At 66.3% G+C, this 57671-nt stretch carries 49 protein-coding genes (2 of these 49 only partly in view); 17 read left to right on the forward strand and 32 right to left on the reverse strand.

Annotated features, from left to right (window positions below):
• The 3 genes in view from ACO07D_RS00260 to ACO07D_RS00270 are tightly spaced (each overlapping or abutting the next) and all read left to right on the forward strand, a layout consistent with a single transcriptional unit that may run on beyond the window.
• On the forward strand, positions 1-366 hold the final stretch of the coding sequence (locus ACO07D_RS00260; protein WP_421700923.1) for a thiazole synthase. 402 nt of this gene lie to the left of the window's left edge; the window shows 366 of its 768 coding nt (coding positions 403-768); its start codon lies off the left edge, out of view; it ends in the stop codon at positions 364-366.
• Entirely contained in the window at positions 366-956 is a 591-nt protein-coding gene (locus ACO07D_RS00265; protein WP_421701002.1) for a thiamine phosphate synthase, read from the forward strand. The genes ACO07D_RS00260 and ACO07D_RS00265 overlap by 1 nt, the downstream gene beginning before the upstream one ends.
• Positions 947-1909 (forward strand): ThiF family adenylyltransferase, encoded by a 963-nt coding sequence (locus ACO07D_RS00270; protein ID WP_421700924.1) that lies wholly within the window; start codon positions 947-949, stop codon positions 1907-1909. The genes ACO07D_RS00265 and ACO07D_RS00270 overlap by 10 nt, the downstream gene beginning before the upstream one ends.
• Here the strand turns inward: ACO07D_RS00270 and ACO07D_RS00275 are convergent.
• From ACO07D_RS00275 to ACO07D_RS00285, 3 genes are read right to left on the reverse strand one after another with little or no spacing between them, the layout of a single operon-like run.
• Positions 1906-2670, reverse strand: coding sequence for an enoyl-CoA hydratase-related protein (locus tag ACO07D_RS00275; protein ID WP_421700925.1), 765 nt, complete (start codon positions 2668-2670; stop codon positions 1906-1908). The two genes, ACO07D_RS00270 and ACO07D_RS00275, sit on opposite strands and share 4 nt — an antisense overlap.
• 1 nt (position 2671) lies before the next feature.
• A complete protein-coding gene (locus ACO07D_RS00280) occupies positions 2672-3994 on the reverse strand; it encodes a hypothetical protein (RefSeq protein WP_421700926.1) in 1323 nt (440 codons plus the stop codon).
• Entirely contained in the window at positions 3994-5619 is a 1626-nt protein-coding gene (locus ACO07D_RS00285) for an amino acid adenylation domain-containing protein (protein ID WP_421700927.1), read from the reverse strand. The genes ACO07D_RS00280 and ACO07D_RS00285 overlap by 1 nt, the downstream gene beginning before the upstream one ends.
• 161 nt (positions 5620-5780) lie before the next feature.
• Here ACO07D_RS00285 and ACO07D_RS00290 point away from each other — a divergent pair, with 161 nt between their 5' ends.
• Both ACO07D_RS00290 and ACO07D_RS00295 read left to right on the forward strand, forming a co-directional pair.
• Positions 5781-6599 carry a DUF6502 family protein gene (locus ACO07D_RS00290; protein ID WP_421700928.1) on the forward strand — a complete coding sequence of 273 codons (819 nt, stop codon included), beginning with the start codon at positions 5781-5783 and terminating at the stop codon, positions 6597-6599.
• Between the two features lie 2 nt (positions 6600-6601).
• Positions 6602-7462, forward strand: coding sequence for a DUF5666 domain-containing protein (locus tag ACO07D_RS00295; RefSeq protein ID WP_421700929.1), 861 nt, complete (start codon positions 6602-6604; stop codon positions 7460-7462).
• Here ACO07D_RS00295 and ACO07D_RS00300 read toward each other — a convergent pair.
• From ACO07D_RS00300 to ACO07D_RS00330, 7 genes are read right to left on the reverse strand one after another with little or no spacing between them, the layout of a single operon-like run.
• Positions 7459-8769 carry an MFS transporter gene (locus ACO07D_RS00300; protein WP_421700930.1) on the reverse strand — a complete coding sequence of 437 codons (1311 nt, stop codon included), beginning with the start codon at positions 8767-8769 and terminating at the stop codon, positions 7459-7461. The genes ACO07D_RS00295 and ACO07D_RS00300 overlap by 4 nt on opposite strands.
• Before the next feature lie 22 nt (positions 8770-8791).
• The gene (locus ACO07D_RS00305; RefSeq protein WP_421700931.1) at positions 8792-10042 is read right to left on the reverse strand and encodes a glycerate kinase type-2 family protein; all 1251 of its coding nucleotides are present in this window, start codon (positions 10040-10042) and stop codon (positions 8792-8794) included.
• A 4-nt stretch (positions 10043-10046) separates the two neighbouring features.
• Positions 10047-11024 (reverse strand): HpcH/HpaI aldolase/citrate lyase family protein, encoded by a 978-nt coding sequence (locus tag ACO07D_RS00310; protein ID WP_421700932.1) that lies wholly within the window; start codon positions 11022-11024, stop codon positions 10047-10049.
• Between the two features lie 20 nt (positions 11025-11044).
• Positions 11045-12016, reverse strand: a complete 972-nt coding sequence (locus tag ACO07D_RS00315; RefSeq protein WP_421700933.1) for a 2-hydroxyacid dehydrogenase — start codon at positions 12014-12016, stop codon at positions 11045-11047.
• On the reverse strand, positions 12013-12900 hold the full coding sequence (gene sucD, locus ACO07D_RS00320; RefSeq protein ID WP_421700934.1) for a succinate--CoA ligase subunit alpha: 888 nt from the start codon (positions 12898-12900) through the stop codon (positions 12013-12015). The genes ACO07D_RS00315 and sucD overlap by 4 nt, the downstream gene beginning before the upstream one ends.
• Positions 12897-14096 carry a malate--CoA ligase subunit beta gene (locus ACO07D_RS00325; RefSeq protein WP_421700935.1) on the reverse strand — a complete coding sequence of 400 codons (1200 nt, stop codon included), beginning with the start codon at positions 14094-14096 and terminating at the stop codon, positions 12897-12899. The genes sucD and ACO07D_RS00325 overlap by 4 nt, the downstream gene beginning before the upstream one ends.
• Positions 14097-14118: 22 nt before the next feature.
• Complete coding sequence (locus tag ACO07D_RS00330; RefSeq protein WP_421700936.1) at positions 14119-15360, reverse strand: aminotransferase; 1242 nt, start codon at positions 15358-15360, stop codon at positions 14119-14121.
• 216 nt (positions 15361-15576) lie between these two features.
• On the opposite strand from ACO07D_RS00330, the gene ACO07D_RS00335 reads away from it, so the two are divergent.
• Positions 15577-16212, forward strand: coding sequence for a response regulator transcription factor (locus tag ACO07D_RS00335; protein ID WP_421700937.1), 636 nt, complete (start codon positions 15577-15579; stop codon positions 16210-16212).
• Here the strand turns inward: ACO07D_RS00335 and ACO07D_RS00340 are convergent.
• Complete coding sequence (locus tag ACO07D_RS00340; RefSeq protein ID WP_421700938.1) at positions 16209-16661, reverse strand: GNAT family N-acetyltransferase; 453 nt, start codon at positions 16659-16661, stop codon at positions 16209-16211. The genes ACO07D_RS00335 and ACO07D_RS00340 overlap by 4 nt on opposite strands.
• Positions 16658-16828, reverse strand: a complete 171-nt coding sequence (locus ACO07D_RS00345; protein WP_421700939.1) for a hypothetical protein — start codon at positions 16826-16828, stop codon at positions 16658-16660. Before ACO07D_RS00345 ends, ACO07D_RS00340 begins: the two co-directional genes overlap by 4 nt.
• Positions 16829-16868: 40 nt before the next feature.
• Between ACO07D_RS00345 and ACO07D_RS00350 the strand changes: the two genes are divergently transcribed.
• On the forward strand, positions 16869-17396 hold the full coding sequence (locus tag ACO07D_RS00350; RefSeq protein ID WP_421700940.1) for a hypothetical protein: 528 nt from the start codon (positions 16869-16871) through the stop codon (positions 17394-17396).
• A gap of 159 nt (positions 17397-17555) precedes the next feature.
• On the opposite strand, the gene ACO07D_RS00355 is transcribed toward ACO07D_RS00350, so the two are convergent.
• The 3 genes from ACO07D_RS00355 to ACO07D_RS00365 all read right to left on the reverse strand — a co-directional run bounded on the left by ACO07D_RS00355 (position 17556) and on the right by ACO07D_RS00365 (position 23896).
• Positions 17556-17945 (reverse strand): hypothetical protein, encoded by a 390-nt coding sequence (locus ACO07D_RS00355; RefSeq protein WP_421700941.1) that lies wholly within the window; start codon positions 17943-17945, stop codon positions 17556-17558.
• 205 nt (positions 17946-18150) lie between these two features.
• Positions 18151-22074: a trypsin-like peptidase domain-containing protein gene (locus ACO07D_RS00360; protein ID WP_421700942.1), complete on the reverse strand. Its 3924-nt coding sequence runs from the start codon at positions 22072-22074 to the stop codon at positions 18151-18153.
• A 136-nt stretch (positions 22075-22210) separates the two neighbouring features.
• On the reverse strand, positions 22211-23896 hold the full coding sequence (locus tag ACO07D_RS00365; RefSeq protein ID WP_421700943.1) for a hypothetical protein: 1686 nt from the start codon (positions 23894-23896) through the stop codon (positions 22211-22213).
• 171 nt (positions 23897-24067) lie between these two features.
• Between ACO07D_RS00365 and ACO07D_RS00370 the strand changes: the two genes are divergently transcribed.
• The 3 genes from ACO07D_RS00370 to ACO07D_RS00380 are packed head-to-tail and all read left to right on the forward strand — an operon-like array spanning position 24068 to position 27230.
• Positions 24068-24292: a hypothetical protein gene (locus ACO07D_RS00370; RefSeq protein WP_421700944.1), complete on the forward strand. Its 225-nt coding sequence runs from the start codon at positions 24068-24070 to the stop codon at positions 24290-24292.
• Positions 24268-25212, forward strand: coding sequence for a phosphatase PAP2 family protein (locus tag ACO07D_RS00375; RefSeq protein WP_421700945.1), 945 nt, complete (start codon positions 24268-24270; stop codon positions 25210-25212). The genes ACO07D_RS00370 and ACO07D_RS00375 overlap by 25 nt, the downstream gene beginning before the upstream one ends.
• Positions 25213-25217: 5 nt before the next feature.
• Positions 25218-27230 carry a hypothetical protein gene (locus tag ACO07D_RS00380; RefSeq protein ID WP_421700946.1) on the forward strand — a complete coding sequence of 671 codons (2013 nt, stop codon included), beginning with the start codon at positions 25218-25220 and terminating at the stop codon, positions 27228-27230.
• Between the two features lie 16 nt (positions 27231-27246).
• Here ACO07D_RS00380 and ACO07D_RS00385 read toward each other — a convergent pair whose 3' ends face one another.
• The 3 genes from ACO07D_RS00385 to ACO07D_RS00395 form a co-directional block, all read right to left on the reverse strand.
• A complete protein-coding gene (locus ACO07D_RS00385; RefSeq protein ID WP_421700947.1) occupies positions 27247-28344 on the reverse strand; it encodes a Fic family protein in 1098 nt (365 codons plus the stop codon).
• A 154-nt stretch (positions 28345-28498) separates the two neighbouring features.
• On the reverse strand, positions 28499-29395 hold the full coding sequence (locus tag ACO07D_RS00390) for a recombinase family protein (RefSeq protein WP_421700948.1): 897 nt from the start codon (positions 29393-29395) through the stop codon (positions 28499-28501).
• 41 nt (positions 29396-29436) lie between these two features.
• A complete protein-coding gene (locus tag ACO07D_RS00395; protein ID WP_421700949.1) occupies positions 29437-29574 on the reverse strand; it encodes a hypothetical protein in 138 nt (45 codons plus the stop codon).
• Between the two features lie 36 nt (positions 29575-29610).
• On the opposite strand from ACO07D_RS00395, the gene ACO07D_RS00400 reads away from it, so the two are divergent.
• Positions 29611-30666, forward strand: coding sequence for a hypothetical protein (locus ACO07D_RS00400; protein ID WP_421700950.1), 1056 nt, complete (start codon positions 29611-29613; stop codon positions 30664-30666).
• 56 nt (positions 30667-30722) lie between these two features.
• Here ACO07D_RS00400 and repC read toward each other — a convergent pair whose 3' ends face one another.
• The 6 genes from repC to ACO07D_RS00430 form a co-directional block, all read right to left on the reverse strand.
• Positions 30723-31955, reverse strand: coding sequence for a plasmid replication protein RepC (gene repC / locus ACO07D_RS00405; protein ID WP_421700951.1), 1233 nt, complete (start codon positions 31953-31955; stop codon positions 30723-30725).
• A 176-nt stretch (positions 31956-32131) separates the two neighbouring features.
• The gene (repB, locus tag ACO07D_RS00410; protein WP_421700952.1) at positions 32132-33136 is read right to left on the reverse strand and encodes a plasmid partitioning protein RepB; all 1005 of its coding nucleotides are present in this window, start codon (positions 33134-33136) and stop codon (positions 32132-32134) included.
• 57 nt (positions 33137-33193) lie between these two features.
• Positions 33194-34411, reverse strand: a complete 1218-nt coding sequence (repA, locus tag ACO07D_RS00415) for a plasmid partitioning protein RepA (RefSeq protein WP_421700953.1) — start codon at positions 34409-34411, stop codon at positions 33194-33196.
• Positions 34412-34676: 265 nt separating this feature from the next.
• Positions 34677-36308 carry an ABC transporter ATP-binding protein gene (locus tag ACO07D_RS00420; protein ID WP_421700954.1) on the reverse strand — a complete coding sequence of 544 codons (1632 nt, stop codon included), beginning with the start codon at positions 36306-36308 and terminating at the stop codon, positions 34677-34679.
• A gap of 24 nt (positions 36309-36332) precedes the next feature.
• Entirely contained in the window at positions 36333-37250 is a 918-nt protein-coding gene (locus tag ACO07D_RS00425; protein WP_421700955.1) for an ABC transporter permease, read from the reverse strand.
• The gene (locus ACO07D_RS00430; RefSeq protein WP_421700956.1) at positions 37247-38227 is read right to left on the reverse strand and encodes an ABC transporter permease; all 981 of its coding nucleotides are present in this window, start codon (positions 38225-38227) and stop codon (positions 37247-37249) included. Before ACO07D_RS00430 ends, ACO07D_RS00425 begins: the two co-directional genes overlap by 4 nt.
• Before the next feature lie 282 nt (positions 38228-38509).
• Between ACO07D_RS00430 and ACO07D_RS00435 the strand changes: the two genes are divergently transcribed.
• The 5 genes from ACO07D_RS00435 to ACO07D_RS00455 all read left to right on the forward strand — a co-directional run bounded on the left by ACO07D_RS00435 (position 38510) and on the right by ACO07D_RS00455 (position 45989).
• Positions 38510-40102: an ABC transporter substrate-binding protein gene (locus tag ACO07D_RS00435; RefSeq protein ID WP_421700957.1), complete on the forward strand. Its 1593-nt coding sequence runs from the start codon at positions 38510-38512 to the stop codon at positions 40100-40102.
• Between the two features lie 277 nt (positions 40103-40379).
• Positions 40380-42521, forward strand: coding sequence for a hydantoinase/oxoprolinase family protein (locus ACO07D_RS00440; protein ID WP_421700958.1), 2142 nt, complete (start codon positions 40380-40382; stop codon positions 42519-42521).
• 5 nt (positions 42522-42526) lie between these two features.
• On the forward strand, positions 42527-44188 hold the full coding sequence (locus ACO07D_RS00445; RefSeq protein ID WP_421700959.1) for a hydantoinase B/oxoprolinase family protein: 1662 nt from the start codon (positions 42527-42529) through the stop codon (positions 44186-44188).
• Entirely contained in the window at positions 44185-45252 is a 1068-nt protein-coding gene (locus ACO07D_RS00450) for a pyridoxal phosphate-dependent aminotransferase (protein ID WP_421700960.1), read from the forward strand. Before ACO07D_RS00445 ends, ACO07D_RS00450 begins: the two co-directional genes overlap by 4 nt.
• Entirely contained in the window at positions 45249-45989 is a 741-nt protein-coding gene (locus tag ACO07D_RS00455; RefSeq protein ID WP_421700961.1) for a maleate cis-trans isomerase family protein, read from the forward strand. Before ACO07D_RS00450 ends, ACO07D_RS00455 begins: the two co-directional genes overlap by 4 nt.
• A gap of 177 nt (positions 45990-46166) precedes the next feature.
• Here the strand turns inward: ACO07D_RS00455 and ACO07D_RS00460 are convergent, their stop codons facing one another.
• Genes ACO07D_RS00460 through ACO07D_RS00490 form a run of 7 tightly spaced genes read right to left on the reverse strand, consistent with a single transcriptional unit; the run spans position 46167 to position 54956 of the window.
• Entirely contained in the window at positions 46167-47705 is a 1539-nt protein-coding gene (locus ACO07D_RS00460; RefSeq protein WP_421700962.1) for a trimethylamine methyltransferase family protein, read from the reverse strand.
• Between the two features lie 2 nt (positions 47706-47707).
• Positions 47708-48673, reverse strand: a complete 966-nt coding sequence (locus ACO07D_RS00465; protein ID WP_421700963.1) for a D-2-hydroxyacid dehydrogenase — start codon at positions 48671-48673, stop codon at positions 47708-47710.
• On the reverse strand, positions 48670-49209 hold the full coding sequence (locus ACO07D_RS00470; protein ID WP_421700964.1) for a hypothetical protein: 540 nt from the start codon (positions 49207-49209) through the stop codon (positions 48670-48672). The genes ACO07D_RS00465 and ACO07D_RS00470 overlap by 4 nt, the downstream gene beginning before the upstream one ends.
• Before the next feature lie 2 nt (positions 49210-49211).
• Positions 49212-52052 (reverse strand): FAD-dependent oxidoreductase, encoded by a 2841-nt coding sequence (locus ACO07D_RS00475; RefSeq protein WP_421700965.1) that lies wholly within the window; start codon positions 52050-52052, stop codon positions 49212-49214.
• Positions 52049-52315, reverse strand: coding sequence for a sarcosine oxidase subunit delta (locus ACO07D_RS00480; protein WP_421700966.1), 267 nt, complete (start codon positions 52313-52315; stop codon positions 52049-52051). The genes ACO07D_RS00475 and ACO07D_RS00480 overlap by 4 nt, the downstream gene beginning before the upstream one ends.
• Before the next feature lies 1 nt (position 52316).
• A complete protein-coding gene (locus ACO07D_RS00485) occupies positions 52317-53558 on the reverse strand; it encodes an FAD-dependent oxidoreductase (RefSeq protein WP_421700967.1) in 1242 nt (413 codons plus the stop codon).
• A gap of 21 nt (positions 53559-53579) precedes the next feature.
• The gene (locus ACO07D_RS00490) at positions 53580-54956 is read right to left on the reverse strand and encodes an MmgE/PrpD family protein (protein ID WP_421700968.1); all 1377 of its coding nucleotides are present in this window, start codon (positions 54954-54956) and stop codon (positions 53580-53582) included.
• 164 nt (positions 54957-55120) lie between these two features.
• Between ACO07D_RS00490 and ACO07D_RS00495 the strand changes: the two genes are divergently transcribed.
• Positions 55121-56020, forward strand: a complete 900-nt coding sequence (locus ACO07D_RS00495) for a LysR substrate-binding domain-containing protein (RefSeq protein WP_421700969.1) — start codon at positions 55121-55123, stop codon at positions 56018-56020.
• Positions 56021-56074: 54 nt separating this feature from the next.
• On the opposite strand, the gene ACO07D_RS00500 is transcribed toward ACO07D_RS00495, so the two are convergent.
• Positions 56075-57671: the 3' portion of a GcvT family protein gene (locus ACO07D_RS00500; RefSeq protein WP_421700970.1), read on the reverse strand. Its footprint extends 851 nt past the window's final position; the window shows 1597 of its 2448 coding nt (coding positions 852-2448); its start codon lies beyond the right edge, outside the window — the gene reads right to left on this strand; the stop codon is at positions 56075-56077.

Genomic DNA, 57671 nt, shown 5'->3' on the forward strand with positions numbered 1-57671 from the left:
GTGGGCGAACGCCTTCTGGATGCGGGCTGCGAAGTCCTCATGCCCTGGGGCGCCCCCATCGGCTCGGGCCAGGGGTTGCGAAACCCCGATGCGCTGCGCGCCATGCGCGCGCATTTCCCCGAGGTGCCGCTGATCGTCGACGCAGGCATCGGACGGCCTTCTGATGCCGCCCAGGCCATGGAACTCGGCTACGACGCCGTGCTCCTGAACACCGCCGTCGCCAAGGCGGGCGACCCCATCGCCATGGCCCGCGCCATGGCCATAGCCATCGAAGCCGGGCGGCTGGGATACGCCGCCGACCCGATGGAGCCGCGCGACATGGCCGTGCCCTCCACCCCGATCCTTGGCCTTGCGGAGTTGGGATGATGGAGCGTTTCTACCTGATCACCGGCCATGTCAGCCGCCTGGAGCTGCTCGTCCCCCACGGCGTCAAACTGGTGCAGCTGCGCCTCAAGGACCAACCGGAACCGGAGATCCGCCGCCAGATCGCCCGCGCCCGCGACTTCTGCGCGGTGCATGGCGCGCAGCTGGTGGTGAATGACTACTGGCAGGCCGCGCTCGACCTCAACTGCAACTTCGTGCACCTCGGGCAGGAGGACATGGACACCGCCGACTTCGCCGCCCTCAAACGGGCGGACGTGCGCGTCGGCCTCTCCACCCATGACGAGGCCGAGCTGGACCGCGCCCTCTCCCACGGCCCGGAATATGTCGCGCTGGGGCCGGTCTATGAAACGCTGTTGAAGAAGATGAAATGGGCACCCCAAGGCCTCGACCGCGTGACCCGCTGGAAGGCGATGGTGGGCGACACGCCGCTGGTGGCGATCGGCGGGCTGACCCCCGAGCGCCTGCCAGGTGTCTTTGCCGCAGGCGCCGACAGCGCCGCCGTGGTGACCGATATCCAGCAGGCCGCCGACCCCGAGGCGCGCACGCGTGAATGGATCGCCGCATGTCGCTGAGCCGCTACGCCCGCCAACAGATCTTGCCCGAGGTTGGCGCCGAGGGTCAGGCGCGGCTGGCCCGCGCCCGCGTGCTGGTGGTTGGCGCCGGAGGCCTGGGCTGCCCGGTGCTGCAATACCTGGTGGGCGCCGGGGTGGGCCATGTCACACTGATCGACCCGGACCACGTGGACGAAACCAACCTGCACCGCCAGCCGCTCTACCGCATGTCCGACATCGGCCAGCCCAAGGTGACAGCCGCCCGCGCCCACCTGCTGGCCGCCAACCCCGAGGTCACAATCACTGCGCGGCACACCCACCTCACCCCGGCCAACGCCCCCGCACTGGTGGCAGAGGCCGATGTGGTGGTGGATGCGGCGGACAGCTACGCGGTGTCCTATACGCTGTCCGATAGCTGCCTGGCCGCAGAGGCTCCGCTGATCTCAGCCAGCGTGCTGGGCCAGTCGGGCTATGTCGGCGGGTTCTGCGGGTCCGCGCCGTCCCTGCGCGCGGTCTTTCCCGCGCCACCGGACAGCGGCGCAAGCTGCGCCACGGCGGGGGTCTTCGGCCCGGTCGTCGGCACGCTCGGCACACTCCAGGCGCAACTGACCTTGCAAGTGGTTCTGGGCATCGGCGCCCCCATGGGGCACCTCGTCACCGTGGACACATCCACTCTGACCTTCGGCGGTTTCGCATTCACCGGCGCCGCCGAACCCGCCGATCCGATCCCCTTCATCGCAGCTGAGACCCTGACCCCGAACGACCGCATCATAGAACTGCGCGACATGGCCGAGGCCCCCACCCCGGCCACGCCCGATGCCCAGCGGCAGACGCCCGAAGAGGCCACCCGGCTCACCGCACCTGAAAACGGCCGCCTCGTACTCGCCTGCACCACGGGCCTGCGCGCCTGGCGCGCCGCCGAAGCCCTGCGCGCCCGGGGCGTGACCCGGCTGGCCCTGCTCGCAAGCCCCTAGTTGAACTTCGGATCGCGCTTTTCCAGGAAGGCCGCCATGCCCTCCTTCTGCGCGTCAGAGCCATAGAGCGCGTGGTACATCTGTCGCTCATACCGCACCCCGGCGGTCAGGCTGGCCTCATCCGCCATGTTCACCGTTGCCCGCGCCATCAGAGCGATGTCACGCGGATACCCGGCAATCAACGCGGCGGTCTCGGCCGCCACCTCTGCCAGTTGATCATCCGGCAGAACCCGGCTGACCAGCCCCATCTGCAGCGCCTCATCGGCCTTGACCATGCGCCCGGTCAGGATCAGGTCCATCGCCCGCGCCCGGCCAATAAGCCGGGTCAGGCGCTGGGTGCCGCCGATGCCGGGAATGCAGCCGATCTTAATCTCCGGCTGGCCGAACCTCGCGCTTTCGCCTGCCAGGATCACATCGCACATCATCGCGACCTCACATCCACCGCCCAGGGCAAAGCCGTTCACCGCCGCCAGCTTCGGCAGGCGCAGCGCGGCGAAGCGATCCCAGGGGGCAAAGAAGTCGGTGGCATACATGCTGGCGTAGTCATGGCACGCCAGCTCAGCGATATCCGCCCCGGCGGCGAAAGCCCGCCCCGCGCCAGTCAGCACAAGGCAGCCAATGGCCTGGTTGGCATCGAAACCGGTGGCGGCGTCCAGCACCTCATCCATCACCTGTGAATTCAGCGCGTTCAGCTTGTCGGGCCGGTTGAAGCGGATCGTCGCGACCCGCCCCTTTACCGTGGTTTCAATCGTCTCATACATCTCAGCTGTCCCAAATTGCGCCATAGGCAGGTAGCCCCAGGCTTTCCATGTCATGCACCACCCGGCGGGTGAGTTTCTGGTTCGAGATCACGATCACCGCCTCGGCCCCGGTCTCGCGCACCGCCTTCAGCGCAAGTGCGGAAAGGTTCGGCTTGCCGTGGGTGTCCGTGTCCCAGATCAGCGGGTTTTCGGTGGAGGCCTCGATCTCATCCACCAGCGCATCGCCATAGGTCGCGCGCGGGGATCGCGTGGACCAGATCAGGTGGCTCGGCACCTTGCCCTTCAAGAGGTGCGGCAGGATCGGCCCGATGCCCGAGCCCGTGCCCACGTAAACCACCCGCGTGAACAGCTCTTCAATGCGCGCGACGCCCGAGGTGGTGATCCCCTTGACCCAGACCCTATCGGGCGGGTTCGAGATGAAATCACCGGTCCAATCGCCCGCCCGACTGATCGCCAGGCGGTAGCCGTCCTCGCCTGGGGTCGGGATATTGGCAAAGGCGTGGTACTGGCCAAAGGGCGTGTGGCTGATCGCATTGGACGAGCCTGCAAAGGGCGTATCACCATAGTCGAACCGGGCGATAGCCACGTGATCCGAGGGTTTCTCGATCTCGACCTTCACCCGTTTCATCGTCAGCCAGGGCGAGGCGATCGACAGGGTGATCACACACAGCATCCAGAAGGCGGGCGTCTGGGTCAGCACCCCGCCCATGTCGTGGGTGATCGACACGGTCTGCGCCCAAAAGAGCCCCAGCACGGTCCAACCGACGAAACGGTGCACCTTCTCGAACAGGTCATGGTGCTTGGCGCGGATCGGGCCCAGGGCGGTGACGATCATCAGGCTCATCAGCCCCACCATCGCCGCCGACAGGCCCAGCGTCAGGTTGGACGGCAGCGCGGCCCCCGCGATCCGGTTCGTCGCCATCGCATAGAGCAAAAATCCAAACCACACAGTCCCCGCCACGGTGCCGCCGGAATGCAGGCCCCCGAAGTGAAACACCTTGCCCGCGCCCCAGCGGATCCACAGGGGCCAGGACACCGGCACGCGGGTGGCCAACCAAAAGAGCGCATTCACCACCCTCTGCTGCCGGATCAGGATGCCCAGCGACAGGTTGATCAGCGCCATGTCGGCAATCGGGCCAAGGGCAAAGGCCCCTGCCCCGCCCCAGCGCCCGCTTTGCAGGCCCAGAACAAAGACCGCCAGGTTCACCACCGCGACCAGGAAGGCCAGGCGGCGGTATTCCATCAGCGCCGGGTGGCGGGTGACGCGCCGCCAGCTCTTTGCCTGCGGGGCGCTTGTGTCGATATTCACTGTCTCGGTCGTCATCAGTTCAGCTCCACGCCACGGGTGGCGATTTCATCCTCGGCCAGCTTCAACAGCAGCCGTTTGTCCAGTTTCCCGCGCGCGGTACGCGGCAGCGCCTCCATCGGCAGCACAAGGGTGGGGTTGGCGTAATAAGGCAGACGTAGTTTCACCGCCGTCGCCGCCGCCTTCGGACAGGCCGTGGCGGGCGAGATGAAGCTGACCAGATTGCGGTCATCCAGCTTCAGGGTCACCGCCTGTTCGCAACAGTCCGCCGCCTCCAAGGCACCGGAGACCCCGTCCAGCTCGACCCGGAAGCCGCGGATCTTGACCAGGTCATCGACCCGCCCGAAGTGCTCCAGCTCGCCCTCTTCCGTCCAGCGCCCCAGGTCGCGGGTACGAAACATCATCTGACCGGGGCGGAACGGGTCGGGGCGATAGCGCTCGGCGGTCAGCTCGGCATTCGCCAGGTATCCAGCGGTGACACAATCGCCACCCGCCCACATCTCGCCCTTGGCCCCGATGGGCAGCGGGCGCAGGTCCTCGTCCAGCACATAGACCGTGTTGTTCGGCGTCGGGCGGCCGATGGACAGCACAGGCTTGTCGGGGAAATGCGGCTCGGCGGTGTTGATGATCGTCGTCTCGGTCGGCCCGCAGGAGTTGTAGAAGGTGCAAAACCCCGACCAGGTATCCGCCAGCGGACGCGGGCAGGGTTCACCGGCGACGGCGGCCACCTTGACCTGCCCACAGCGGCTCGCGTCCAGCGAGGTCAGGATCGAGGGCGTGGCGATCAGCACATCGACCTTTTCCGCCGTCTCCTGGATCGACTTGCCGCGAATGACCAGGGTGGCACCATTGGCCAGCGCGCCCAGCGTTTCCCACGCCGCCATGTCGAAGGCGATGGACAGGATCTGCCCCACGCGCATCCCCGGCCGCATGCCCATGTCGCCGGGCGCGGTCAGCAGGATATTGGCGAGGTTCTTATGCGTCACCTGCACCCCGTTCGGCACCCCGGTGGTGCCCGAGGTGAACAGGATCAGCGCCACGTCCTCGGGCGCGGCGGGGCTGGCGTCCTGCGCCACCACGGGCGCGTCCAGATCGGCATCACGCATCACCTCGTCGATGGCGATCCGCACCTGGCCCGGGCCGACCGGCACATCCTCGGCCAGTTCGGAAAGGGTCAACAGAACATGCGCACCGGTCACCTTGGCGATATGGCGCAGGCCCGATTCCGGCGCGACGCCCACATGCTGCGGGACGTATTTGGCACCCAGTTTCATCGCGGCGACAATGCCCACCACCATCTCGATCGAACGACGCAGATACAGGCACACCGCATCGCCGCGCCCCACCCCATGCGCCCGCAGCCGCGCCGCCAGCCGGTCCGAAGCACGGTCCAGCGCGCCGTAGCTCAGCGCCTCGCAGCCGCAGGTGACCGCGACGGCCTCGGGCTGGACCCGCAGCTGATGCAGGATCGCCGTCGCGATGGTGGGGAAACGCGGGGCCTCCTCCGGCCCCCAGCCGAAGGCTTTGAACCGTGCGCGGTCGGTGGGGCTGAGCGCGGCCAGCGGGTCATCCCTGCGCGCGCCCAGGCCCCCCAGCTCCAGCGATTGAACCCCTTTCAGATCGTCGATGGCAATGTCCTGCATGACAGCCTCCCATGGTTGAATCACTCGGAAATCTTCATGGCGATCATTGATAGTGGGAAAAATTCCCATTAGAATTCACAAAGGTTCAAATGCCGCTCACGAAACCGTTGGGGGCATGTGAAGCGCCTTGGTGGTATGGCTGCGCCAAGAGGGGAAGAGAGATGACGCGCGACGGAAAAGACCCGTTCGACAGTGCGCTTGCCGCGCTGCTGGCCCCGTTGGCGCGGGCCATGGTGGCGCATGGGGTGACCATCGGAACGGGCACCGAGGCGCTGAAATGCGCGCTCTTGCAGGCGGTGCTGGATGAGGAAGGCGAAGGTATCAGCGACAGCCGGGCGAGCCTTCAGACCGGGCTGCACCGCAAGGACGTGAAACGCCTGCGCGCCGAGGCACCCGACGAGGCCCCGCGCCGCCAGGCCAATGCCGCCGCCCTGGTGATCGGCCACTGGGCCACCGACCCGGCCTATCAGGGCACGGATGGCGCGCCGCTCGACTTGCCGCGAAAGGGCAATGACGGGGGCGACCCCGGTTTCGACACTCTGATCCGCCACGCCCGGGTCGACATGGCCCCGGGCACCGTCCTGACCGCGCTGATCGACCAGGGCGTGGTCGAAGAAACCCCCGTCGGCACCCTGCGCCTGCTGACCCATGCCTTCCTGCCCAAGGCCGGAAGCGCCGAACAGGTCGCCGCCTACCAGGCCACCCTGTCCGCCCATATGCAGGCCGCCACCCACAACCTCCTGGCCGGACCTGATCAGGCCCGCCATTTCGACCGCGCCCTGCGCTATTCCCACTTGTCGGCGGCGTCCGTCCGGGAATTGCACACATTGGCAGAGACCCGCGCACAGGCCCTGCTGGAGGAGCTGAACACCCTTGCCCACGCGCTCCAGACGCGCGACGAAGAGGGCGAGGCCGACCCGACCGGTCGTTTCGCCTTGGGCACCTATATCCTGCCCACCCCGCCCGAAAAGGACACGTGATCGTGCTGTATCGAGTTCTGGCCGTACTGCTTCTGCTCTCCCTGCCCCTTTGGGCAGAGGAAGAGCGTGAGGGCGGCATAATCGGAACCGGGATTGTCGGCACAATCACCCACCTGGGTTCGATCCATGTGAACGGGCAGCACATCCTGATCGACCCCGAGATGCCGGTCACCGGCGCCGTCCGACCGATGGTGGCGAGTGACCTGCAGCCGGGCCATACGGTCGCGGTGGTCGCCACGCAGGAAGGCAATGCCTGGCAGGCGCGGCACATCCGCCAGGTCCTGCCGCTGGTCGGCCCACTCCGGCGGGAGGATGACGGCAGGCTCACCGTAATGGGCACGCAGGTCCTGTTCGACGGCCCCGCGCCGGATCACAACACCTGGGTCGCGGTCAGCGGGCTGTGGCAGGGCGACAGGGTGCGTGCTTCACGGCTCGATACCTTCCTTGTGCCGTCCATCGCCCGGATTTCCGGCACCTTCATGGGTCTGGACCCGGACGGCGGCCTGACCATCGGCACCACCCCCGTGGCCGGCTTCATCCCGCGCCACATCGCCCCGGGCGACCTCGTGCAGCTCATGGGCCGCGCCGTACCTGGCGGCATCCTTGCCACCCGGTTGGAGACAGGCCTGTTCGACCAGACCCCCGGCCTGATGCTTGTCGAGGGCTATTACTCCGCGCCGCAACCCGACGGGCTCTACACCGTGCTGGGCAGTGGCAAGGTCGCCTTTACCACCCGGCCGGAGATGATCGACGCCACCACCCGCGTGCTGCACTGCGCCGATGCTGAGGGCTTGATCGACCCCACCGCTGGGGCGGAACACGTGGACGCGCAGGCCCTGCGCCACCTGGGCTGTCTGCGCTAGGCGGGTTTCGCCTCGGACGGCGCGGGTGGTGCGCGATAAGCCCGCACGATCAGCGCCGAACCCGCGATCACCACCGCCGCGACACCGAACAGGGCGCCCTGCAAGGCCACGTACGCAATGCCGCCGACCACCAGTCCTGCGATGCTTGCGACGGCCCCGGCGCTTTGCGCAAACCCCTGTACCGCGCCCTGCAGCTGTGGCCCTGTGGCCTTGGACAGCACCGCCTGGAAGGTCGGCCACATCAGCCCGTTCCCCAGCGCCACCAGCAGCGCGGCGAAATAAATCACCGCGGTCTGCCCGCTCATCAGCGCGGCGAACCCCAGCGCCAAAACCGCCCCGCCGATACTCATCAACCAGCCCTCGGCGCAGAGCTTCGACAGCCGCGCCAGCACCGGCCCCTGCACCACGATCATGGCCAGGCTCAGCGCGGCGAAATAGATGCCGATATCGGTCACCGCCCAGCCCAGCCCTTGCACCGCATGCACCGGAAAGGCGACGTAAAAGAAGCTGAACCCCAGCATCACCAGGAAATTCACCGCCATCAGCACCGCCATGCCCGGCAGCGCCAGGATCGCGCGGATGCCGTTTGCCTGCGGGCATTTGACCTCATAGGCCGGGCGGTGCTCCTGCCCGTAAAGGTCGCAGGGCGAGGGCTCCTCCAACACTTCCGTCACCCGCTGCGGCGCGACCTCCACCAGGCCGAATTGAATGAGCGCCAGCGCCAGGGCCGAGATCGCAAAAGCCGCCAGCACCGGCAGCACCTCGCCCAGGAGCGTCGCGCCAAGCAGCCCCGCCAGCGCCGGGCCGACGATGAAGCCCAGGTTGCCCGACACCGCCATACGCCCGAAATTGCGGGCGCGGTCGGCCTCCGGCGTGATGTCGGCCAGATAGGCGTTCGAGACCGAGACATTGCCCCCCGTCAGCCCATCCGCCGCCCGCGCGACGAACAGCACGACCAGAGGCAGGGTCACCGCGAACTCGCCCAGCCATCGGCTGTTCACCTGCGCAAACGCCCCCTCCGGCAGGGTAAAGGCCACCAGGAAGACCGCCCAGGACAAGAGCGTGCCCGCTTGGCTGAGCAGCAATATCCGTCGCCGCCCAACCCGGTCCGACATGCGCCCCAGCACCGGCGCGCCGACCAGTTGAAACACCGAATAGGTCGCGGCAATCAACCCGTAGACCACCGCATTGCCGCCCCACTGGGTGACCAGCACGACCAGGAAGGGGGTAACGATGGAAAACCCCAGGGTGCCGACGAAATTGACCGCGAGCAGCGGTGTGATGGAGGGGGCGGGTTGGGTGCTCATGCCCCCACTATAGCAGAGGCTGTCAGCCGCGCAGAAACACCTGGATATCCGCCACATTGGTCCCGGTCGCGCCGGTCTCCAGCAGGTCACCCGCCGCCGCCAGCGCGCGGTGGCTGTCATTGTCCGCCAGCAGCGTCGCCGGGTCCAAGCCGCCCGCACGGATGCGTGCCAGAGTGCCCGCATCGGCAAAGCCCCCCGCCGCCGGGGTCGGCCCGTCGCGCCCATCGGTGCCGCCGCTGAGGAACAGCCAGTTTTCACCCAGTTCCTCCGCACGCAACGCAATGCGCAGAGCCAGTTCCTGATTGCGCCCGCCCAGACCGGAGCCATTCAGCCGCACGGTGGTTTCCCCCCCGAACAGCAGCGCACAAGGCCCCTGCCCTTTGGCAGCCTTGACGATCCGGTCGGCAGCCTCCCCCACGTCCCCGGTCAAGGCATCCGAGGCAATGGCCGCCTCCCCGCCCCGCGCGGCCTCACCCAAGGCGGCCTCCAGGCTCAATCGGTTCGATCCGATCAGGATGTTTTCCGGCGCGGGTGGCTCAAGCGCTGAGGCCGGGTTTTCCTCCAGACGCGCCCGTATGGACCCGGGCAACCTGGCCCAAATCCCCGCCTCCATCGCCACGGCACGGGCGTCTTCGCGGGTGCCGATGGGGGCCACCGTCGGCCCGCTCGCCACCGCGCGCAGGTCGTCGCCGATCACATCAGACAGGATATAGGCCGTCACCGGCGCGGGCGCGGCCAGGCGCAGCATGCCACCGCCCTTTACCTGGCTCACCTGCTGGCGCAGCAGGTTCATCTGCGTAATCTCCAGCCCCGCGCCCAAGAGCAGCCGGTTCAGTTCGGCCTTGTCCTCCAGAGAAATCCCAGCCAGCGGCGCGGGCAGCAAAGCCGAGCCGCCACCGGAAATCAGCGCAATCACCCGATCACCCTCACGCGCCTGGCGCAGAAGCTCCATCACCCGTTGCCCGGCGGCCAGCCCGGCGGCATCCGGCACCGGATGGCCCGCGCGCAGCACGGTCGCACCGGGCACCTCCGTCAGGTTCTCATGATGGGTGACCGCCAGGGCGGTATAGGCCCCGCGCACGTGGCGCAGGGCCTCTGTCAGCATGGCGGGCGCGGCTTTTCCAGTCGCTATCACGAAGCAACGCCCGCCATCGGACGGCACCGGAAGAGGCCGTGCCGTCAATTCGTTCCGCAAGGCCAGCGCCGGATCCGCCGCCGCCACCGCCCGGTCGAAAATCGCCCGGGCGCGGGCACGCAGGTCCGGCGTGGCCATGGGTTCAGCCCGCCGCGATCTGCTGGGCCTTCTCGACCAGCACCTCGGCCTGACGGATCGAGGCATAGTCAATCAGGCGACCATCCAGCGACACCGCACCCTTGCCGGCGGCCTCGGCCTCGGCCATGGCTTCGAGGATGCGTTTCGCCTTGGTCACCTCGGCATCCGAGGGCGACATGACCTCATTGGCCAGCGCGACCTGGCTGGGGTGAATGGCCCACTTGCCCTCGCAGCCCAGAACGGCGGCGCGTTTCGCGGCGGCGCGGTAGCCGTCCGCATCCTGGAAATCACCGAACGGGCCGTCGATCGGACGCAACCCGTTGGCCCGCGCCGCGACCACCATGCGCGCCAGCGCATAGTGCCACATGTCGCCCCAATGGGTCATGCGCGCGCCGTCATCCATCGGGTCGGTCAGCACCGCGTAATCCGGGTTCACCCCGCCGATGATCGTGGTGCGCGCCCGGGTCGAGGCGGCATAGTCCGCCACGCCGAAATGCAGGCTTTCATTGCGTTTCGAGGCCGCGGCGATCTCACCCACATTCTGCATGCCCAAGGCGGTTTCGATGATGTGCTCGAAGCCGATGCGCTTCTTGAAGCCGCGTGCGTCCTCGATCTGGGTCACCAGCATGTCGACGGCATAGACGTCGGCGGCGGTGCCCACCTTGGGGATCATGATCAGGTCCAGCCGCTCGCCCGCCTGTTCCACCACATCCACCACGTCGCGGTACATGTAATGGGTATCCAGCCCGTTGATACGCACCGACATGGTCTTGGTGCCCCAGTCGATATCATTGAGCGCCTCGATGATATTCTGGCGCGCCTGTTCCTTTTCGTCGGGCGCGACGGCGTCTTCCAGGTCCAGGAAGATCACGTCGACGTCCGATTTCGCGGCTTTCTCGAACATGCCGGGCTGGCTGCCGGGCACGGCAAGTTCGGAGCGGTTCAGGCGGCCGGGCGCCTGGTCTACGGGGTAAAAGCTCATGGGTTTGTCCTTGTTTGCTGTCAGATCACACGGTCGCGCGGGTCGCGGCCCTGGAAGAAATCGGAGAGGTTGTCGAGCACCCGGAACCCCATCGCCTCGCGCGCCTCGCGGGTGGCGCTGCCCAGATGGGGCAGCATCACCAGGTTGTCGCAATGCAGAAGACCTTCGCTCACGCGCGGTTCGCCGTCGAAGACATCCAGCGCGGCGCCACCAATGAGGTCATATTGCAGCGCCTGGATCAGGGCGAATTCGTCGATCACCTCGCCACGCGCGGTGTTGATCAGGAAGGCGCCGGGTTTCATCAGGTCGAGCCGTTTGGAGTTGATCAGGTGCCGGTTCTCGGCCCCGCCCGGGCAATGCAGCGAGACGAAGTCGCATTGCGGCAGCAGCTCCTCGATCGTGTCGACCTGGGTGGCCTTGCATTGCGCCAGCACCTCGGGCGCGACGGGCGAGCGGTTGTAGACCACCACCTCCATGCCGAAGCCATGGTGCGCGCGCCGGGCCATTTCCTGCCCGATGCGGCCATAGCCGATGATACCGAGGGTCTTGCCCGATACTTTCGTGCCCACCAGATGCGTGGGCCGCCAGCCGGTCCAACCGCCTGCACGCAGTTCGCGTTCGCCCTCGCCTGCCCGCCGCGCCACCATCAGCATCAGCGTCATGGCGATATCGGCGGTGCATTCGGACAGCACGTCCGGCGTGTTGGTCACGGTCAGCCCCAGGTCGCGGGCCGAGGCCGCGCAGATGTGGCTGTAGCCCACCCCGTAATTGCCCAGAATGCGGGCCTGAGCACCGGGCGCGTCCAAGGCCTCGGCATTCAGCGTATCGGTCACCGTGGGCAGCACCGCGTCATAGCGTTTCAGCGCCTCGCGGATCTCGCCCGGCGACAGCGGCCTGTCGCCGGTGTTGAGCTGCACGTTGTAATCCTCGGCCAGCTTCGCCTCGACGGCGGCAGGCCAGCGACGGGTCACGAAGACGGAGGGTTTCATCATGCCGCCTCCATCACCCGGGCAATGGTTTCACCGATCACGGCGGGGTTTTCCGCCACGGTGACCCCGGCGGCGGAGAGGATTTCCACCTTCTCCGACGCGCTTTCGCCAAAGGCCGAGATGATCGCGCCGGCATGCCCCATGGTGCGGCCCTTGGGCGCGGTCAGACCGGCCACGTAAGCGACAACCGGCTTGGTCACATGGTCACGGATATACTCCGCCGCCTCGGCCTCCTGCGGGCCGCCGATCTCTCCGATCATGGCGATGACATGGGTGTCCTCGTCGTTCTCGAACCACTCCAGGATGTCGCGGAAGCTGGACCCGTTGATCGGGTCGCCGCCGATGCCGACGGAGGTCGACACGCCGATGCCGCGTTCCTTCAGCTGCGCGGCGGCCTCATAGCCCAGGGTGCCGGACCGCCCGATGATGCCCACGTTCCCGGGCAGGTAGATATGCCCCGGCATGATCCCCAACAGCGCCTTGCCGGGAGAGATCGTGCCCGCGCAGTTCGGGCCGGTCAGCACCATGCGCTTGTCCTTCGGATAGCGGTACATGTAGCGTTTCACCCGGATCATGTCCTGCGCCGGGATACCGTCGGTGATGCAGACGCAATAGCGAATGCCCGCGTCGGCGGCTTCCATGATCGAATCCGCGGCAAAGGGCGGCGGCACGAAGACCAGCGAGGCATCGGCCCCGGTGGCCGCCACGGCCTCTTTCACCGTGTCGAAGACAGGTACGCCTTCGACCACTTCGCCGCCCTTGCCGGGCACGACGCCGCCCACGACATTGGTGCCGTAGGCCAGCATGTCCTTGGTGTGGAACCGGGCCATGCGCCCGGTAATGCCCTGCACGATCACGCGCGAGTCACGGTCGAGAAGAATGCTCATTTCACGGCCCTCATTCTGGTGGCTTGGGTCAGGTCGTTCTGCCAGGCGCCCACGGCGCGTTCGGCGGCTTCCATCAGGGTGGTGGCGCGGATGATCGGCAGGCCGGACTTGGCCAGGATCTTCTGCCCCTCTTCGACATTGGTACCGGCAAGGCGCACGACGACGGGGATGTCGAGCTCCAGCTCACGCAGCGCCTGCACGACGCCCTCGGCCACCCAGTCGCAGCGGTTGATACCGGCGAAGATGTTGACCAAAACCGCCTGCACGTTGCTGTCCGACAGGACCAGGCGGAAAGCCTTGGCGACCCGCTCGGGCGAGGCCCCGCCGCCGATATCCAGGAAGTTCGCAGGCTCCCCGCCCGCCAGCTTGATCGTGTCCATCGTGGCCATCGCCAGGCCCGCGCCGTTCACGATACAGCCAATATTGCCGTCCAGACCCACATAGCTCAGCCCGCGATCTGCGGCGCGGCTTTCGCGTGGGTCTTCCTGAGACTTGTCGCGCAGCTCGGCGATTTGCGGGTGGCGGAACAGCGCGTTGTCGTCAAAGCTCATCTTCGCGTCCAGCGCGACGACGCGCGCGTCGCCCGTGACCACCAGCGGATTGATCTCGACCATGGTCGCGTCCAGATCGCTGAAGGCGGCGTAGCAGCCCTGCAACGTGCGCACCATGTGCTGGATCAGATGCGGCTCCAACCCCAGCTTGAAGGCGATCTCGCGGGCCTGGAATTCCTGCAGCCCCACGGCGGGTTCGACGATCGAGCGCACGATCGACTCGGGACGTTCCTCCGAGATCTCCTCGATCTCCATCCCGCCTTCCGAGGAGGCGACGATCATCACCCGCTGGCTGGTGCGGTCCAGCACGAAGCCCAGGTAGATCTCGCGATCAATCTGCACGGTGCTTTCGACATAGACGCGATAGATGCCCTTGCCTTCCGGCCCGGTCTGATGCGTGACCAGCTTCTGGCCGAACATGTCGTCACAGGCCTCATAGATCTCGTGTTCCGTATCGCAGAGCTTCACGCCCCCCGCCTTGCCACGCCCGCCGGCATGGACCTGCGCCTTGACGATCCAGCGCTCGCCGCCCAGCTCGCGGGCGCGGTAGGCCGCCTGTTCCGGGCTGTAGGCCAAGGCGCCCGAGGGCACTTCGACGCCGAAGTTGGCCAGGATTTCCTTGGCCTGATATTCGTGAATATCCATGGGTTCCTCCCTTAGGCGTGGCTCAAGCGGCCACGCAGGTGCCGTAGCGGCTGTCCAGAATGGCGGTAACGCTGTCGTGGTCGACCTCGCCGCCCAGCTCTTCCAGAGCTTGGGCGAAGAGGTGGACAATCTTGGTGATCACACCGCGATCCAGCAGGTTCAGGATGCCGATGCGCACCTGCACGGGCGCAGACAGCGTCGGCCAGATGCCGAAGTCCCGCGCACGGCAGTTCTGCACCAGCTCCATTTCACGCCCGGCCAGCGCGGGCGGCAGGTTCAAGACCACCAGGCTCGTCATGTTCGAGGTCACCTCGCAGCCCATCGCCTCCAGCGCCTCGCGCAGCACCGCCTCGTGGGTGCGATAGGCATGGGCGCGTTTCGCCAGCCCGTCCGAAAGCACGATGCGCAGGCTTTCATGCAGCGCGGACACGGCATAGGCTGAATGGGTACGGTGATAGCTGCCCTTCTCCACATCCTGCCCGTCGACGATGCCCCAGTGGCGCGCTTCGAACAGCGGATTGTGCACGTAGCTGTAGGCGCCGGACGCGCGCAGGCTGTCGATATAGGCGTCGTTGAAGCTCACCGGCGCATAGGTCAGCGGCAGGCAGCACAGGCCCTTCTGCGGGCAGGACGCCCAGCCAGCCACGCCGGGATAATCGTCAATCGCGAAGTCCTCAACACCCAGCGACGATACCGCATCAATCAGCCCCATGGCACCGTGACGCTCGCAAGCATCCGAGAAGCCACGCAGATCATTGATCCGGCCCGAGCCCGTCTCCCAATGCGCCATGAAGGCCCATTTGGGTTTGTGTTCGGCCAGCGCCGCCTCGACCATCTCGCCCGTCACCGAGGTGCCGTGGGGCACGTCGATCACCACCACCGATGCCGCCTGCGGATCCAGCGGGTTGGCGGCGTGTTCATCCGGCGTGGCCGCCTTGATGCGCAGGGTCAGCGCGTCGATGCCCGAAAACGTCCCGTTCGAAAACGCCACCACCTTGTCGCCCGGCATGACGGCGGCGAACATCGTGTCCAGCCCGCTCCACCCGGTGCCTGCGACGGCGAAAGTGTAGGTGTTGGTGGTGCCCCACAGACGGCGCAGCATGTGCTTGCATTCGACCATGCCACGCAGCACGTCGCCGTGCATGTGATCGGCGATCCCGGCGCCCGCAAAGGCCTTCAGCACGCGGGCATCGGTATTGCCCGGCCCGGGGCCCGCGGCCAATGTCTCGGGGATTTCCAGCGGCGGAAAGATCTGAACTGTCATCTGCGATACCCTCGCGAACGGGGGCCGTTGGGCCCGGTGTCTTGCTGAGGATGCAGAAAACCCGGGCTTGCGTCATCGCACAACGGAACTTACTACTGCTTTCGGGTATCTAATTGGGTGGGGAAATACCCACCCATTGGTGTAAGTATTCCACAGTATACGCAAATCCGACCCACCCGAACGGGTAGGTTTTTCCGATTCAGCGAGGAAAAACAGATGGTTAATGCTCCTGAGCGTCCGGTCGACATCATGCTGGCCGACAGCAATCCGCTGGTCCTCTCGGCCATGTCCGAGATTTTCGAGCGGGATTCGCGATTCTCTCTCGTGGCCACTTCCGCCACTGCCGAGGGCTTCCTGGGCACCGTCATGCGCGTGCCGGTGCAGGTCGGTGTGGTCGACTGGAACCTGCCCGCCCTGGGCGGTGCCAAGCTGATCGAGGTGCTGCGCGACCAGGCCCGCGCGCCGCGCCTGGTGGTTTACGGCGAGGCCACGGGCGAGATCCCGCGCCTGGCAATGCAGGCGGGCGCCGCCGGGTTTGCCGCGCGGTCGGGCGAGGTCGAAGGCCTGCTCGAGACCTGCGCCGAGGTTGCGGCGGGCAAGATGGTCTTTCCCTTCATCGACGTGCGCAAGATGCAGCAGGATCCGATCCACAGCCTGTCACGCAAGGAACGCGCCCTTTTGGAGGCCCTGGCCCAGGGCCTGTCGAACCGCGAGCTGGCGAAGGAGCTGGGCATCTCGACCAACACGGTGAAATTCCACCTGTCGAACGTCTACGAGAAACTGGCAGTCAAGAACCGCGCCCAAGCGATCGCCTATTACTACAGCTCGCAATTCGCAGGCGGGCCGCGTTAGAGCCGCTTGGTCATCAGCACCGTATTGCCCTTGCGTTCGACCTCCTGCCAGCCCAGCCGGGTGTAGAGCGTGATATTCTCGGCCATCTCGGCATGGGTGTTCAGGCGGATCTCACCCGCGCCATGACGCCGCGCCTCGACCTCGCAGAGCGCGATCAGCTGGCGCCCCAGCCCGCGCCCGCCGAACTCCGGCTGCACGGCGATATTGACCAGTTTCACAAAGCCGTCGCCCATCACCATGACCAACCCGGCGACAATCTCGCCCGCGACCTCGGCCACCCAGACGCGGGAGTGGGCGATGTCCTCTTCGATACCCAGGGACACCGGCGGCAGGTCGGCAATGCGGGCGCGGTAGCGCGCATAGGCCGCGTCGATGCAGGTTGCCAGGGCCTTGGCGTCCTCCGCCCGGGCGGGGCGGATCAGGGCCTGGTTCGGGGTTGGCTGTGTCATGCGCTCACCCCGCAAAGCCCATATGCAGGCACCAGCCCGCGAACGACCGCATCCTCCACCTCGGCCACTCGGACCCGGTGCTGAGCGAAGTCCTCGGCAATACCCTGCGAGACCGGCGACAGGTCGGCAGCCCGCTCGGCAAATTGCGCATAGATCTCATTGATCACGGCTGTAGGGGCCGCGGCATCCTCGGCGCAGGTGGTACGGATGTTAGAGAACCCAGATGAGATGTTGTTTGTAGATTCCATAGGCCATGATCGCAAAAAGCACACAAAACGCAAAGGCAACTTGGCCACGGGACGGGCCATCGGCAGCAACAGCGCCCGTCTGCAACGCCCCCGCCAGGGCCTCGAGCTGTTCCTCGCTCAACGAGCGTTTGCACAGCCGCAGGACGTAGTTGTCCGAATTCGTCGTTGGCAGCAGGAACCCCTCGGCTTCAATAATCTTTCTGTCGAAATATGTCCCGCCGTCTCCTCGATTCAGACACAGGTACACGTGCTGTTTTGTTTCGCGGATCTTGCGAACAGGCGCAGAAAAATCCATCGCCGCCTGCGTACCCGTCGCATCAAGAAACCGCGCGCCTTCCCCACCCAGCTCCAGTCGAAATTCAGCGGGCAGTCGGGGTCCGTGCCACCACTGAAAAAGCAACGGGCGCGCAACGAAAACAAGAAGAAAGACCGCCCCGACCGCATTGGCCAGTTCATCGTTGCGGCTGTAAAGAAATCCAAGCGGTGATTTTTCTGCTCGATAACCAAAATACTACCCCTGAGTCCTACATGATCGAAAGTTTGCTTTGCGGCTATTTCCGGTGGTTTAGTGCCTGCCCGGACACACAGCCAGAAATAAATTCGGTGGCGGGCGATTTCCGGCGCAACGATAGCACGGCCCAGTCTCTCACCCCGCAAAGCCCATATGCAGGCACCAGCCCGCGAACAGGTCCCACAGGATCAGAAGCGCGTCGAAGATCAGGGTCAGGTTCACCAGCCCCGCGCCGGTCCTGCGCATCAGGCTGCGCGCGGTGACCCGGCCCAGGACCGGCAGGGCGATCACCGGCGCGATCAGCCAGGGCGCGGAGGCGATGGCCCTGAGCGGCACCAAATGCAGCGCCAGCGAGCCGCCGACCATCTGGCCCAGAACCGCCGGGGTCAGATGGTCAGAGGTCAGGCCGAAGGGCGCAATCAGGGCAAAGGCGACCGCAATTGCGGCGCAGAGGGTCAGGGCCAGCAGAAAGGCAAGGACGACACGGCCCGGCGTCGCCTGCGCAGGTGGGTTCGACATACGCATGTCGCCACCCTCCCCCGCGCGCCGCCACAGGTCAAGCGGGCCGGGACGATACATGCGCCGGAAGTGCATTGAAAATGGGCGGCGCCGGGATGCAATCGGCGCCGCCCGCTGGGGTTGGGGCGGGAGCACCCCCTCCCCTTCCCTCCCCCCTCGGGACGAAAGCGTTTCAAACCGGCGGATCTGCGAGATCCGGATCCGAGACGTTTCAGGGCTGGAAGGACGTGCCCAGGTTGCGGGCCATGCCGGGCGACCAGACGCCGGTGGCATAGCCCAGGGTTTCGGTCTGTCTTGCGGTCAGTGCGGCGCGGGTCACCGGGCCGAAACTGCCATCCTCGCGCAGACCCAGGAAGGCCTGCAGGTGGCGCACCCCGTCCCCTTGCGAGCCGAGGCGCAGACAGGGCACATCCCGCCCCGCCGCCACCGCCGCGGCCTCATGCCCGGTGGCCAGCAACAGGTCATAGCGCGCGGGCATGACCTTGCCTTCAAGCCCCGCGGCCTTCTGGAAATCGGCCCAGGCGTCGAAAGCCTGCCGGTCCAGCACACCCATCCCCGGGTTGCCCAGGGTGGAAAAACCGTTGCGCAGCACCACCTCCCGGCCGTCACCAGCCGGGGCCAGCTCATAGGCATAGCAGCCGGTGGGCAGCGGGTCGGGCTCGAAATCGCCGCGCGCCAGGCCCCGGCGCACGCAGGGCAGCTTGATCCGCGACAGGGTCGATCCGCGATAGAGCGAGATCAACCCGCTCGCCATATCCATTACCCCGATCAGGCAGCGCTGATCCTCCTGACCCGGCAGGGTGGGGCGCAGGTGAATGCGGCTCTGATGTTCCATCTTTTCAACTGGCCCCAGCATCTGACAGCCGCGCAGGGCCAGCAGAAGCTTGCCATGCTCCTTCGTCTCGGGCGCGTAGTTACCAGCACGGATCAGCCCATGAACGACCTCGGCGGTCAGGTGAAAGGGCTCCGTCACCAGCTCCTCGGTCAGGTGACGCAGGTCCGGGTCCACCACGCCATGAACAAGCGGCACACGCGGGCCGCCACGACCTTTCGTGCGCACGGCCAGGATGCCGTCCTCGGCCAGATCAATGTCCAGCGCGATCGGCGGCGGATCGGCGGGATCGCTCAGGTCGAAACCCACCGGGCCATCATCCTCCTCGTCCAGCTCCTCGGCCACACCCTCCAGCAGCATCGTTTGCGGCAGGATCGTCGCCATCGCCTCGACCGGCAGGGCCAGCGCATCGCGCAACAGCTTGGCCTCGTCATCGCGCCGCCGCGCCAGGCCAGGTTGCGCCGCGCCTTGGTCGAGCCGTTTCATCGCGCGGATCTGATAGGGCACGTCGGCCAGCCGCCCCTCGGCCAGGGCGGCGCGGATCGCGCGCATCTCGCGGTAGCGGTCACCGGGGCGGGCCCAGGTCGGGCCGCGGCTGAAGGTCAGGCTGATCAGGGCGCTCACCCCGTCGGCCCCCAGCGCCTCCAGCGCATCCGTTGGCAGGGCCGCCCATGTCGCCGCCACGATACGCGGCAGCATGCGAGCATCAAAAACGCGTTTGGCCTGGTCGAAGGAAATGCGGATATCGCCCAGCCCCTCGGCCAGGTCACCGGCCACAGCGCCGCGCGCACCCAACGCGGCCTCCAGCCGGGCCAGCTGCACGGTGGTCAGGATCGCGCCCCAATCGGCATGGAACATGGCGCGGTCGGCCCAGCCCAGATCATAACCGAAACCGATCGTCACCCCGGCCAGACCGCCCGGCCAGACCGGCGCGGCCCGGGTCACGCGCTCATAGTGATCGCGCCCGCCACTCTGATGATCCACCAGCTGCCAATAGCCGCGTTCCGACAGTTTCGCCCGCGCTGCCGAGGGCGAGAAGGCAAAGCCCGCCTCCTGCGGCACCACGGCGCCGTCGCCCTCGACCCCCGATCCCGGGGTCGCCTGCCAGCGATGGGCCAATGCGGCCTGCGCCTGGGCCAGGGCCAGCCCGGCAAAGGGGCCACTGGTCAGAACCGTGTCGGGCCCCGGACGGCTTTGCGGCAGCATCGGCGTGGGCATCGACGGGGCGATCCCGTCCAGCACCAGCCCGGGCTGCCCGCTGCCGCCATGGCCCGACCCCATCGCCGCCATCTCCTCGCCAACGGGATCGCTGATCAGACCCGCCGCCCGACCCCGGGCCAGCAGATCCTCAAGGCGCCGGGCGGCCAGCTCACCGGCTGCGGCGCGCGCGGCCACCTGGCGCAGGATCGCGCTGACGCGCACCCCACGATTGGCGATCAACCCGCCCTCCACGCCCTTGCCCGGCACCGCCCGGTGATGCAGCGCGGCCACCTGCCAGTCGCTGTTGAACACCGGCGCGCCGGACCCGCCGCGCTGCCCGTCCGAGGTGTAATAGAGAAACTCCCGCGTCGCCCCCAGCACGAAACTGTCGCGCAGCGCCAGCTTCTTGTAGACCCCGCGCGGATGCTGGATCAGGCTGACCCGCTCCTGTTTCAGCGCCTTGCCGGACGGCGCCAGCAGCGGCAGCTGCCCATAGGGCGCCAGCGCCGCTCCGGTCAGGCTTTCGGCAGCAACCGAGACAAAGGCGTAATCCAGCGCCTCGTCGCTTACATAGAGATCATCGGTAATGCGGAAACGCGCAGGCGCCTGCGGGATGCCATCCACATCCATCTGATACGCCATGACCAGCTCGCTCTCCGCCGCCACATGGGCATCCGGCAACACGTGATGGTTGGTCAGCATCAGCCCCGGCCCCACCAGGAACCCGGTGCCCGAGCCGGTGCGCCCGTCTGGCAGGCGGATCATCACCTTGCCCACGGCCCGCGCCGCGCGCGCGCCACGCAGCAGCACATTGGCCTCGTCCAAGCTTGCATCCCCCAGGATGCGCGCATCCATTTCGTGGGTGGGTGCCGGGCTCAGCTCGGCGCGAATGCGCTGTCGGGCCGGCGTGTCCTCGGCATCGAGCGTATCCAGCAGGTACTCCATGTCCTCCCATGCCTCGGCCAGGGCCTTTTCCTCCCCGGCGGGCCAGTCCGAGCGCAGAACGGCGGGCGTTTCGCCCTCCCCCCCCGGCCGCGCCAGGTTGCGCGCGCGCATGAGCGCGGTCAGCGAGGCACCGGTCACCTCCTCCAGCATCGGCGCGGGCGCCGGTCGGTCGACCGTGCCTTGGCGGGCAGCCAGCAAGGCCTCCAGCACCGCCAGGATGGGTGCGGCGGCGCGGTCGAAGCCGCCCCGTTTCGGATGCAACTCATCCTGCCAGCTCTGCGCAGCGGTGCCCACGGTGCCATGCAGGTTCAGATGGCGGAACCGCCCGCCCGTCTCGGCGGCCAGAGCGCGCAGGGCTTCGTTATAGCGCGCCATGATCCGGGCCAGGACATCATGCCCCTGCGTGGCGGAAATCCCCTTGTCCGCCAGCGGCTTGCCCAGCCAACGGCCACCCTTCACCGGACGCGGGTCGTCATAGCCCTGGCCCAGGATCAACAGGTCGGGTGACAGGGCCAACGCGCCGCGAATGATGCCACGATACTGGGCGATCACCTTGGCGATGCGGGCTTCCAGCGCGGGCCAGTCGATCAGTTCTCCGGCCCCGGCGCCGGGCCTATGGCGTTTCAACACGGACGCCAGACGCCCCTCACCCAGCAGGTCATTTCCGCCCAGCGACAGGATCATCACATCAGGCCGTTCACGCCGGATCACCCGACGATAGTCGCCGATGTGGTCCATCTCACGGGCGCTGTCGCGCGGCTCGGCCAGGGACAGGGCGGCGCAGCCCGGCTGGGACGCCACATGGGTGAACAGGTCCGCCCCACCCGGCACGCCGTCCACCCAGCTGTCGCCCTCGATCAGCACCTTCAGCCCCTTGAACCCGGGACGGGTGACCTTCGCGTGGTATTCCGCCAGGCGCAGCCGCCGCCACAGCGCATTGAGCGCGCCGCGCGGCGACGGGCTTGTCTTCTGCCCCGCCACCCGCTGCGCCTGTTTCAGGTGCAAGGTCATCGCATAGGGCCGCTCGGCGCTCGGCCGGGCCTCCAGCTGGTCCAACATCAGCGCACGGGCGGCCTCGGGGCGGCCCTCGGCCAGCATCACGTCAACGGTGGCGATGAATTCCTCTTCGGTCAGGATCCGGTTCGGGCTTTTGGTCATGACGACATCCTCCACAGCAGCAAGCGCGCGGGTTTGACCGCGCTTTTGCTCCAGCCTGACAGGCCATCGTCAATCCAGCGTGAGTCCAGCGTGAAATCGCCGCAAATCACCGGTGAAACCGTGGGAAAATCGGGGGTTAGAGGTCCAGTTCCGACAGGCGCGCGCGGTCCAGAAGCCCCGCCTGGCGCATCATCGACACCGGGTAGGCCGGATCGTTCATCAGCTTGCCCAGGGTGAAGCCAGGCTCGCGTTCGGCCAGTTGCCGGGCGGCGCGGGTGGCGTTTTCGCGATCCCCCTGCCCGGCATAAAGCGCGGTGAGGTAGCGCATCGGTGGGCGGAAGTTCGGCGCCAGCGCGCCGGACAGCTCGCCGAACTCGATCGCCTCGCGATGACGCCCGGTGACAGCGGCCACCAGCGACACCTGGAAATCGGTCCAGAAGCGGAAGTTCGACTTGGCCGCCAGGCGCTGCGACATGACCGCGGCATCCCAGGCGTCCTCGGCCTGCCCGGCATAGAGCCGCGCATTGGCCAGCGCCCACCAGGCCAGCGGGTTGGCCGGGTTCGCATCGACCCCCGCCTGGGCCAGATTGCCGGCGGCGATCCCGTCGCCCTCCAGCACCAGCCGCGCATTGGCGACACCCGACAGGACGGAACTGTTCTGGCTCTCCAGCTCCAGCGCGCGGGCGCAGGCAGCACGCGACAGCGCGTTCAGCTCGTCGCGGTCGCGGCCGGTCTGTTCGATATGGCGGATGGCGGCGAGCTGCGCGCGCCAGGCGTGGAACACCCCGCGTTCCTCCAGCGCCAGGGCGGCGACCAGCTGGCGGTCCGCCTTCTCCAAGGCCGCGCCGCGCATCGAGAACATGTTCTGCAGAGCCTGTGCCGCCAGGTGGTTGGCATCCGGATCGCCCGACTGCGCACATCCCGCCTGACGCAGCCCCTCGGACACGGCCCGCAGCGCCCGGTGGCTCAAGGCATAGAGCGCAACCGTGCCCTCCTCGCCCCCACCGGGGCGCAGGGTTTCGGTCCACAGCGTGCGCCCGCTGGGCATGTCGATCACCAGCAGGCGCATGGCCCCGGCCAGCGGCCCCTGGGCAAAGCTCTGCACCTTCATCAGGACCAGCCCACCGGGCGGCGCCTGTTCGGGCATCTGGAAATGGATGTCATAGGTGAACTGTTCGCCCAGGGTGCGGAACAGCACGTCGATGAACCAGTCCTCGGTGTCACGCGCGGGATCGCCCGGACGGCTGTGCGCCTCCAGCACCAGCTGCGGACGGTGCGCGGGCTGGACCTCGGGCAGGATCAACCGCCCGCCCGAGGCGCTCTCCTCCTCGAAACTGGTCCGCATCTGGCGCAGCCAGTCTTCAAACTCCTGATCGCGAATGTCGATGCCTTCCAGGAAGGTGCCACCACCGGGTTCCGCCGTCGGGCCCGCGTCGACCGTCACCATATCGGGGTCCAGCGCCACCGCGCGCCGGTCGGTGATGAAGGCCTCGGCCCAGGGGCCAAGCGCCTTGCGAATCTCGACCAGCGCCTGGCGCAGGCTGGCCTGGCCCTGCGGCTGGGCGCGATCGCTCCACAGCTTGTCGATCAGCCAGACCCGGCCCCGGCGCAAGTGCCGATCCGTGGCAACCAGCGCCAGCAGACCCTGCGCCTTCGCACCGGTCGGCGTGACTTCGATTCCCTCTGGCGTCTCGATCCGGAATTGCCCGCGCAGGGTGATCCGGAGGACGCCGGTGTCCGTGACACCCGTCCTTGTCTCGGCCAATGACATGCCGCTCACCCCACTTGCTTCGCGCCCCTGCTCCGAGATCGCGAACCTCACTTTTCAAGCTCCAAGAGAACACGCCATACGCGATTCAGGCAAGAAAAAACGGGTTTCGTGAAACCAGCGTGAAAAGAAAAGCCACCGCCTTGACGCATCCCCCACGCGCGGGAAACGCTGGTAGAACTGATGGAACAGATACGAATTATCGGAGGGATTTGAACATGGCATATGCGGGTGGAGGACATGGGGGCGGCCACGGCGGAGGTCACGGTGGTGGTCATGGCGGCGGCCACGGCGGAGGTCACGGTGGTGGTCATGGCGGCGGTCACGGAGGGGGCCATGGTGGCGGTCATGGGGGCGGCCACGGTGGAGGCCACGGCGGCGGACATGGCGGTGGTCACGGCCACGCGGGCTCCGGCGCCTCGCCGATGCTGTCCCATGCGCTGGAGATGACGCGCGACGCGGTCATCGGCCCCTGGACCCCGGGCAAATACCCGATCACGCCCAGCCCCTTTGTCACCAACGATCTGAAATACCTCTCCGGCACCCGCCGGTTCCAGACCCGCCTCGGCGCGCTGTCGGGCCGGTTCCGCGTGACCAGCGGCGCAGGCGGCGCGGCGGGCGCGACCCTGGCGCTGGACGGGGACACGATCCTGACGCTGGAACAGCCCACCGACCCGCAGCTCCAGTCGCAGCTGCCCATGCTGGACGCCTACAGCGACCTGCGGCTCGACCGGATTGGCGAGATCCAGATCCAGCTCGACGACATCCTGTCCTTCTACGGTGCGATGAGCCAGCTGGACAGCGATCGGCGCAAGCATTCGCTGCAGCTCCTGGTGCTGGTGCAAAGCCTCTGCGTGCAGCTGGAAATGCAGGTGAAACACTATTGCCACGGCAAGCGCCCGGTGGATTTCGACCTGGGCATCCAGCCGGTCATCCAGACGCCGGACCATTCCACCTTCCCCTCGGGCCACGCGACCGAGGCCTATGCGCTTGCGACAGTCATGCACCGGATGCAGACCGACCAGGATGCCGCGACCGGCGTGGGCGCCAACGCCCTGCCCTTCCGCATCGCCCATCGCATCGCCGCCAACCGCACCGTGGCGGGCGTGCATTACCCGGTGGACAGCGCGGCGGGCGCGGTTCTGGGCATTGTCATCGCCGAGGCGGTGCTGGCCCTGTGTACCGGCACCAAGGCCTCGAACGCCGCACTGAATTGGAACAATCTGCCCGCCTCTCCGGCCTCGGCAGGGGCGCGCGACTTCACCCCGGCGACGCTCAAGGCCGGGCTGGGCCTCGGGCAGCTGGGGGGTGTCTCTGACGTCGAGCCGCTGGTGGCCCCGCTCTGGACCGCCGCCACGGGCGAATGGTAAGCGCCATGACCTGGAGCTGGACCGGATGGGCGCCCCGCGCCTCTGACAAACCGCCCTATCGCGACTGGTGGACCCTGATCGGTCGCGAGGGGTTCGATTGCGACCCGGGCGATCCCTGCGCGCTCAGCTTCTGGGATCCGGGCTGCCCGGCGCCCGGCGGCGAGCCGCTGGATCACCCCGCGCAGGTCATGGCGACCGTCGGGGCCGAGGCCTGCGCCTTCCCCCTGCCCCCCGCCGCGCAGAACGCGAGTTTCTGCGCGCAGACCAGTTGGCTGCCGCCCGAGGACAAGCTGCCCACGGTGGACGAGGACACGGTGCTGGTCGGCGTGATCGACACCGGCATTGCCCTGGGCCATGACCGGTTCTGCCTGCGCCGCGCGGATGGCAAGATCCGCAGCCGCGTGCTGGCCGCCTGGCAGATGACCCACGCGCATTCGCAGGACTACATGCCCTTCGGGCGGGAGCTTTACCGCCGCGACATCAACAAGGCGCTGAAGGATCACCGGGATGATGATGGCCACCTTGATCAAGGCGCCTTCGACAAGGCGCTGGGGCTGGTCGATCTCGACAATCCCCTGGGCAGCCGCGAGCTGATGGGCCCCTTCGCCCATGGCACTCATGTCGCTGATCAGGCCGCCGGGTTCGCCCTGGACGATGTGCGCGGCAAGAAGGTGGCGATCCTGGCCGTGGTGCTGCCGCCGCCCGCCGTGTTCGGCGCGGCAGGCACCTTCCTGGACGACTTCATGCTGATGGCGATCCTGCGGCTGAAGCACCTGGCCCACGCCATTCGCGCCAAGAGCGCGGGCGCGTCGCCGGGCCCATCACCTGGCGCGGATCGGCTGGACAATGACGGCCACGCGCTGGCCATCAACCTGTCCTTCGGCCGTCAGGCCGGGGCCAAGGACGGGCTGGATCATTTCACCCGCCAACTGGCGCTGATCCATGACCAGTTCCCGGTCACCGGCAGCCGCGCGCCGTTCCGCGTGATCATGCCCTCGGGCAATGACAACCAGATGCGCGCCAATGCGTTGATGGATGTGACGACCGGTCAGCCAACCGCGCTGCCCTGGTTCATCCCGCCGGGCGATTACAGCTCGAACTACGCCGAGGCCTGGGTCACCCTGCCGCGCAACCTGCTAACCGCGCCGCCGGTGATCCTGACCCTGGACGGGCCATCCGGCGCGGTGCCGTCCCTGACCGGCACGCCCAAACCCGGCGAGGCTGCGACGCTGACGCACCATGGCAAGCCGGTCGCGCGGCTCTATTGCGAGGCCGAGGGGCCCGACAGCGCCACCGACCCGGACTTCCGCCTGCGGCTTGTCCTGTGCCTTGCGCCGAGCCTGCAGAACGATCCCGACCGGGGCCTCGCCCCCTCCGGGCGCTGGGTGATCACGCTGGACAACCGCGACGCCCATCCGTTCCAGGCCGCGCTGTCGGTGCAGACAGACCAAGCGGTGCTGCCCTACAGCCTGCGCGGGCTGCGCAGCTATTTCGACGACCCAGACTATGTGCGCTTCGACGAGGTCGGGCGGCCACTGGACATTCCCGACGAGGTCGACGGCTCGAAGGTCACGCGCTACGGCACGGTCAATGCCTCGGCGGTGTCGCCCCATGTCGTCTGCATCGGCGGTTACCGGGTCTCGGACGGCAAACCGGCCAGCTATTCGGCCAGCGGCGCAAAGGGCGGTCACGGTGTGCAGCAGCTCACCGCCGCCACGCCCTCGGACGATGCCGCGACCCTGTTCGGCACGCTGGCGGCCGGGGCGCAGAACGGATCGGTCGTGCCCGCCCGCGGCACCAGCTTTGCCTGCGCCCAGGCCACCCGCCAGGTCGCGCTTGGCTGGAAAGACGCGGCAGGCACCCTGCCCTGGCCCACGGCCACCGCGATCCTGACCGCACAGGCCGCGGCTTACACCCCGCCCCCCGGCGCGGCCCCTGCCCCGGTCGAAAAGGTCGGCGCGGGCCGCATTCACCGCGAGGGTGCCCCCGCGCAGCCTCGCCTGGGTCCGCCCGTGTGAAACAAAGCGGCAGGCGTCACCCCGGCGCCTGCCCCTCCAGCCAATAGCGCGTACCCTTGCGTTCGCCCGTACGCACCAGCGCGCCCATCTCCACCAGCTCCCCCAGATCGCGCCCCGCAGTGGCCGGGCTTGCCCCGGTGATTGATATGTAATTCCCCGCCGACAGCCCGCCCTTGAACCCGCCCGGACCCGCCGCAAACAGGCGGGTTAGAGCCTTTTCCTGCCGCGCATTCAGTTGCCCGCGCAGCCGGTCCATCAGGTGGGTCTTGGCGATCAGATGGCTGATCGTCGCCTGGCTGTGCTCCACCGCGCCCAGCACGATATCGGCGAACCAATCCAGCCAGCCGGTGACCTCCATACGCTTGTTGTTGGCCTCCAGCTGGTCATAGTACGCCCGCCGCTCCGCCTCGATCCGGGTCGACAGGGCAATCAGGCTCGGATGCCCCACCGCCTGCGCCAGGGCCTTCTCGGACAAGGCCCGCGCAATCCGGCCGTTGCCATCCTCGAACGGGTGGATCGACACGAAATAGAGATGGGTCAGCCCCGCCCGCGCCAGCCCGCCCAGCTGCCCGCGCGTGCCGTCGAACCACTCCAGGAACCCGGCCATCTGCGCATCCATTTCCGCCGCCGGCGGCGCCTCGAAATGCACATTGGTGCGCCCATAGGGGCCCGAGATGACCTGCATCGGATCCCCGCCCCGGCGCCAATCGCCAATGCTCTCCAGATCGTCCCGCCCGCGACAGACATAGCGATGCCAGCGAAACAGGGTTTCATCCGTCAGCGCCGCGTCCCATCCCTTGAACCCATCCGCCAGCAAATCGGCAATCCCGCTCTCCCGCGCGCCCCGCCGCGCCTCCGCCATCATACCAAACGCCCGCCTAACCGAGCTTTGCACCGAGGCGCGATCCAGGTATTCACCCTCGATCGCCGAAGAGGTCATCGCCTCCTGAACCAGCAAATCCACCTGTGTTAGAGCCTGATCTGCCGCTGCCAGATGCGCCCAGGCCCCGACCAGCCCGCCCGCATTCAGCAGGAAGGCTTGTTCGCGCTCCACCAGGGCATCCGCGTCAAACTCCCAGTCGGGCCAGGTCTCTGTCTGCCAGTTCCAGATCATGAGCGATATATTCCCATTTATCGCTCATTTAGGCAATGAAAATGAGCGTTAATTTGGTCCATATCGCTCACAGACGCCAAGTTGGGCACCCACGCGACACAATGCGACGTGTTACGACGGAAACAAGTCACACTGTGTTTCGCCGGATTAGGGTCTATTTTTTGGCCTTCTCCAACAATCCCAACCGTTCTGCCCGTTCCAGCAACATGCGCACCGAGGACGGCTGCCATTGGCTGCGCCCCCGTGGCGTGGGTTCACGCATCGCCTCCAGCCGGTCGCAGATGCCTTGCAGCGTGATCCCGGGATCGGCCCCACGCAGGGCCGCAACGATCACCGGCAGCCGGTCATCCGGCGCCGCGCGACGTGCCCGGCCCAGAACCGTCTCTGGCAGGAAGCCTTCGGCGACATAGGCCTTTACCGCCCGCACCAGCCGCGCCTGGGTCCACCGCCGCGCCTCCGGCAGGGGCGCGTTGATCACCCGCAGCAGATCTTCCCAGGCCATATCGGGGCGCAGCCGACGCACCTGGGGCACCCAATCCGCGGCATGGGCATTCAGCCGCTCCAGGTATCCGTCCCGCCGCGCGTGGCGCAGTTTGCGCAGAGCCACGGGATCGCGTGCCCTGAGGCCGGGATTGCCGCCGACCCGCCCCTCGGCCCGCGCGCTTGCCAATCCCGCCTTGGTGCGTTCGCGGATCAGCGCCCGTTCGAACTCCGCCGCCGCGCCCAGAACCTGCAGCGTGAACTTGCCCTGGGCGCTGGCGGTGTCAATTGGATCCTCAAGCGAACGAAAATGCGCGCCCTTCGCCTCCAACGCCTCGATTACCTCCAACAGATGCGACAGCGACCGCGCCAGCCGGTCGATGCGCACCACCACCAGCGTATCCCCTGCCCCGATCCTGTCCATTACCCGCACCAGCACCGGCCGTGTCCGGTCGCCGCCCGATCCCTGTTCCGGCCAGACCTCGTCACAGCCCGCCGCCCGCAGCGCTTCAGTCTGCGGCACCGCTGTCTGCTCCTCGGTCGAGATACGGGCATAGCCGATCCGCGCCATCTGGGATGTCCTTTGCAATTAAATCTATCGTTATTAAACGATCATTTGTTAAAAGCCGCAAGTAACAGTGCATCGGCCTTTCCCCCTTGCGTTTCAGGCGCCTCGCGATACGGCGCCTCAGTTTTCGGACGCCGGGCAAGCCTGAAAAGCCCCTGCATTTTCACCTCGTTCAGAAACATCTTGGGTAATGTGCAAAATATCCGTATTTTGCACATATGAACTCCCATGGTCCTGATATTCTGGAAGAACATGATCCTGAGGCAGAAAGCCCCTTCGAGGCCGAAACCGCCGAAGAAGATCTGTGGTTCCTCCCTGGGCCTCCCGAGGACGAACCACCCCATCTGCCGCCCTTGCCTCGCGCCGAACCCGGCGAAGCTTCGCTGGTCATCGAATGGGTTTCTGCGCAAGCGGATCTGGCCAAGGAACTCGCGCAAACCGCCGTCCGTTTCGGTGCGCTCGACGACAGATTGCAGCGCGGTCCGGAAGGTTGGCGGCATCGGCTGGCACTGCAGGAAGCTTCCGCGCTCAGCTGGCTGTCCGGCGAACGGGTGACCGCGGATCGTCTTGGCCTATGGCAAGCGATGCGGGTCGGTGCCACAGGTGGGGATACGGCAGCCCTTCAGCGTGCCGCCTGGGCCGTTCGACGGCTGTCCTCACAGGCCGGACCACAGTCGGACCTCGCCGGTTTTCTGGGCCGCCATGATGTTGACGGATCCGATCCCCTGTCTGACCGCATTGCCGGTTGGCAGGCGGTGATGGAGACCGCCGGAGCATTGCACCCCCTCGCCCGCGCCTGTTTCGCCCTGACCCTCTGGCCCCGCGCCGGGATCGGTCCCGAGGGATCAGTCCTGGAAGGCGCCGTGGTTGCTGCACGCCTCGGGGCTGAAGCCGGGTTCGGCGGCGCCAGGTTTCTCCCCCTTCCGCTGGGGAGCGCCCTGGATCTTCGGACCTCTGGCCCGGTGCGGCACCGTTTGGGGCTCTGGCTACGGCAGGTCGATCAGGCCCTCCTCTCCGCGATGCGGCAACTCGACCGTTTGGAAGCTTGGGAGGCCGAGGCCGAGTCCCGTACCGCGGTTCTGTCCGGACGCACCCCGCCCTTGCTTTTGCTGGCACTGCGGGATTGGCCGCTGTTGACCGCATCAATGGCCGAGGGTCAGACCGGGGCCAGCCGCGCCGCTGTTCAACGAAACCTGGCCTGGTTTCACGCGGCAGGCCTGGTCCAAGAAGTCACCGGACACGGTCGCTTCCGTGTTTGGCGTGCGGCAATCTGAGCTCCAGTTCACAGTTGTGAACTTCCCCGTCCGCCTATGAGTTCACAGCTGTGAACTCATGCTGCCTCCCGCCGCATCAAGGCCATGATCATCGGGCCGGAAGAAAACGCACCGGCGGTCGCCTTGCCACTCAGATGCCGCAGATATCCCCCGGGCGAGCGGATGTCGCCGAAGCGCTCCAGCATAGCCGCGACGACCACAGCGGCTTCCTCGGGTCCCATCGCCCGCCGGGCTTCATCCCAGGCGGATGGCGAAATACCCATCATGGGCCGAACCAGATCTGCAGCACGGACCAGCTCATGCCAATACCGGATCTTGCCATCGGTATAGCTCTGTATTTCGCCACAGGCGGACAGCACCAACCCCAGTGGCAGGTTCGGCCGCTTGTCATCCGGGTCGACGGGTTCGGGATCGTCCTGCTCGATCTCGGTTGAGGCCACGTTAACGGAGAGCTCGGCCCCCGCCGCCCGCCCTTTGGCTTTTTCAAAGCAAAGTTCAGAATCATGAGAGTCTATATTTGAATTCTGGTAGTGCTGTTCATTTTGAACATCACTGGTGCTCATATCTTCTGTTTCAGGTGGATCCAGTGCAATGCGCGCCCTGTCCAGCGCAGCTTGCAACTCACGCTCCAGCAGCTCCAGATCCTCCTGCCCCAGCTTACGGCGAAGGTCACGAGCAATGAGACGTGCGCGGTCCGACAGTTCGGTCCAGAACGGCAGGTCAGGGCGCATCTCGGCGCCATACTTCGCCAGCCCGGCCAGGTCGCGGCGCATCAGGCTCACGGCCTCGCGCAGACGCTTCAGGCGCTCCTCAGCGGCCCGCAGGGCCTCGGCGGCCTCACAGAATTCAGGAAACCGGGTGGCCAGCGGCGTCAGGTCGAAGCCGAAGCTGACCTTCTCGTCGCCATAGCGCCGTGCGTAGCGCTTGCCATTGGGGCTGTCACGCCGCACCACGATGCCGGCAGCGACCAGATGGGCCAGATGGCGGCGCATGGTCGAACAGGGCATGCCGTTCAGCCGCTCGCAGATCGCCTTGTTCGAGGGATGCACGACCAGATCGCTGTCATTGCCGCCCAGAACCGTCGCCTGGTGGAAGCTGACCAGCGCCTGCAACACGGTCATATCGCGATCGGAAAGCCCAAACACGGTGCGCGCCGCCGACAGCTCGCGCAGGGCCTCCCACTTGTTGACGCCCTGGGGCGGAAGATCACGGGTGGTGTGTGCCTGGTGCGCCAGATGCGCAGCCTCGACCATTCGCCGAAACGGCGTTACGGGGGTATAGCCTGTCATTTTTCATCACGAAGACAAAGAAATCCCGTTCCGCGAATCACTTTGGACTTGCGGTTATTGGCCACGGACTTTAGCTTGAAGGTGCTAGAAACAAGTCTGGGTCTCGTGGAGCGTCGTCTTTGCGGGACCTTTTCTTTTGCCGGTCGTGCCTCCTTTCTGCTCGGTTGCTCTTTTCCTCAATCTTCCGCCTGCTGCAGCCAGCGGGCGTGAAGGTCGTTGATCAAATCCTGGGCCTCGGCCTCGACCCATTGCGCGAAAGCGCCATCCTCAAGCACCAGCTGCACGCCCTTGGCAGTACGCTGGACCGAGCCGGCCGCCTGGCCGTTCACCGACAGCGAGCGCTTGCGCGGGGCAGGGGGCTTGGCGTTGGGTTTGGCCGGTTTGGGCGCGGACACGGCCTTCAACACCGCGTCAAAGGCGGCGCGCGACGGGTCCTCGTCGCCGTCATCCTCGCCCACGAGCCGCGACAGGGCGGCGTCGCTGCGCGCGCCCTCGGCCACTTCGATCAGACGGGCAGGGGCGGCCTGACTGTCGGCCATGCCGCGTGCCAGCGCATCCCATTTCGGGCGGCCGACACCGTGCGCCGGGCCGATGGCACGCACCAGGTCTTCGCCGACCGCTTCAACCACGGAGATTGCCATCGACACGGCGGATTTGGTCACGGTCAGAACCTCGGCCACCTGAGACTGGTTGCCGAAGCCCGAGGCCACGAGGCTCTGCGCCAACAGGGCCTTTTCGATGAAGCTCAGATCACGGCGCGCCATGTTTTCCGAGATCTGCGCGCGCAGGGCGGCGTCCTCGTCCATCGAGGCGACCAGGGCACGGACCTTGGCGACCTTGTCGGACTGGCGGATCGCCTCAAGCCGGCGTCGGCCATAGATCAGCAGATAACGGTCCGCGTCCTTCGGGTCACGCCGGACCAGGATCGGCACGGTCTGTCCGTTGGTCTCGATCGCTTCGCGCAGGTCAATCACGTCGGCGGGATCCAGTCGATCCTCGATCCGCGTATCAGTGATTGACGTAGGGTCAAGCTCCCAGACGTGATGGGCATCGACCGCATCCCGCGCCGAGCGAAGCGCCCGGTTCGAGGACATCATCGACGGCGCCGACGCGGGCGAGGGCGCCCCGGCGGCTGCCAGATTGTCCAGAAGCGACATGCGTTGTTTTCTGCTGCTCGTCATTTTCGCCTCCTATCAGTCTCTATTGGCCCAAATAGGGTCTCATTGGCTGCGCCCCTCCTACCGACCCCAGGTCTGCTGGATCAGCGCCGAAATCTCGTCATTCACCGCATTCAGGCTCTCGATCGCCCGGTCATAGGTCGACCGGGTGAAGGCGCTGCGTTCGACCTCATAGAGGGTCTGTTTCGTCAGGCCGGCATCCGAAATGGCGGTGGATTTGAGCATCGGCGCATTCAGCACCTTGTCGCCATACATGGTGCGCAAAAACGCGACGATCCGGTTCTGCGGCGCGTCGGAGGGTTCATAGCGCGTCAACAAATAGCGCATCCAGTCATGCGACATGTCCGCACCGCTTTCGGCGATCACGTCCATCAGGTCCGCAGTCATGCGCAGGAACTGCGACATGGACATGACGTCCAGCATCTCGGGGTGGATGGTCACCAGAACCCCGGTTGCAGCCGACAGGGCCGACATGGTCAGGAAGCCCAGCTGCGGCGGGCAGTCGATCACCACCACGTCATAGTCCGAATCGACCTGGGATAGAGCCTCTTTCACCCGGAAGAAGAACAGACCGGCGTGGCCCTGGGACAGGGCGCGCGGCGTGTCATGTTCGAACTCCATCAGTTCCAGGTTGCCCGGGATGAGGTCGAGATTCGGGATATAGGTCTTGCGGATCACCGAGCTGATCGGCGCCGGGTCGTCATAGCGGATCGCGTCATAAAGCGTGCCGCCGTCGGTCAGATCATACTCCGGCTGCACGCCATGCAGCGCGGTCAGGGACGCTTGCGGATCCAGGTCGATCGCCAGCACGCGGTAGCCCTTGAGCGCCAGGCGTTGGGCCAGATGCGCCGAGGTCGTGGTCTTGCCCGACCCGCCCTTGAAATTCATTACGCCGATGATCTGCAGGTGGTCACCTTCGCGACGGCCGGGCAGGTAATCCCCTGTTTTTCTAGCATTTTTGTCCAGGAACACGCGCAATTCCTGGATATCGGCAGCGGAGTAGATGCGCCGATTGCCGGGCGTCAGCTCGGGCGAGGGGCCCTTACCGTCCAGATGCAGTTTGCGCAGATAACTGTCGTTTACGCCCAGAAGTGCGGCCGCCTCACCGGATGTGAATTTACGCATCTCCTTGGCCGCATCGGGGGGAAACAGACTCTCACGCTGGGCATGGAGCTGCGTGGCCAGCCATTCGGAATGCTCACGAATGACGGCGTTGAGATCCTCGTGCAGGGCGCCGTCTTGCGGATCGCTCTTGTGCTCTGCCACGGTGCTGTCCATTCTTGTCCCACCTGTACCTGCGACGCCGGGGCGCCGGACCGCTCGAAGGCCAGTCTGCATGCGGGCTGTCTGCGTCGGGTTTTGCCTGCGGACAATCCGTGTTCACGGAAACTGGCGTTTTTCGCTTCTTTTTCGTGACTATTGGCGAAGACAACAGATTCTTGCAAGTGTTTTCTATATCTTGTGGTGGTTTACCCGGGCTCCACCACGCAAGACACGAGGCTAGGACGGTGCACCGGCCCCGCGCAAAGGGGAGGGCAGGGGGTCAGCGCGCCCCGGCGCCCTCTGCCATGCGGCGGTCGAGCCAGTCGGGATCCATCTCGGGCACCGAGGACAGCAGGAGCTGCGTGTAGTCGGGGTAGGGGGGCGCAAGCACCGTATCCTTCAGACCCTGTTCCACCACACGCCCGTTCAGCATGACGACGATCTCGTCGGAAATCGCCTCGACCGTGGCGATGTCATGGGTGATGAACAGGTAGGAAATCCCACGTTCCTTCTGCAGCCGCATGAGCAGGCGCAGGATGCCTTCCTGCACGATCTGGTCGAGGGCCGAGGTGACCTCGTCACAGATCATGACCTCGGGATCGGCGGCGAGCGCCCGGGCGATGCAGATGCGTTGCTTCTGCCCGCCCGACAGCTCGCTGGGCAGCCGGTCGTAGAAGCTTTCGTTCAGCTCGATCGCCTCCAGCAGTTCGATCACCCGGGCCTCCTTCGCACGGCCCTTGAGGCCGTGGTAGAACTCCAGCGGGCGGCCGATGATCTCGCCCACCGTTTGGCGCGGGTTCATCGCGGTGTCGGCCATCTGATAGATCATCTGGATGCGCTGTTTCTGATCGCGGCTGCGCGCCTTGAGCTGGGCGGGCAGGGGGGTGCCGTTGAAGCGCACCGTGCCGTTTTCAGCGGGCAGAAGCCCGGTCACAACACGGGCAGTGGTAGACTTGCCCGAGCCGCTTTCACCAACGATAGAGACTGTTTTTCCGCGCGGCAGGCGGATCGAGACGTCATGCAGCACCCGCATCGAAGCGCTGTAGCCCGCGTCGATGCCGTCGATCTCCAACACGGTATCGTCGGACTGTTCGGCCTGTTTGTGCAGGGCGCGCACGGACCAGAGGGATTTGGTGTAATCCTCGCGCGGGGCGGCGAGCATCTGGCGGGTTTCGGCCTCTTCCACCTCTTCGCCGTAACGCAGCACCTTGATGCGGTCGGCCATCTGGGCGACCACGGCGAGGTCATGGGTGATGTAGATCGCGGCGGTGTGAAACTCTTCCACAATTTTGCGCATGGCGGTCAGCACCTCGACCTGGGTGGTCACGTCGAGCGCGGTGGTCGGTTCGTCGAAGATGATCAGGTCCGGGCGCGGCGACATGGCCATGGCGGTCATGATGCGCTGGAGCTGCCCGCCGGAAACCTGGTGCGGATAGCGTTCGCCGATGGTGGCGGGGTGGGGCAGGGACAGCGCGTCAAACAAGGCGCGGGCGTCATCACGCGCGGCCTTGTCGTTCTGCAACCCTTCGCGCACGGTGGCCGCAACGGTCTGATCCAGCAGGCGATGGGCCGGGTTGAACGACGCGGCGGCGGATTGCGCGACATAGGCGATGCGGCTGCCCCAGATATGCTGCAACTCGCGCTGGGACTTGGCGCGCAGGTCCATGCCGTCGAAGCGGATCGTGCCGCCGGTGATACGACAACCGGGCTGTGTATAGCCCATCGCGGCCTTGCCCAGCGTCGATTTCCCCGCGCCGCTTTCGCCGATCAACCCCAGCACCTCGCCGCGTCTGAGCGTCAGGTCGACCCCCTTGATGATCGGGTTCCATTTCTCATCCGAAAAGCCCTCGATCCGGATATCGCGCATGTCGAGCAGCAGCTCACCGGAGGCGTCAGCAGGCATTTTATGCATGGTTAGGGTCCTTTTCCGGCTGGCTTAATGCTCGTCCCGCAGACCGCTGGTCTTGTGCAGGAACCAGTCGACGACGAAGTTCACGGCGACGGTGATCAGCGCAATGGCGGCGGCGGGCAGAAGGGGGGTGAGCCCGGCTTTCAGGTCGAACTTGGCAAATTGCACGAGGTTCGCCGTTTCGCGCACCATGGTGCCCCAGTCGGCGGTGGGGGGCTGGATGCCGACGCCCAGGAAGCTGAGCGCGGCAATGGTCAGGAAGACGAAGCAGAAGCGCAACCCGAACTCGGCCACCAGGGGCGGCATGATATTGGGCAGGATCTCGCGCCGCATGACCCAACCCAGGCCCTCGCCGCGCAGGGTGGCGGCCTCGACATAATCCATGACGGCCACGTTCACCGCGACGGCGCGGGTCAGGCGAAAGACGCGGGTCGAATCCAGAAGCGCGATGATCAGGATCAGCGACAGCGCCGAGGAGCCGAAGATCGACAGGAGCATCAGTGCGAAGATCAGGCTGGGGATCGCCATCAGAACATCCACGCCGCGGCTGATCAGCTGGTCCAGCCAGCCGCGGTTGATGGCCGCGATCAGCCCCAGCCCGCCGCCGATCACGAAGGCCAAGAGCGTGGTGACGAAGGCGATCCCGATCGTATTGCGCGCGCCAAAGATGAGGCGCGAGAGGATATCGCGGCCGATCTGGTCGGTGCCGAACCAGTGGTCCGCCGACCAGGCGGCATAGGGCTGGGCGAAGACCTCGCTTTCGCCGTAGGGCGCGATCCAGGGGGCAAACAGCGCCAGCACCACGTAGAAGACGATGACGGCCAGGCCGAACAAAGCGGTCGGCGGGGCCTTTTTCAGCTCGATCCAGGCGCGCTGGCGGCGGGTGCGCCGGGTGCGGACATGGCCGACCTCGGCAGCGGCGGAATATGTCTCTGTTTCACTCATTTCGGGTGCAGAAGCCTCGGGTTCGAAAGGATGCCGATCACGTCGGCGATCAGGTTCAGAAGGATGTAGGTGGCGGCGAAGATCAGGGCGCAGGCCTGCACGACGGGGATGTCACGCGAGCTGACCGCGTCGACCATCAGCTGGCCGACGCCCGGGTAGACGAAGACCACCTCGACCACGACGACGCCCACCACCAGATAGGCGAGGTTGAAGGCGATGACGGTGGCAATCGGCGCCAGCGCATTGGGCAGGGCGTGCAGAAGGATCACCCGCGCGGCGCTTTCACCCTTCAGCCGGGCCATCTCGATATAGGGAGACGCCAAGAGGTTGATCAGCGCGGCCCGCGTCATGCGCATCATGTGGGCGACGATGACCAGGGTCAGGGTCAGGGCGGGCAGGATGCACTTCAGAATGCGCTCGCCCAGGGGCATGCCGGGTTCGACATTGGCGAGCGACGGCAGCACCGGCCAGAGCGTGCCCAGCAGCAGGATCAGGATATAGGCCACGAAGAACTCCGGGAAGGAGATCGCGGTCAGCGTGCTGGCGGAGGCGAGCTTGTCATAGCGCGAGTTGCGCCAGAGCGCGGTGGTAATGCCCAGAAACAGCGCCATGGGCACCGAGATCACGGCGGCGAGCCCCGCCAAGAAAAGCGTGTTCCACAGGCGTGGTGCGACCAGGTCGACCACCGGGCGCGAGCGGTCCACCCCGGAACTGTCGCGCCCCGAAAAGGAGGTGCCCAGATCGCCGGTCGCCACCGACCCCACCCAATCGAGGTAGCGCAGCCAGGCCGGTTGATCCAAGCCCAGCTCGGCCCGGAAGGCGGCGACGGTTTCCGGCGTGGCGGCCTGGCCCAGCACCGCTTCGCCGAAGTCACCGGGCAGCATCTGGATCGCCGAGAAGATGATCAGCGAGACGATGAACAGGGTCACCAGGCCCAGGAACAGGCGTTTGAGGATCGTGGACAGAACGGGGTGCATGGGCGGTCCTTGCAGGATTTCGGGGGGCCGTCAGGCAGGTGCGGGCAAGCCTAGACAAAGCCGGACGGGGACATTTGCGAAAAAATCCGGGCCAATGACCCGGTTTTCTTTGTTTGCCTGAACGCCGGTTGCTCGGTGACGGTCAGCGCGAACCGGGGCGGGCCGAGAAAGGCTCTGATCTACCGGAAAAGCACCGAATCCCCCCTTGCCCCCGTAGGGCAGGGTGCGGGGCGCGGGGCGCGTAACGATCAACACACATCGCATCAACCGGGAGGACCCCTGATGACCAAAGACACCAAACGCTGGCTTTCCTCGCCCGCAAAGACCCTGTCGCGGCGCGGCTTCATGACCAGCGCCATGGCGGCCGGCATGGCGGGCCCCGCGCTGATGAGCCTGTCGGGCCAGGCCCTGGCCGCCGGCCCGAAACGCGGCGGCACGTTCAAGGTCGGGTTCGGCAGCGGTTCGACCACCGACAACCTGGATCCGGCGACCTATGAGGGCACGATCATGACCGCGGTTGCCTTCCTCTATGGCAACAACCTGGTCGAAGTGGACGCAAACGGCGCGTTGCAGCCGGAGCTGGCAGAAAGCTGGGGATCGGAAGACGCGAAGACCTGGGTCTTTACCCTGCGCGCGGGCGTCACCTTCCACAACGGGCAGGCGCTGACGCCTGCGGATGTCATCGCCACGATCAACCACCATCGCGGCGAAGGCTCGAAATCGGCGGTAAACGGGCTGGTCTCGCAGATCAAGGACATGCGCGCGGATGGCAACAATGTCGTCTTCGAGCTGGACGGCGCCAATGCGGACTTCCCCTTCATCCTGTCCGATTACCACCTGGTGATCCTGCCTTCGAAAGACGGTGCGCTGATCGACCCGCAGGGCGGTATCGGCACCGGCGGCTATATCATCGACGAGTTCGAACCCGGCGTGCGCGTGAAGGCGCATCGCAACCCGGATTACTTCAAATCCGACCGCGCCCATTTCGACGAGGTGGAATTCCTGGCCATCGTCGACCTGACCGCGCGCCAGAACGCTCTGCTGAACGGATCGGTGCACGCGATCGACCGGGTCGACCCGAAAACCGTCGCCCTTCTGGGCCGCGCGCCGAATATCAACATCCTCGAGAAGACCTCGACCCTGCATTACACCTTCCCGATGCGGGTGGACGCGGCGCCGTTCGACAATTACGACCTGCGCATGGCGCTGAAATACGCGGTGAAGCGGCAGGAGCTGGTGGACAAGATCCTGCTGGGCCACGGCGCGGTGGGCAATGATCATCCGATCTCGACCGCGAACCAGTATCACGCGGGCGACCTGGCGCAGCGGGAGTTCGACGCGGACAAGGCGGCGTTTCATTACAAGAAATCCGGCCACAGCGGGCCATTGCAGCTGTCGTCCTCGGACGCGGCCTTTGCCGGCGCTGTGGATGCGGCCCAGCTGATCGCCGCCTCCGCCGCCGAGGCGGGGATCGAGATCGAGGTGGTGCGCGAGCCTTCCGACGGCTACTGGTCCAACGTCTGGAACAAGAAGCCCTGGACCGTCGCCTATTGGTCCGGTCGCCCGACCGAGGACTGGATGTTCGCCTCGGCCTATACGGATGACACGGATTGGAACGAAACCGCCTGGCGCACGACCGAGGCCGCCAAACGCTTCAACGCGGTGGTGATCGAGGCACGTTCGGAGCTGGACAGCGACAAGCGTCGCGCGCTTTACGCCGAGGCCCAGACCCTGGTGCATGACGATGGCGGCGCGCTGATCCCGATGTTTGCCAACCATATCATGGGCGTGGCCAGCACCGTCGCCCATGGCGAGGTGGCCGCGAACTGGGAAATGGACGGCGCCAAGGCGCATGAACGCTGGTGGTTCGCCTGATCCGCACCCATCCCCGCCCCGGGCCTTGTCCCACTTCCTGAGAGGCCCGGGCACCCTTCGCCAGCAGGTGACCATCAGGTCGTTTGCTGGCGCTTTTGTCGCAAACGGCCCAGACGCGGGCCCGAATCCGGTGAACCCTGAGGTCATGCAACAGATGATCACTCCGAAACGTCTCGACCGCCGTGCCACCGGCTGCGACCTGGTTGCACAAGGCTGAACCCGCGCCCTTCGCGGGCGGATGCACGCCTTGCCCCCTTCGAGACAACGGAAATGACATATGACCGCAACACCCCACCTGCGCCTGGCCATTGATATTGGCGGCACGTTCACCGACACCGTGCTGGTCGAGGGCGAGGAGACGATCCTGGCCTCGACCAAGACCCTGACCACTCACCAGAACCCTGCCGATGGCGCGATGGAAGGCGCCGCGCGGGTGATGGCCCAGACCGGGCGCGCCTTGAGCGAAGTCACCGGCTTCATCCACGGCACCACGCTGGCGACCAATGCGCTGATCGAACGGCGCGGGGCCAGGGTGGCGACGATCTGTACCGAAGGGTTCCGCGATATCCTGGATATCGGCTATGAGCGGCGGTACTCGCAATATGACATCAACCTAGAAAAACCCGACCTGCTGGTGCCGCGCGAACATTCGCTGGTGATCCGCGAACGCATGTCGGCCGATGGTGAGGTGCTGATCCCGCTGGACGAGGGCGCGGTGGACGGGCTGCTGGCGCAGATCGACGCGACCGGCGCCGGGGCGCTGGCGATCTGCCTGATGCACGCCTACGCGAACCCGGCGCATGAGCTGCGCCTGCGCGAGATCCTGGCAGAGAAACGGCCGGAGATCACCGTCTCCATCTCGTCGGAGGTCAGCCCCGAGGCGCGCGAATTTGACCGGCTCTGCACCACGGTGGCCAACGCCTATATCCAGCCACTGATGGAAAGCTACCTGGCCCGCTTCGTGGCGCAGTTCGAGGCCGAAGGGGTCACTTGTCCGATCCTGATGATGACTGCGGGCGGCGGCATGTGCACCGTGCAGACGGCGGCACGGTTCCCCATTCGCCTGGTGGAATCGGGCCCCGCCGGGGGCGCGATCCTGGCCGCACGCATTGCCGCGCGCGCGGGGCTGGAGGAGGTCCTGTCCTTCGACGTGGGCGGCACCACCGCCAAGCTCTGCCTGATCGACAAGGCGCGCCCGCAGACCTCGCGCGCGTTCGAAATCGCCCGCGCCGCACGCTTCATCAAGGGGTCGGGCATGCCCGTGCGCATCCCGGTGATCGAGATGATCGAGATCGGGGCAGGGGGCGGCTCCATCGCCGGGGTCGACCGGTTGGGCCGCCTGACCGTGGGGCCGAAATCGGCGGGGTCCGAACCCGGCCCGGTCGCCTTCATGCGCGGTGGCACGGACCCGACCGTGACCGACAGCGACATCACGCTGGGCTATATCGTGCCCGACACCTTTGCCGAGGGGCATATCAAGCTGGATCCGGAGGGCTCGAAAGAGGCTCTAACCCGCGTCATAGGCTCGAAGTTGGACACGGACGCGGTGGGCTCCGCCGATGGTGTGTCGCGCATTGTCGACGAAAGCATGGCCAGCGCCGGGCGGATGCACGCGGTGGAATCGGGCAAGGACCTTGGGCCGCGCACGATGATTGCTTTCGGTGGCAACGGGCCGCTGCACGCCAGCCGCGTGGCACGCTCGGCGGGCGTCAGCCGCATTGTCATTCCGCCCAACCCGGGCGTCGGCTCGGCGGTCGGCTTCCTGTTCGCGCCGGTCAGCTTCGAAATCGTGCGCTCGCGCTATTCGCTGTTGAACTCGATGGATATGGACGGGGTGAACGGGCTTTTCGACGCGATGATTGCCGAGGCCAAGGGCGTGGTCGCCCAGGGCGCCGGGGACGCACCGACCGAGACCCTGCGCACCGCCTTCATGCGCTACAACGGCCAGGGGCACGAGATCGAGATCACCCTGCCGGATCGGGCTTTGACGGGGGATGACATCGCCCCCCTGACCGCCGCCTTCGAAGAGGAGTACCGCAAGCAATTCTCGCGCCCCGTGCCGGGGATGGAGATCGAGATCCTCAACTGGGCGGTGCGTGTTGCGACCCGCGACAGCGCCGTGCCGCCGGTGCCCGCGACGCCCACGCTCACCACGATCAAGCCGAACGGCACCCGCCCGATCACCTGCGACGTGGACGGCAAAGCCAAGGACGCAGCCTTCGTCGCCCGCGCGGACCTGAAACCGGGCGACCATGTGCCCGGCCCGGCGCTGATCCATGAACCGCAGACCACCACGCTGGTGTCCGCCGATTTCTCGGCCCACCTGGATGCGATTGGCAACCTTGTCCTTGTGAAGGCCCCCTCAAGTAGGGAAGCGGTAGGGGAAACCAAGAATGTCCAGAAAGGGGGTGCGAAATGACCTCGATGACCGATACCAAAACCGACCTCTCGCCCGCCCGCCTGCAAGTCATGTGGAACCGCCTGCTGGCAGTGGTGGAAGAGCAGGGCCAGACCCTGATCCGCGCCGCATTCAGCCCCATCGTGCGCGAATGCGGGGACATTTCGGCCGGGATCTTCGACGTGAACGGGCGGATGCTGGCCCAGGCCGTCACCGGCACGCCCGGCCATATCAACACCATGGCCGAGGCGGTCCTGCACCTGCGCGGGCGGTTTTCGCTGCAAGACATGAAGCCCGGCGACATCTACATGACCAATGACCCGTGGCTGGCCTCGGGGCATTTGAACGACTTCCTGCTGATGATGCCCGCCTTCAAGGACGGCAAGGTGGTCGGCTTTACCTCCTGCACCTCACACCTGGTGGATCTGGGCGGCCTCGGCATGGGGCCGGAGGGCGCCGATATCTATGACGAAGGCCTTCTGATCCCGCCCTGCAAGCTGGTCGAGGAAGGCACGCCCAATCCGCTGCTGATGGACATCATCCGCGTGAACTCGCGTGAGCCGATCGCGAACGAGGGCGACATCTACGCGCTGATCGCCTGTTGCGAGGCCGGGGTGAACCGTCTGGTCGCCATGATGGAGGAATTCGGCATCGACGACCTTCACACGCTGGGCGACTACATCATCGACACCTCGCGCAAGGGCGCCATCGAGGCGATCGCGGAGGTGCCGGAGGGCACCTACACGAACATGCTGAAGATGGACGGGTATGAGAACGAGCTGGAGCTGCACGCCACGCTGACCGTGACCAGGGACGGCATGCATGTGGATTTCACCGGCACCTCGGGCCTGTCGAAGAAGGGCATCAACGTGCCCCTGAACTATGCCACCGCCTACACGGTCTTTGCCCTGCGCTGCATCGTCGGGCCGGATATTCCGAACAATGCGGGCTCGCTTGAGCCGTTCACCGTGGACGGGCCCAAGAACTGCATCCTGAATGCGCAGCACCCCGCACCGGTGGCGATGCGCCACACGCTGGGGCAGGTGACGCCGGACCTGGTGCTGGGCTGCCTGCACCAGGCGCTGCCCGATGAGGTGCCCGCCGAGGGCGCAAGCTGCATGTTCGACCTGCCGATGCGCCATGCGCCGGAGGTGGCGGCCGAAGGCGGGCGCGAGTTCGCCATTGAACCCGTGCACAACGGCGGCACCGGCGCGCGGCCCCATGCGGACGGGCTGTCGGCCACCGCTTATCCCTCGGGCGTCTTCGGCTCTCAGGTCGAGATCACCGAAAGCGTGGCGCCGGTCGTCATGTGGCGGCGCGAACTGCTGCCGGATTCCGGTGGGCCGGGCAAGTATCGCGGCGGGCTTGGCCAGCGGATCGAGATGACCTCGTCCAATGGCGCGCCCTTCATCGTCTTCCTCTCGGTCGAGCGGCTGAAATTCCCGGCGCTTGGCCGCATGGGCGGGCAGCCCGGCGCGCCCGGTCGCATTCGCTTCCGCGAGGGTGCCGAGGATATCCCCGGCAAGGGCGAGCTGCGGGTGACCGGGGAGGATTACCTGATCTTCGACACGCCCGGCGGCGGTGGCTTCGGCGACCCGGCGGAGCGCGACCCGGCGGCGCTGGAGCTGGACCTGAAACGCGGGCTGGTCACGCAAGAGGGCGCGAAGGCCTATGGGGGTGCGTCATGATCCGCGCGGTTCCCCATGTGAGAGAGATGGCCGCCTATGCGTTGGCCGATCTTGGCGGCGAGGGGACCGTTTCCCTCGCCCAGAACGAAAGCGCCTTTCCGGCAAGCCCTGTGGCCATCGCGGCGGGGCAGGGGGTTTTGGAACAAATGCCTCTCTACCCCGATCCCGACTGGCCCGAGCTGCGCGCGGCGATTGCCGGGGTGCATGGGGTGGCAGCGGAAACGATCCTCTGCGGCGCGGGTTCGATGGAGTTGATCGGCTGCCTTATTCGCGCCTTTGCCGGGCCAGGCGACCGGGTGCTGGGCACGGATTACGGCTATGCCTATGTGGCGTCGGCGACCGCGCAGGTGCAGGCGGATTACGTGAAGGCGCGGGAGGTCGATCTGACCGTCTCGGTCGATGATATCTTGTCCGCCGTCGCGCCGGAGACGCGCATTGTCTTCGTCTGCAACCCGGGCAATCCGACCGGCACGCTGATCCCGAATGCCGAGCTCATCCGCCTGCGCGACGCCCTGCCCGGCGACGTGCTGCTGGTGGTCGATCAGGCCTATGCGGAGTTTTCCGACGCCGCCGAAGACCCGGCCGAGATCTTCGCGCTGGTTGGGCGGGGCAACACGGTGGTCATGCGTACGTTTTCGAAAGCCTATGGGCTGGCGGGGGCGCGGGTTGGCTGGGGGGTGTTCCCGCCCGAAATCGCGGGTGAGGTGCGCAAGCTACTCAATCCCAACAATGTCTCGATCCCGTCGCAGGCCATGGCGACTGCGGCGATGCTAGACCAGGCGCATATGCAGGACACCGTCGCGAAAACCGCCGCGATCCGCGACCGGTTTGCCGAGGGCTGTCGCGCGCTAGGGCTGGAGGTGGCACCGAGCCATACCAACTTCGTGCTGATCAGGTTTGCCTCCGTCGAGGCCGCGCAACAGGCCGATGCCGCTCTGCGCGCGGCGGGGCTGCTCATGCGCGGGATGGGGGGTTACGGCCTCGCCGATTGCCTGCGCGCGACGATCTGTGACGAGGCGGTGATGGACCGCTGCCTGGCTGTGTTGAAGGAGGTCACCCAATGACGTTCGAGACCCGAACCCGCGCTAAGATCGGCGTGTTGGTGCCCTTTACCAACACCAACCTGGAACCAGACATGATGCTGATGCGCTGCCCGGACACGACCGTGCATTTCCAGCGCATGGGCGGCTATGATGTGGATGAAATCCCCGGGTCGGACCAGATGGCCGGGCTGGGGGCGTCGGATATCAGCCACGACCTGCGCATGATTTCGGGCGTGCGGCCGGACGTGGTGTTGTACGGCTGCACCTCGGCCACGCTGACCCATGGGCCGTCGTTTGACGCCCAGCTGGCCGAAGACATCAAGGCGGGATCGGGCGCGCTGTCGCTGACCGCCGCCGGGTCGCTGGTGGCCGCGATCCAGGCGCTGGGGGTCAGTAAGATCGGCTTCTCCTCGCCCTATCTGGGCGAGATCAACGTGCAGGCGATGGAGTTCCTGGCCCAGAACGGGACCCAGACGGTGAAATGCGCCGATGTGGGCCGCGAGCTGGGCAATTACGGGCAGGGTGAGCTGACCCCGGACGAGGTCTTTGACCTGGCATGCGAGGCGAACCACCCGGACGCCCAGGCGATCGTGCTGAGCTGCACCGACATGCGCTCGGTCGAGGCGGTGGCGCGGATCGAGGCGGCACTGGACAAGCCCGTGGTGACGTCCAATCAGGCGATGATGTTTGCACTGATGCGTGCACTGGACCTGCCGCGTCACGCGGGCGTGCCGGGGCGGCTGTTCGACCTGCTGTAAGCAATGAGTGACGCGCCCGACCCTGGGTGGGCGCGTCACATCGGTGAAGTGGTGCAATGTGGTGGCACCAGTCGAAACGTGATTTGGTATTGAGACGTTGCCAAAGCGCCCTCCCGTGGGGAGGGTCGGGCGCGGCACGGGCTTTCAGCCCGCGCCAAGGGGTGCATGGGTCACCCGTTACGGCTCTTCCGAGCCGATCTCCTCCTTGCGGCGCGCGATATAGGCGTCCAGCTCGTCGCGAATGGCCGGGTCCATCGCGGGGGCCTCGTATTCACGCAGGGCTTGTTGCCACAGCTCGGTCGCGCGGGTCAGCGCGGTCTTGGCCCCGGCAGCCTCCCAGGCGCCGTGGTTCTGCCAGTCGGACAGCATCGGCGCATAGAAGGCGGTTTCATAGCGCGCCATCGTGTGGTCGGTGCCGAAGAAATGCCCGCCGGTGGGCACGTCCTTGATCGCCTCCAGACCCAGCTCATCCTCATCGAACTTCAGCGGCTTCAGGAACTCCATCATGTTTTGCAGGATCTCCACATCCATGATGAATTTCTCATAAGACGCGGTCAGCCCACCTTCGAGCCAGCCGGCCGCGTGATAGACCAGGTTGGCCCCGCCCAGCACCGCGCCCCAGGTGGCCATCATCGTCTCATACGCCGCCTGAAGGTCGACCACGTTCGAGGCGTTGGCGTTGGAGGTCCGGTAGGGAATGCCATAGCGGCGGCAGAGCTGGCCGGAGATCATGTTGGCCTTGCTGTTCTCCGGCGTGCCAAAGGCGGGCGCGCCGGATTTCATGTCCACATTCGAGGTAAAGGACCCATACATCACCGGCGTGCCGGGGTTGACCAGCTGGGTCAGGGTCACGCCAAAGAGCGCCTCGGCATTCTGCTGGGCGAGGGCGGCGGGCAGGGTGACCGGGGTCATGGCGCCCATCAGGGTAAAGGGGGTGATCGTGACCGGCTGACCGTGTTCGGCCATGGCGATCAGCCCGTCGCCCATCGCATCGTCGAACAGGCGGGGGGAGTTGACCGAGATGATGGTGATCACGCCAGGGTCATCCCGCATCTGTTCCGGCGTCATGCCGCGCGCGATGGCCATCATGTTGATCCCGTCCATCGCCCGGCCCCGACCGATGGCGGTGGCGTGGAAGCTGAGGTCGGAATAGGTCAGGTTGGCGTTATAGGTGTCCAGGTGCCGGTTGTTGGCGGGCATTTCCTGCGGCGCGGTGACCTGGTTGCCGATCAGGTGCACGGCGTTGAAGTGATGCGCGAGCTTGATGAAGTTGCAGTAGTCTTCGTAATTGCCCGCGCGCCGCCCGTTCACGCAGTCATGCACATTGGGCGGCCCGGCGACGAGGCCGAAGTTCACGTTATTGCCGCCGAGGGTAATGCGTTTCGCCGGGTTGCGCGAGGTGAGGGTAAAGGTCTCCGGCACCGTCTTCAGTGCTTCGTTGACCAGGCTTTCATCGATGCGGATCGTCTTGGTGTCGCGGTCGACGATGGCGCCCGCGTCTTCGAACAGGTCCATGACATTGTCGCCCATGACGCGGATCCCGGCCTCCGACAGGATGCGCATGGAGGTCTGGTGCAGCTTCTCGAGCTGGTCGGCGTCCAACAGCTCCATCTTCGGGGCGGTGTTGATCACGTTCTGCCAGGGCAGCTGCTGAATACCGCCGCCGGAGCGGGTGGATTTGCCGCGGCGGCCGCCGCCACGTCTTTCACGGGCCATGTTCAATATCCTCGTTCGGGATTGACGATGTTCGACAGCGCTTCGCCCTTGCGATAGCGCCACAGGTTTTCGGAAAACATCTCGACCGATTTCAGGTCCCAGCCGTCATAGACGGACGAGCAATGCGGCGTGATGATCACGTTGTCGAAACCCCAGAGCACGTGGTCGGCGGGCAGGGGTTCGATGGAGAAGACATCGAGCGCGGCGCCCCGGATCGTGCCGGTTTCAAGGGCGTTTACCAGTGGGGCCTCGTCGATCACGCCACCGCGGGAGACGTCGACGATCACGGCGTCAGGTTTCATCGCGGCGAAGGCGGCGGCGTTCACCAGCCCCCGGGTGCTGTCCAGAAGGGGCACGCAGGCGACGATGATATCGGCGCGGGGCCAGAGGTCGGGCAGGGCCTGCATCCCATGGACCTCATCCACGTTGGGCGTGTCCTTGGGCCGGGCGCGTACGCCGATTGTGGTGAGCCCCAGCGCCTTCATGCGCGCAGCCACCGCCATGCCGGTCTGACCCAGGCCCAGGATCAGCACGGTCTTGCCGTCGATCGGTTCGACCTTGCCGGAAATCCACTCGCGGCGGGTTTGAGCGGCCCGGAATCCCGGCAGGTCGAGCGCGAAGTGAAACAGCGCGCCCATGGCGTATTGCGCCATCATGTCGGCTGCCACGCCGGCCGAGTTGGTAACGGTCAGGGTGTCGGGATCCCAGGGGTTCATGTGGTCGGTGCCCGAACCTCCGACCGAGACCCATTTGACCGTGGGCGCGTCGATCAGCGCCTGGCGCGGGAAGCTCGGCGTGCCCCCAAACCGCACGGAATAGATCACCTCGGCACCAGTGTCCGCGATCATTGCGGGCAGGGCCTCGTAGCTGTCGCAGGTGTGGATCTCCAGGTCCGGGTGGCCTTTGGCCAGAACCTCGCGCGAGGCGTCCGGGTTGTCGGTGTGCAGGATGGTGACGGGGGTTTTCATGAGGCAAATTCCTGTGCTGCGGTGGCGACAGCATTGGCAAAAAACGCCGTGGCGGCAATGTCGAAGAGGACCGAAAAACCTGCGGCGCCGTCGCGGGTGTCGCGCCAGGTCACCGCCTCGACGTATCCCACACGGGTTTGGGCGATCTGGCCGTCCGCAAAGGCGCGGGGTGACAGGTCGACCGGGCAGATCTTTGCCATCAGATCGTCAAGGCGCGGGCCGGACAGGTGCATCCAGGCCCAGGTCTCCTCGCGCCAGGCGTCATAGCCTTTTACCCCCCCGGCCCCCTGCCATGCGGCGCGCAAGCCATCGGCGTTCTCGATCACCAGCAGATCCTCGCGGCCCAGGCGCAGGATGCCGTTTGCCATGCGGTTCACCTCTGGCAGGTCCAGGTCTTGCGCCGCCAGCCAATCGGCGGAGCCGCGCCCCTTGAGGCCGAAGCGGGGCAGGGGGGTGAGGTCGGTCAGCGTGACCGGGCCGGTGGTCAGGGGCGTGCCCTCGGCAGCGCCACCGGGTTGAAGCGGATAGCAGCGCATGATCACACCTCCTGCCGCGTATTTTCGGGATCGAAGAAGGCATGCGGGCCGACCGGCACCGTCACCCGCGCGCCGTTTCGGCATTTCACCGTGACGGGCGTGCCCAGGTCGGCATCGCGTCCATCCACATAGGCCAGCGCGATGTGCTTGCCCAAGGTGGGCGAGTAGAGCACCGAGGTCACATGGCCCACCGGCTCCTCGTCCCTGAGCACCAGGCAGCTTTCGCCGGGGATATCGCCGCCGTCGAAGCTCAGCCCGACCAGCTTGCGCGGCAGGCCCTTGTTGCGGCGCATTTCAATCGCGCGTTTGCCGACGAAGAAGGGTTTGGTTTTCGAAATCGCCCAGCCGAAGCCCAGCTCATCCGGCGAGGTCAGCGCATCGGTGTCCTGACCGATCAGGATGTGACCCTTTTCCAGGCGCAGGATGCGGCTGGCCTCCAGCCCGTAGGGGCGCAGACCGACGGGGTCGCCCGCCGCCAGGATCGCGTCCCAGAGCGTCTTTGCCTGGCTCGATGGGCAGTGGAGTTCGTAACTCAGCTCGCCAGTAAAGCCGATCCGCATCGCGCGCACGGGCACGCCCGCGACCGTGCCGGAACGACCGTCGAGATAGGCGAAGCCGTCGCGGCTGAAGTCAATGTCGCTCTCCAGCCGCCCCACCACCTCACGCGCCTTCGGGCCGGTGATGTTGAAGCCGGAGAAGGCGGAGGTCACGTTCAGCACATCCACGTCCAGCCGCCACTGCGCATTCCAGAACAGCATATCCGCATAGACCCGCGCGACCGCGCCGGTGGTGGCGGTGACGTAGTACATATCCTCGGCCAGGCGATAGGCGACGCCGTCGTCGATGACAGTGCCCATTTCATTGGTCATCAGGCAGTAGCGGCAGCGGCCCACGGGCTGTTTCTTGTAGGCCATGGTATAGATGCGGTTGAGGAATTCGCCCGCATCCGGCCCGCGCACTTCAAGCCCGCCGAGGGTCGAGACATCGAGCACACCGACCCCTTCACGCACCGCGCGCACCTCTTCTTCGATCAGCCGTTCGGCATCCGCTTTGGGTCCGTAGAAATAGGGCCGCCACCAGGCGCCCACGGGCCGCATGTCGGCGCCCAGGCGCAGGTGTTCCTGGTGCAGGGCAGACCGCCGTTCAGCCGGGTGGTGGTGGCCGGACAGCACGCCCAGCGTCTCGGGCGCGAAGGGCGGGCGGGCGGTGGTCACGCCGGTCTGGGCGATGGTGCGGTCGGTGGATTTCGCCACGATCCGCGCGGTGGCCAGCGCCGAGTGGCGGCCCTGGCTCGGCCCCATGCCGACCGTGGTGAAACGCTTGATCAGCTCCAGCTCGCGGTAGCCTTCCTTGGTGGCGTTCTGCAGGTCCTTGACCTGGATATCCTCGTCGCGGTCCACGAAATCCTTGCCCGTGGGGTGGGGGGAGATTTGCGGTTCGAAATTGGCCAGCGCGGCTTCGGGGTCGGCCACAGGGGGCACGTCGCGGGTGGGCAGGGCGAGGCGAGAGAGCGCCCTTTGCGCCACGATCTGGGCGTCGGTCATCACCGCCTCGGCCCCCACCGCGCCATTGACGCTGCCGGAAACGCCCAGAGGTGCCTCGGGCAGGGTCAGCGAGAAACGCGCGGTCGCATCGTCATAGCCCAGTTTCGCGCCCGCCTGGCAGGGCAGTTGCCACATGGGGGCGCTGCCCACCGAGATCACCACGAGGTCGCAGGCGATACGCGCACCCTCGACGGTGACACCGGTCACGCGGCGCTTGCCGTGAGCTTCGGAGATCGTACCGGTGCGGATGTCGACGCCATTCTGGCGCAGGGTGTCGGCGGTGTCTCCGCCCGAGCCTCCGGGGCGGGGGTCCACCACGGCGGCGACCTCCACCCCTGCCTCCAGCAGGTCCAGCGCCACGCGGTAGCCGTCGGGATTGGCGGCCAGCACCACGGCGCGTTGGCCGGGTTTGACCGCGTAATGGCGCATGAGCCGCTGCACGGCGGAACCGAGTAGAATGCCCGGCAGGTCATTGTTGCGGAAGACGGCGGGCTGTTCGATGCAGCCGGTGGCCAGGATGACCTCGCGCGCGCGGGTCTTGTAGAGCTTGTTGCCCTGGATAAGCGGTAGCCAATTGTCCTCGAACCAACCGTTCACCAGTGTATGGGTCATGACGCGCAGGCTCTCGCAGGCCTTGGCGCGGGTCAGCAGGTCGGGCAGGATCGCGTCCCCACCACGCCGGTAGGTGAGCGCACCGCCCAGGTCCGGCTCCATCTCGGCCAGGATCACATCGGCGCCCGCCTCGGCGGCCTCGATGGCGGCGGTCAGACCGGCCAGACCGCCGCCCACGACCAGGACATCACAGAAGAGATTGGCCTTTTCGAAGTCCTGATGCGCGGCCTTTGTGTCCAGCACGCCCAGGCCCGCTTTCTTGCGGATGAGCGGCTCCCAGAACTTCAGCCAGCTGTTTCGAGTGGGCCCCATGAAGGTGCGGTAATAGAAGCCCACCGGCATGAAGCGACCGAGCTTGTCCATGAAGGCATCACGGTCGCGCGCGAGGCTGCCGTTCACGTTCTGGGCGGTCACCGTCAGCCCCTCGGAAATCTGATGACGGTCGGCCTGCACGTTGGGGTCGGACGGCAGCTGCACCAGCGTATCGGCCTCCGCCCCGGCCATGGACATGAGCCCCCTCGGGCGGTGGTATTTGAAACTGCGCGACAGCATCCATTGGTCGTTGGCAGCGAGCGCCGAGGCGATCACATCGCCCTTCAGCCCGGTGAAATGCTGACCTTCGAAGGTGAAGCTCACTGGCGCATTTCGGTCGATGCGCGAGCCGTATGGGGCGGGCAGGCGGGTCATGCGCGGGCCTCCAGATCAGCGGGATCGAAGGTGCGGATCACCTCGTTCGTGGTGGCGTGGCGTTCGGCCAGGAAGAAGTAGTTCGAGGGCACGTGGCGCCACCATTCGGTGATGACCCCGGTCGAATTGTCGGCGCGAAACAGGTGGCGGGCCCAGTCCTGATCGGAGGTCGTGGCCGGGTCCGGGTCGGGTTTCACGGGCCCGAAACACTGGAATTCGTTGATATTGCGCGGGCCGTTCATCGGGCAGGTGAGGATCTTCATATCAGTGACTCGCGGCCGTGGCGCCCATTTCATTGAGCAGGTCAAAGCGGGCGAAACGCTCCATGGTGAAGGGTTCCAGGATCGGGGCGACGCGCTCGTTGGCAATCGTCTGGGCCATGTATTTCCCGGCCACCGGCGTGGCCTTGAACCCCCAGGTGCCCCAGCCGCAATCGAGCCAGAGATTGCTCAGCGGGCTCGCCCCCATGATCGGCGAATAATCCGGCGTCATGTCGGTGATCCCCGCCCATTGGCGCATCAATCGCACCCCTTGCAGGAAGGGGAAAAGATGGGTCGCGCCCTCGGCCAGGTGTTCCTTCATGTCGAGCGTCGAGCGGGTGGAATAGAGCTGATAGGGGTCCGAGCCGCCGCCGATCACGATCTCCCCGCGTGACGATTGCACCAGGTAGGTGTGCAGGCTGACCGAGCTGACCAGAGTATGCAGCCAGGGTTTCAGCGGCTGGGTGACCATGGCTTGCAGCGGGTAGCAGCGAATGGGCAGTTCAACCCCGGCCTTCAACGCCATGTCGTAGTTCATGCCGCCGACGGCAATCATCACCTGACCGGCGGCGATATCGCCGCGATTGGTGCGCACCTTGGTGATCTTGTCGCCCTCGGTGTCAAACCCCTGCACCTCGGTGCGCTGGTGGATCTCGACACCCCGGCGCGCGGCCTGCGCGGCATAGCCCCAGGCGACCGCATCGTGGCGCGCGGTGCCGCCGTCGGCGTGCCAGAGCCCGCCGGTAATTTCGAGCGGCCCGCCTTCGTCCATGTTCAGATGCGGGCTGAGTTCGCGCACGGTCTGCGCGTCCACCACCTCGATATTCGTGCCCGCCTGTTTGCCCATCTCGGCGCGCAGGTGGAAGCTGCGCAGGGTCGCCTCGGTATGGGCGAGGGTCAGCTGGCCGCGTTGCGAGAACATGACGTTGAAGTCGAGTTCCTCGCTCATCTCCTCATAAAGCTCGACCCCTTCCTTGTAGAACGCGATCCCCTCCTTGGTGATGTAGTTCGAGCGGATCGTGGTGGTGTTGCGCGCGGTGTTGCCGCCGGCGAGATACCCTTTCTCCAACACCGCGATATTGGTGATGCCGTGGTATTTCGACAGGTAATGGGCGCAGGCGAGGCCATGGCCGCCGCCCCCAACGATCACCACATCATAGGTTGGTTTCAAGTCGGGCGTGGCGGGGATGTCGCCAGTGACAGGATAGTCACGCGAGACCGCGTATTTCAGAAGCCGAAGGGGCATGTCAGGGGCCTTGTGCGTAGGTCAGGGAGCGTCGAAGATCAGCGCGCCGAGGTCGGAGAACCTGGCATCCGGCTGTGTCAGCCCCAGCACCGCGTCGCGGATGGCGCCCGCGCGGGCCGCGCCCAGGGACGGGGTGGCGAATTCCATGAACTTCTGCACCACCTCGTCGCGGTCCATCGGTGCCTCGGGCCCGCCGCGCGCGTGCACGTCGCCGGAGGTCAGCTCGCGCCCGTCCACGGTGGAGATCACCACATCGGCAACGCGGCAGGCCGGGAACCGGTCGGAGTGGCGGGCGGCTTCCTGCACCGTGATCCGGTCGACGATCTGCGCCACCAGCGGATCGGTCAGCCCGTCACCGGTGATGTGTTCGACCCCGATGCGGCCATGCGCCACCATGGTCGCGACCGCGAAGGGCAGGGAGTATTGCGCCTTCGAGGTATCGTCGGGCATGCCCTGGAACAGGCAGGCGCTTTCGTGGAAGGTGTTGACCTCGATCGCGGCGATCTGGTCATGGGTCAGACCATGCTCGCGGATCAGCGCGCGGGTGGCGTCGATCGCCGCATGGGCCCAGCGGCAGATCGGGTAGGGTTTCACATATTGATGCTCCATCTGCCAGAAGGTGCCCAGGTCGTCCCAGTGATGGGCAACGCGGTCTTCCTCGATGGTGATCGCGGGGGCACCGGTAAAGCCGTTTTCGGCCAGCACGGCGGAGGACAGCCCGACCATCGCGCCCCAGCCGGAACCGTCATGCAGCATGGTGGGGTTGGCGATCTCGCGCATCATCTGGCTGCGCGGGCCGTGGTATTCGGCAATGCCCATGGCCTGGCGCATCTGCTCGGCCGACATGCCGCGCATCCGCGCCGCCATGGCCACCACGCCAAGCGCGTTCCAGGCGCCGGAGGTGTGATAGTCGCAGGCGGTGTCATGCAGGCTGATGCCCGCGCGCCCGGCGACCTCATAGCCCACGGTCACGGTGGCCAGTGCCTCGCGGCCCGAGAAATCATCGACAGTTTCCGACAGGGCCGCCAGGGCAGGGACCACCACCACGCCGATATGGCCCTTGGTGGGGTTATAGCCGTCATGGCCGTCCAGGTTGTCGGTCTGGGTCGCGGCGGCGAAACCGGCGCCCGCCAGGCTGACGCGCCGCCCGTCGAACATCATGCGAGCGGAGGTGCCGGGCTGATCGGTGCCATAGAGCGCCACCGCCCCATCGCGGGCAATGCGCCCGGCGTCCATCGGGCCCGCACCGATGGTGATGCCCAGCGTGTCCAGCAGCATCAGCGCGGCAGCCTCCAGCGTTTGCTCGGGGAAAGCCTCGACCGGACGGGTCAGGGTGAACTCGGCCACGCGCGCGAACGTGTCAGAGGTCGCAGGGTCGGTATGGGTGCTGTCAGCCACGGGTCTGCCTTGAGGTTGATGAACCGGTTTTCCCCAGCCTAGGCCGGGAACCCGCCCGCCTCACGAAAACAAAAAAAGGGCTGAGGCACCGGATTTTTTGTACCACTCGGGCCCGCGCGGGCGTATGCCGGGGTAAGCCCCCCATCCCACGCCCGGATATCGCCATGCATCTGCCCCACCTGACCTTCCTGCGTAGCTTCGAGGCCTCGGCCCGCCACATGAGCTTTACCAATGCCGCGGTGGAGCTGAACTGTACCCAGTCGGCGGTCAGTAACCACGTGAGATCGTTGGAGGATTTCATTGGTCGCCCGCTGTTCGTGCGTCACCCCCGGTCGCTATCGCTGACCGATGTGGGCGAGGCCTATCTACCCTCGGTGCGCCATGCGTTGCAGGAAATCGACCGCGCCACGCAGTCGCTGATCGCCCAGACCCACAAGCGCGAAGTGGTGGTGTCCTGCCCAATCAGCCTGGCCGCCTATTGGCTGCCCGAGGTGATCCGTGGGTTTAGTGAGGCGCACCCGGGCATCGACCTGACGGTGCATGGCACGATCTGGACGGATGTGGAGGAAAACGTCTCGGACATCTCGATTTCGATCAACCATGTGGATGATATTACCCCGGATCTGACCCGGCTCTGGGCCGAGGATTTGACGGTGCTCTGCGCGCCGGACTACCGGGTAAAGGGCGAGCCGGTGACACGGCCCGAGCAGCTTTATGACGCTGGTCTGATCCATATCCTGGGGCGGTTGGAGTATTGGAAGCTGATGACCCGCGCCCTGGACCTGGCCGAGATCGACCTGAACGCGGGGCCCAGCACCAGCGCCACAAACCTGGCGTTGGAAATGGCGGTGCAGGGGCTGGGCTGTGTCGCCGCGCCCCGCTCGCTGGCGCATAATTACCTGGCGCGCGGTTTGCTGGTGGAACCCTTCGGGGTCAGGGTCGACAGCCCCTGGGTCTATTGCCTGCGAGTGAAGGAAAAATCCGTTACCCCGACCGTGAAACTGTTCCTGGAATGGCTGCGCACGGCGGCCAAGGCGCAGGACGACTGGATGCGTCAGGCGTGAGAACGCCGCCCGGCGCGGGGCAGGGCGGCATTGGTTTTTCTTTTCAGGCCTGGATTACGCCGGGGTCAGCTGGGCCGTCTGGTCAGTGCCGCGCAGGCGGGCACCGGAGGGGTCAAAAGGCGCCTCGGCCAGGATGCGGGCCCTGTGGGGTTTGCCCAGCACCATGATCTCGACCGTATCGCCCGGCTGCGCCGCCTTCGGGTCGCGAAAGCCCACCGCCAGCGACTTGCCGACCGAATAGCCATAGGCGCCGGAGGTCACGCGGCCGACGGGGGTGCCACCCTCGGCAAAGATCGGCTCGCCGCCGGTGGCGTCGGCATCTTCGGTGACATCCAGTTCAAACAGCGCCAGCACCTCGCGCGGGTCGTTGTCCTTGACGGCCAGGTAGGCCTCCTTGTGCAGGAAATCCTTGTCGAGCTTGATCAGACCGTCCAGCCCCAGCTCCTGCGGCCAGTATTCCTGGCTGTATTCGCGACCCCAGGAGCCATAGCCTTTCTCGATCCTGAGCGACCCCAGCGCACGGCCCCCAACAGGCCCGCCGCCCTGGGCCTTGGCCGCATCAATCAGCGCGGTGTAGAGCGTGACCTGGTCGGCCTCGGCACAGTGCAGCTCCCACCCCAGGTCGCCGGTAAAGCTGACGCGGATGGCGGTGCAATCCACCCCCGCGACGGTGATCTTCTGCGAGCGCATGAAGCGGAACGCCTCGTTCGACAGGTCGGCGTCCGTGAGTGTGGCCAATGCGGCGCGGGATTTCGGCCCGGCGATGTTGAACCCGGCGATCTTGTCGGTGGCAATCTCCAGCGTCGTGCCCTCGGGCAGGTCGACCATCTGGAAGAAGCGCTGGTGATAGCGTTCGGCCATGCCCGAGCCGATCATCATGTATTCGTCATCCGCCAGCTTGGTGATGGTGAAATCCCCCGCAACCCCGCCGCGCACGGAGATGAGCGGCGTCAGGCAGGAGCGGCCAATGACGGTGGGCACACGGTTCGCGACCAGTTTGTCGAGCCAGTCATAAGCGCCCGGCCCCTTCACCACGTAATTGGCGAAGTTGGAGATATCGATCACGCCCACGGCCTCGCGCAGCATGTTCACTTCGCGGCCCACCGGGTCGAACCAGTTCTGGCGGGTGAAACCGATGGTTTCCTCGGTGCCCGGCGCGTCCGCGAACCAGAGCGGGTGTTCCCAGCCGCAGTTCAGGCCGAAGACCGCGCCCATGTCCTTTTGCATCTCATAGGCCGGGCGCACGCGGGCGGGGCGGCCTGCGCTGCGTTCCTCGTTGGGGAAGTGGATCTTGAAGCGGTGGACATAGCTGTCCTTGACCCGCGCCTTGGTGAATGCCTTGTCGGCCCAGTCGCCGAAACGGGCGAGATCCCAGGCGAACATGTCGTATTGCGGCTCGCCTTCGATCATCCATTGCGCGGCCAGAAGGCCCAGGCCACCGGATTGCGAGAAGCCCGGGATCAGCCCGCCGATCAGGAAGTAGTTCTTCAACTCCGGCACCGGACCCCAGAGCATGTTGGAGTCGGGCGACCAGATCATCGGCCCGTTGATCACGCGTTTGACGCCCGCCGTGGCGGCGACCGGCACACGTTCGGTGGCGCGGATGACGTTTTCCATGATCCGGTCGAGGTCATCGGGGAAAAGGTCATGG

Origin of the sequence: Aliiroseovarius sp., from assembly GCF_965228805.1 — a bacterium.
Taxonomy (GTDB): Bacteria; Pseudomonadota; Alphaproteobacteria; order Rhodobacterales; family Rhodobacteraceae; genus JASBTN01.

Bases quoted from the DNA above. Each gene is read 5' to 3' on its own strand.
- ACO07D_RS00475 (WP_421700965.1), bottom strand. From the start codon at position 52,052: ATGACCCGCCTGCCCGCCCCATACGGCTCGCGCATCGACCGAAATGCG.
- ACO07D_RS00355 (WP_421700941.1), bottom strand. From the start codon at position 17,945: ATGCGTATGTCGAACCCACCTGCGCAGGCGACGCCGGGCCGTGTCGTC.
- ACO07D_RS00400 (WP_421700950.1), top strand. From the start codon at position 29,611: ATGAACTCCCATGGTCCTGATATTCTGGAAGAACATGATCCTGAGGCA.
- ACO07D_RS00370 (WP_421700944.1), top strand. From the start codon at position 24,068: ATGCGGGTGGAGGACATGGGGGCGGCCACGGCGGAGGTCACGGTGGTG.
- ACO07D_RS00390 (WP_421700948.1), bottom strand. From the start codon at position 29,395: ATGGCGCGGATCGGCTATGCCCGTATCTCGACCGAGGAGCAGACAGCG.
- ACO07D_RS00315 (WP_421700933.1), bottom strand. From the start codon at position 12,016: ATGATGAAACCCTCCGTCTTCGTGACCCGTCGCTGGCCTGCCGCCGTC.
- ACO07D_RS00455 (WP_421700961.1), top strand. From the start codon at position 45,249: ATGACGTTCGAGACCCGAACCCGCGCTAAGATCGGCGTGTTGGTGCCC.
- ACO07D_RS00385 (WP_421700947.1), bottom strand. From the start codon at position 28,344: ATGATCTGGAACTGGCAGACAGAGACCTGGCCCGACTGGGAGTTTGAC.
- ACO07D_RS00440 (WP_421700958.1), top strand. From the start codon at position 40,380: ATGACCGCAACACCCCACCTGCGCCTGGCCATTGATATTGGCGGCACG.
- ACO07D_RS00480 (WP_421700966.1), bottom strand. From the start codon at position 52,315: ATGAAGATCCTCACCTGCCCGATGAACGGCCCGCGCAATATCAACGAA.
- repB (WP_421700952.1), bottom strand. From the start codon at position 33,136: ATGACGAGCAGCAGAAAACAACGCATGTCGCTTCTGGACAATCTGGCA.
- ACO07D_RS00280 (WP_421700926.1), bottom strand. From the start codon at position 3,994: ATGACGACCGAGACAGTGAATATCGACACAAGCGCCCCGCAGGCAAAG.
- ACO07D_RS00470 (WP_421700964.1), bottom strand. From the start codon at position 49,209: ATGCGCTGCTATCCGCTTCAACCCGGTGGCGCTGCCGAGGGCACGCCC.
- ACO07D_RS00450 (WP_421700960.1), top strand. From the start codon at position 44,185: ATGATCCGCGCGGTTCCCCATGTGAGAGAGATGGCCGCCTATGCGTTG.
- ACO07D_RS00465 (WP_421700963.1), bottom strand. From the start codon at position 48,673: ATGAAAACCCCCGTCACCATCCTGCACACCGACAACCCGGACGCCTCG.
- ACO07D_RS00310 (WP_421700932.1), bottom strand. From the start codon at position 11,024: ATGAGCTTTTACCCCGTAGACCAGGCGCCCGGCCGCCTGAACCGCTCC.
- ACO07D_RS00395 (WP_421700949.1), bottom strand. From the start codon at position 29,574: ATGTTTCTGAACGAGGTGAAAATGCAGGGGCTTTTCAGGCTTGCCCGG.
- ACO07D_RS00425 (WP_421700955.1), bottom strand. From the start codon at position 37,250: ATGAGTGAAACAGAGACATATTCCGCCGCTGCCGAGGTCGGCCATGTC.
- ACO07D_RS00495 (WP_421700969.1), top strand. From the start codon at position 55,121: ATGCATCTGCCCCACCTGACCTTCCTGCGTAGCTTCGAGGCCTCGGCC.
- ACO07D_RS00360 (WP_421700942.1), bottom strand. From the start codon at position 22,074: ATGACCAAAAGCCCGAACCGGATCCTGACCGAAGAGGAATTCATCGCC.
- ACO07D_RS00275 (WP_421700925.1), bottom strand. From the start codon at position 2,670: ATGTATGAGACGATTGAAACCACGGTAAAGGGGCGGGTCGCGACGATC.
- ACO07D_RS00265 (WP_421701002.1), top strand. From the start codon at position 366: ATGGAGCGTTTCTACCTGATCACCGGCCATGTCAGCCGCCTGGAGCTG.
- ACO07D_RS00380 (WP_421700946.1), top strand. From the start codon at position 25,218: ATGACCTGGAGCTGGACCGGATGGGCGCCCCGCGCCTCTGACAAACCG.
- ACO07D_RS00375 (WP_421700945.1), top strand. From the start codon at position 24,268: ATGCTGTCCCATGCGCTGGAGATGACGCGCGACGCGGTCATCGGCCCC.
- repA (WP_421700953.1), bottom strand. From the start codon at position 34,411: ATGGACAGCACCGTGGCAGAGCACAAGAGCGATCCGCAAGACGGCGCC.
- ACO07D_RS00270 (WP_421700924.1), top strand. From the start codon at position 947: ATGTCGCTGAGCCGCTACGCCCGCCAACAGATCTTGCCCGAGGTTGGC.
- ACO07D_RS00305 (WP_421700931.1), bottom strand. From the start codon at position 10,042: ATGGCCACGCCGGACCTGCGTGCCCGCGCCCGGGCGATTTTCGACCGG.
- ACO07D_RS00330 (WP_421700936.1), bottom strand. From the start codon at position 15,360: ATGACAGTTCAGATCTTTCCGCCGCTGGAAATCCCCGAGACATTGGCC.
- ACO07D_RS00435 (WP_421700957.1), top strand. From the start codon at position 38,510: ATGACCAAAGACACCAAACGCTGGCTTTCCTCGCCCGCAAAGACCCTG.
- ACO07D_RS00460 (WP_421700962.1), bottom strand. From the start codon at position 47,705: ATGGCCCGTGAAAGACGTGGCGGCGGCCGCCGCGGCAAATCCACCCGC.
- ACO07D_RS00285 (WP_421700927.1), bottom strand. From the start codon at position 5,619: ATGCAGGACATTGCCATCGACGATCTGAAAGGGGTTCAATCGCTGGAG.
- ACO07D_RS00350 (WP_421700940.1), top strand. From the start codon at position 16,869: ATGTTAGAGAACCCAGATGAGATGTTGTTTGTAGATTCCATAGGCCAT.
- ACO07D_RS00290 (WP_421700928.1), top strand. From the start codon at position 5,781: ATGACGCGCGACGGAAAAGACCCGTTCGACAGTGCGCTTGCCGCGCTG.
- ACO07D_RS00300 (WP_421700930.1), bottom strand. From the start codon at position 8,769: ATGAGCACCCAACCCGCCCCCTCCATCACACCGCTGCTCGCGGTCAAT.
- ACO07D_RS00420 (WP_421700954.1), bottom strand. From the start codon at position 36,308: ATGCATAAAATGCCTGCTGACGCCTCCGGTGAGCTGCTGCTCGACATG.
- ACO07D_RS00335 (WP_421700937.1), top strand. From the start codon at position 15,577: ATGGTTAATGCTCCTGAGCGTCCGGTCGACATCATGCTGGCCGACAGC.
- ACO07D_RS00430 (WP_421700956.1), bottom strand. From the start codon at position 38,227: ATGCACCCCGTTCTGTCCACGATCCTCAAACGCCTGTTCCTGGGCCTG.
- ACO07D_RS00485 (WP_421700967.1), bottom strand. From the start codon at position 53,558: ATGCCCCTTCGGCTTCTGAAATACGCGGTCTCGCGTGACTATCCTGTC.
- sucD (WP_421700934.1), bottom strand. From the start codon at position 12,900: ATGAGCATTCTTCTCGACCGTGACTCGCGCGTGATCGTGCAGGGCATT.
- repC (WP_421700951.1), bottom strand. From the start codon at position 31,955: ATGACAGGCTATACCCCCGTAACGCCGTTTCGGCGAATGGTCGAGGCT.
- ACO07D_RS00340 (WP_421700938.1), bottom strand. From the start codon at position 16,661: ATGACACAGCCAACCCCGAACCAGGCCCTGATCCGCCCCGCCCGGGCG.
- ACO07D_RS00445 (WP_421700959.1), top strand. From the start codon at position 42,527: ATGACCGATACCAAAACCGACCTCTCGCCCGCCCGCCTGCAAGTCATG.
- ACO07D_RS00325 (WP_421700935.1), bottom strand. From the start codon at position 14,096: ATGGATATTCACGAATATCAGGCCAAGGAAATCCTGGCCAACTTCGGC.